39 protein-coding genes and 3 pseudogenes (2 of these 42 only partly in view) are annotated in these 57671 nt (G+C 38.3%); 11 read left to right on the forward strand and 31 right to left on the reverse strand.

Translation table 11 applies throughout. The annotated features are described in order from the left end of the window. The 9 genes from galU to E2R53_RS16115 form a co-directional block, all read right to left on the reverse strand. Positions 1 to 239, reverse strand: partial view of a UTP--glucose-1-phosphate uridylyltransferase GalU gene (galU, locus tag E2R53_RS16075; RefSeq protein WP_133312740.1) — the 5' end (the start) only. Its footprint begins 640 nt before the window's first position; 239 of the gene's 879 nt are visible here — the first part of the coding sequence; it begins with the start codon at positions 237 to 239; its stop codon lies off the left edge, out of view. Between the two features lie 441 nt (positions 240 to 680). Next, positions 681 to 2915 carry a SpoIID/LytB domain-containing protein gene (locus tag E2R53_RS16080; protein WP_133312741.1) on the reverse strand — a complete coding sequence of 745 codons (2235 nt, stop codon included), beginning with the start codon at positions 2913 to 2915 and terminating at the stop codon, positions 681 to 683. 48 nt (positions 2916 to 2963) lie between these two features. Further along, positions 2964 to 3764 carry a hypothetical protein gene (locus tag E2R53_RS16085; protein WP_133312742.1) on the reverse strand — a complete coding sequence of 267 codons (801 nt, stop codon included), beginning with the start codon at positions 3762 to 3764 and terminating at the stop codon, positions 2964 to 2966. A gap of 59 nt (positions 3765 to 3823) precedes the next feature. After that, the gene (locus E2R53_RS16090; protein ID WP_133312743.1) at positions 3824 to 5935 is read right to left on the reverse strand and encodes a cell wall-binding repeat-containing protein; all 2112 of its coding nucleotides are present in this window, start codon (positions 5933 to 5935) and stop codon (positions 3824 to 3826) included. Between the two features lie 195 nt (positions 5936 to 6130). After that, the gene (locus E2R53_RS16095; RefSeq protein ID WP_286166240.1) at positions 6131 to 10762 is read right to left on the reverse strand and encodes a cell wall-binding repeat-containing protein; all 4632 of its coding nucleotides are present in this window, start codon (positions 10760 to 10762) and stop codon (positions 6131 to 6133) included. Between the two features lie 680 nt (positions 10763 to 11442). Further along, a complete protein-coding gene (locus E2R53_RS16100; protein WP_133312744.1) occupies positions 11443 to 13344 on the reverse strand; it encodes a cell wall-binding repeat-containing protein in 1902 nt (633 codons plus the stop codon). Between the two features lie 108 nt (positions 13345 to 13452). Then, on the reverse strand, positions 13453 to 14235 hold the full coding sequence (locus E2R53_RS16105; RefSeq protein ID WP_133312745.1) for an SGNH/GDSL hydrolase family protein: 783 nt from the start codon (positions 14233 to 14235) through the stop codon (positions 13453 to 13455). A gap of 145 nt (positions 14236 to 14380) precedes the next feature. Further along, a complete protein-coding gene (locus tag E2R53_RS16110; RefSeq protein ID WP_133312746.1) occupies positions 14381 to 15706 on the reverse strand; it encodes a cell wall-binding repeat-containing protein in 1326 nt (441 codons plus the stop codon). A 142-nt stretch (positions 15707 to 15848) separates the two neighbouring features. After that, on the reverse strand, positions 15849 to 20201 hold the full coding sequence (locus E2R53_RS16115; RefSeq protein ID WP_133312747.1) for a fibronectin type III domain-containing protein: 4353 nt from the start codon (positions 20199 to 20201) through the stop codon (positions 15849 to 15851). Positions 20202 to 20435: 234 nt separating this feature from the next. Between E2R53_RS16115 and tagU the strand changes: the two genes are divergently transcribed. Both tagU and E2R53_RS16125 read left to right on the forward strand, forming a co-directional pair. Continuing rightward, a complete protein-coding gene (gene tagU, locus E2R53_RS16120; RefSeq protein ID WP_133312748.1) occupies positions 20436 to 21374 on the forward strand; it encodes a polyisoprenyl-teichoic acid--peptidoglycan teichoic acid transferase TagU in 939 nt (312 codons plus the stop codon). Positions 21375 to 21494: 120 nt separating this feature from the next. After that, on the forward strand, positions 21495 to 22118 hold the full coding sequence (locus tag E2R53_RS16125) for an acyltransferase (protein ID WP_165971013.1): 624 nt from the start codon (positions 21495 to 21497) through the stop codon (positions 22116 to 22118). 59 nt (positions 22119 to 22177) lie between these two features. Here the strand turns inward: E2R53_RS16125 and E2R53_RS16130 are convergent, their stop codons facing one another. The 8 genes from E2R53_RS16130 to E2R53_RS16165 form a co-directional block, all read right to left on the reverse strand. Next, entirely contained in the window at positions 22178 to 23272 is a 1095-nt protein-coding gene (locus E2R53_RS16130; protein WP_133312750.1) for a capsular polysaccharide export protein, LipB/KpsS family, read from the reverse strand. A gap of 22 nt (positions 23273 to 23294) precedes the next feature. Next, entirely contained in the window at positions 23295 to 25613 is a 2319-nt protein-coding gene (locus E2R53_RS16135; RefSeq protein WP_133312751.1) for a capsular polysaccharide export protein, LipB/KpsS family, read from the reverse strand. A gap of 95 nt (positions 25614 to 25708) precedes the next feature. After that, on the reverse strand, positions 25709 to 26131 hold the full coding sequence (locus E2R53_RS16140) for an HIT family protein (RefSeq protein WP_133312752.1): 423 nt from the start codon (positions 26129 to 26131) through the stop codon (positions 25709 to 25711). Between the two features lie 13 nt (positions 26132 to 26144). Continuing rightward, complete coding sequence (locus E2R53_RS16145) at positions 26145 to 26666, reverse strand: KdsC family phosphatase (protein WP_133312753.1); 522 nt, start codon at positions 26664 to 26666, stop codon at positions 26145 to 26147. Positions 26667 to 26676: 10 nt separating this feature from the next. Continuing rightward, positions 26677 to 27660: a KpsF/GutQ family sugar-phosphate isomerase gene (locus E2R53_RS16150; RefSeq protein WP_133312754.1), complete on the reverse strand. Its 984-nt coding sequence runs from the start codon at positions 27658 to 27660 to the stop codon at positions 26677 to 26679. Between the two features lie 24 nt (positions 27661 to 27684). Continuing rightward, entirely contained in the window at positions 27685 to 28509 is an 825-nt protein-coding gene (gene kdsA, locus E2R53_RS16155) for a 3-deoxy-8-phosphooctulonate synthase (RefSeq protein WP_133312755.1), read from the reverse strand. Position 28510: 1 nt separating this feature from the next. Further along, entirely contained in the window at positions 28511 to 29233 is a 723-nt protein-coding gene (gene kdsB / locus E2R53_RS16160) for a 3-deoxy-manno-octulosonate cytidylyltransferase (protein WP_133312756.1), read from the reverse strand. A 4-nt stretch (positions 29234 to 29237) separates the two neighbouring features. Then, positions 29238 to 30578, reverse strand: a complete 1341-nt coding sequence (locus E2R53_RS16165; RefSeq protein WP_133312757.1) for a capsular polysaccharide export protein, LipB/KpsS family — start codon at positions 30576 to 30578, stop codon at positions 29238 to 29240. 447 nt (positions 30579 to 31025) lie between these two features. On the opposite strand from E2R53_RS16165, the gene E2R53_RS16170 reads away from it, so the two are divergent. Beyond that, positions 31026 to 31829: an ABC transporter permease gene (locus tag E2R53_RS16170; protein WP_133312758.1), complete on the forward strand. Its 804-nt coding sequence runs from the start codon at positions 31026 to 31028 to the stop codon at positions 31827 to 31829. An 18-nt stretch (positions 31830 to 31847) separates the two neighbouring features. Continuing rightward, complete coding sequence (gene tagH / locus E2R53_RS16175; RefSeq protein ID WP_165971014.1) at positions 31848 to 33446, forward strand: teichoic acids export ABC transporter ATP-binding subunit TagH; 1599 nt, start codon at positions 31848 to 31850, stop codon at positions 33444 to 33446. Between the two features lie 37 nt (positions 33447 to 33483). On the opposite strand, the gene E2R53_RS16180 is transcribed toward tagH, so the two are convergent. From E2R53_RS16180 to E2R53_RS16200, 5 genes are all read right to left on the reverse strand, one after another. Next, positions 33484 to 35277 (reverse strand): SEC-C metal-binding domain-containing protein, encoded by a 1794-nt coding sequence (locus E2R53_RS16180; RefSeq protein WP_133312760.1) that lies wholly within the window; start codon positions 35275 to 35277, stop codon positions 33484 to 33486. Positions 35278 to 35674: 397 nt separating this feature from the next. Next, entirely contained in the window at positions 35675 to 36463 is a 789-nt protein-coding gene (locus E2R53_RS16185; protein ID WP_133312761.1) for a metallophosphoesterase, read from the reverse strand. 99 nt (positions 36464 to 36562) lie between these two features. After that, complete coding sequence (locus E2R53_RS16190; RefSeq protein WP_133312762.1) at positions 36563 to 37084, reverse strand: competence protein ComK; 522 nt, start codon at positions 37082 to 37084, stop codon at positions 36563 to 36565. 163 nt (positions 37085 to 37247) lie between these two features. Next, positions 37248 to 37700: a hypothetical protein gene (locus E2R53_RS16195; protein WP_133312763.1), complete on the reverse strand. Its 453-nt coding sequence runs from the start codon at positions 37698 to 37700 to the stop codon at positions 37248 to 37250. A gap of 137 nt (positions 37701 to 37837) precedes the next feature. Beyond that, positions 37838 to 39994, reverse strand: coding sequence for a S8 family serine peptidase (locus tag E2R53_RS16200; protein WP_133312764.1), 2157 nt, complete (start codon positions 39992 to 39994; stop codon positions 37838 to 37840). A 595-nt stretch (positions 39995 to 40589) separates the two neighbouring features. On the opposite strand from E2R53_RS16200, the pseudogene E2R53_RS23850 reads away from it, so the two are divergent. From E2R53_RS23850 to E2R53_RS16210, 3 genes and pseudogenes are all read left to right on the forward strand, one after another. Continuing rightward, positions 40590 to 41486, forward strand: a pseudogene (locus E2R53_RS23850) (ribonuclease YeeF family protein); the annotation flags it as partial. A 570-nt stretch (positions 41487 to 42056) separates the two neighbouring features. Beyond that, positions 42057 to 42491: pseudogene (locus tag E2R53_RS23855) on the forward strand (LXG family T7SS effector ribonuclease toxin YxiD); the annotation flags it as partial. After that, the gene (locus E2R53_RS16210) at positions 42491 to 42931 is read left to right on the forward strand and encodes an SMI1/KNR4 family protein (RefSeq protein WP_133312765.1); all 441 of its coding nucleotides are present in this window, start codon (positions 42491 to 42493) and stop codon (positions 42929 to 42931) included. The pseudogene E2R53_RS23855 and the gene E2R53_RS16210, both read left to right, overlap by 1 nt. 386 nt (positions 42932 to 43317) lie before the next feature. Here E2R53_RS16210 and E2R53_RS23620 read toward each other — a convergent pair whose 3' ends face one another. Further along, positions 43318 to 43449, reverse strand: coding sequence for a hypothetical protein (locus E2R53_RS23620; protein WP_286166241.1), 132 nt, complete (start codon positions 43447 to 43449; stop codon positions 43318 to 43320). A gap of 472 nt (positions 43450 to 43921) precedes the next feature. Here E2R53_RS23620 and E2R53_RS16215 point away from each other — a divergent pair, with 472 nt between their 5' ends. Both E2R53_RS16215 and E2R53_RS16220 read left to right on the forward strand, forming a co-directional pair. Then, a complete protein-coding gene (locus E2R53_RS16215) occupies positions 43922 to 45742 on the forward strand; it encodes a cell wall-binding repeat-containing protein (protein ID WP_133312766.1) in 1821 nt (606 codons plus the stop codon). Positions 45743 to 46173: 431 nt separating this feature from the next. Beyond that, positions 46174 to 47253, forward strand: a complete 1080-nt coding sequence (locus E2R53_RS16220) for a hypothetical protein (protein ID WP_133312767.1) — start codon at positions 46174 to 46176, stop codon at positions 47251 to 47253. A 180-nt stretch (positions 47254 to 47433) separates the two neighbouring features. Here E2R53_RS16220 and galE (E2R53_RS16225) read toward each other — a convergent pair whose 3' ends face one another. After that, positions 47434 to 48414, reverse strand: coding sequence for a UDP-glucose 4-epimerase GalE (gene galE / locus E2R53_RS16225; RefSeq protein WP_133312768.1), 981 nt, complete (start codon positions 48412 to 48414; stop codon positions 47434 to 47436). Between the two features lie 140 nt (positions 48415 to 48554). Here galE (E2R53_RS16225) and E2R53_RS16230 point away from each other — a divergent pair, with 140 nt between their 5' ends. Next, entirely contained in the window at positions 48555 to 48809 is a 255-nt protein-coding gene (locus E2R53_RS16230; protein WP_133312769.1) for a hypothetical protein, read from the forward strand. A gap of 301 nt (positions 48810 to 49110) precedes the next feature. Further along, positions 49111 to 49321 (forward strand): annotated as a pseudogene (locus tag E2R53_RS16235) (IS4 family transposase); the annotation flags it as partial. A gap of 275 nt (positions 49322 to 49596) precedes the next feature. Here the strand turns inward: E2R53_RS16235 and galE (E2R53_RS16240) are convergent. From galE (E2R53_RS16240) to E2R53_RS16270, 7 genes are all read right to left on the reverse strand, one after another. Then, positions 49597 to 50592: a UDP-glucose 4-epimerase GalE gene (gene galE / locus E2R53_RS16240; RefSeq protein ID WP_133312770.1), complete on the reverse strand. Its 996-nt coding sequence runs from the start codon at positions 50590 to 50592 to the stop codon at positions 49597 to 49599. Positions 50593 to 50810: 218 nt separating this feature from the next. Next, positions 50811 to 52241, reverse strand: a complete 1431-nt coding sequence (locus E2R53_RS16245) for a flippase (RefSeq protein ID WP_133312771.1) — start codon at positions 52239 to 52241, stop codon at positions 50811 to 50813. A 135-nt stretch (positions 52242 to 52376) separates the two neighbouring features. Next, the gene (locus E2R53_RS16250) at positions 52377 to 53390 is read right to left on the reverse strand and encodes a glycosyltransferase family 2 protein (protein ID WP_133312772.1); all 1014 of its coding nucleotides are present in this window, start codon (positions 53388 to 53390) and stop codon (positions 52377 to 52379) included. A 167-nt stretch (positions 53391 to 53557) separates the two neighbouring features. Beyond that, a complete protein-coding gene (locus tag E2R53_RS16255) occupies positions 53558 to 54661 on the reverse strand; it encodes an EpsG family protein (protein WP_165971015.1) in 1104 nt (367 codons plus the stop codon). 164 nt (positions 54662 to 54825) lie between these two features. Further along, positions 54826 to 55926 carry a glycosyltransferase gene (locus E2R53_RS16260; RefSeq protein WP_133312774.1) on the reverse strand — a complete coding sequence of 367 codons (1101 nt, stop codon included), beginning with the start codon at positions 55924 to 55926 and terminating at the stop codon, positions 54826 to 54828. Next, complete coding sequence (locus E2R53_RS16265) at positions 55919 to 57079, reverse strand: glycosyltransferase family 4 protein (protein ID WP_133312775.1); 1161 nt, start codon at positions 57077 to 57079, stop codon at positions 55919 to 55921. The genes E2R53_RS16260 and E2R53_RS16265 overlap by 8 nt, the downstream gene beginning before the upstream one ends. Continuing rightward, positions 57076 to 57671, reverse strand: partial view of a polysaccharide pyruvyl transferase family protein gene (locus E2R53_RS16270; protein ID WP_133312776.1) — the 3' portion only. It continues 706 nt past the right edge of the window; 596 of the gene's 1302 nt are visible here — the last part of the coding sequence; the start codon falls outside the window, past its right edge — the gene reads right to left on this strand; it ends in the stop codon at positions 57076 to 57078. The genes E2R53_RS16265 and E2R53_RS16270 overlap by 4 nt, the downstream gene beginning before the upstream one ends.

The raw sequence follows: 57671 nt of genomic DNA on the forward strand, positions 1-57671 counted from the left end.
TTTTTAATCAGCGTTTCTTCAAGCTCATAGGATTTATCAAAATGATCCTCAATCGCACGTTTCCCTCGTCCGGACACGATTAAGATGTCCTCAATTCCGGAAGCAACGGCTTCTTCGATTATATATTGAATCGTGGGTTTATCAACAATCGGCAGCATTTCTTTAGGCTGGGCCTTCGTAGCCGGCAAAAACCTTGTCCCCAAACCCGCAGCCGGTATAATCGCTTTTTTCACATGCATGTGTCTACCCCCTGGTTATGTCAAAAGTCTCTCTCTTTATATTACAACATCAATAGAGTCTATTCCTTTAAGGTTTTATAAATGTTTGGTTAAGACGAAAAGCGGAGCCGACTGGTCAGACCCGACAGACAGATAAGGGTCCGACAGAAAAGGCGCTTTTTGCCTTTACTGGCGGAGCAGTTCTGGCCGAGGGGCTAGGAGGCGGAGCTGGACAATGACGAAAAGCGGAATCGCCTGTTTAGCTCCGACAGGCAGATAAGGATCCGGCAGAAAGGGCGCTTTTTGCCTTTACTGCCGGATCCGTTCTGACCGAGGAGTTAGGCGATGGAGCTAGACAAGACGAAAAGCGGAGCCGACTGGTCAGACCCCACAGACGGACAGAAAACAAAAAAACTGACTCCAAAATCGTCTTCCAACGTTTTCAGAGTCAGTTTCTCTTAATTACTGAAGAAACCAGTTTTGCAGACTGCTGCGGGTTTGCTCAGAGATGGCTCCTTTTCCGCCCAGGTAGTGAATGTGCGGAATGAATGTCATGTGATCATAGATGTAGCTTGAGACATGCAGCGGAACGGCATCTTTTTCTACTAGAATGATAGGTGCGCGGTCGTTTGCCGCCAGCACTGAACCAGGCAGAGCATCAATAAACTCTGTCCCTCTTGCAAAGAAGACTTTGCGATTGTCCAGGTTGTATTTTTTCACGATATTTACGCTGGTTTCATAGCGGTCTATTCCGTACACGCGATCAACATGGCCAGCACCTACTAAAGCTTCAAGCTGAGATTGAACCTTAGCTGATACAGCTGTCTCTCCTCCGACAATCGTTACTTTGCGTACACCGCTGCCGCTGATGTAATCTGCAACTGCTTTTGGAACAGTGCCAGCTTTTGTATAAAGGATCGGCATCTGCTCAGCTGCTGCATAGGAAGCAATGGACAAAGCATCCGGCGAGTCACTGCTGTCAGAAGTAATAAAGATTGAGCCGGAATGGCCTACTTGTTTAGCGACTGCTGCTGCCGTATCATATCGCTCTGAACCGCTGATGCGGTGTACATTTGCTGCGATACCCTTAAGCTCTGCTTCCACTGAATCAGAAATGGCTGATTTTCCGCCAAGAATATAGATATTTGCAGGATCCAGATTCGCTAACGTTCGTTTAACGGAATCAGATAATTGATTAGGATTGGATAATAGCAATGGTGCATTGTATTTTTTGGCAAGTACGCTTCCAGTTAAAGCATCAACAGGATTGTCTCCCCGGCCGATAAAGACCGTGTTTGCGGATGCCCATCCGAACTCGGCAATGGCTGCACTTGTTTCATAGCGGTCTGCGCCTTCAATTTCTTCGACGGCTTGACCAATATAGTTATCATAGTTTGTGCCAGGGTAATAGAAATTAGTAATTTCCATATAATTTTGCTTTTGATCGGACATGGCTTTAGCGCCGTACTGGCTCATTCCGACGCCATGGCCAAAGCCGCGGCCGTTAAAAGTGTAGACGCCATTTTCAAATGTCAGGGAATCAATTAAATGACTTTTGAATTCCACCGTGCCAAACATAGAACGAAGCGCAGTGATGTTGACGTTTGTGCCCTCTTTTACTACGGTTTCAATCTCGCCGTCTTTCATCTGATAGGTGCCATTTGCATTTTTAACATAAAATTCAATGCGGTAGCTTCCTGTTTTTCGTCGATCTCCGCTTGTTTTTTCATTCGAAACAGCAAGCTTCGACACTTTGACAATTTTGAGGTCTTTGCCCGTGAAGTTTTTGTCTGTTTTAAGCCATGTCTTGATATTGTTTGAATACTTCTCGTCTTTTTCCTTAATAGTACTCCACCAATCTGCCGGCTTCGTTAAATCAAGAAGAGCCGGGTTCAGCTGATTTTCACTCACGCTGATTTTCCATGGTGTTCTAGGATCATAAGGATCTGTTTTTGCAGGGAAATAAGACAGCGGTGTTCCGCTCGTCCATACATTTGCATTATTTTCTGTTTTGCCGCCGTTGCTTGAGCTGTATAAAGCCTCAATCAGATTACCATTCATCTTCAGAACTTGGCCTTTTGTCCGGTTAACTGCTTCATTTGTGTTGTTATATGAGGATTTATTCCAAATATATCCCTCATATTTTTGAAAACTCACTGTATCATCAATTGTTTGATTTATTCTTTTTAATGCATACGTTCTCGCTGAAACGGATTGAGCTTTAAGAGCCTCAACAGGCCAGCTTGGATACATTTCTCCAGGTACAACGCCTTTTAAATAATCTTCAAGAGGAAGTTCATTTTCCGGACGGACGTACTGGCTGTTTTCAACCTTGAATTTCATCGTGCCTAAATAAGAACGGCCATTAATCTTCATATAATTCTCTGTGCCGTATTTTACAGGCAAAAACACGGCAGAACTGTTCAGCGTCTTGTTCTTGACGCTGCCATTATACAAAACCAATCTGCCGCTTTCATTTTTCACTTTATAGGTATATCCATCTTTTAATTTGAAATCATTTTCTCCGGCCAAATAGTATTCGCCTTCAACTTGAACCGTTACATCTTTGGCATTGCCGACATAGTGTTTGAGATTAACAGACACTTCTGAAGGATTACTATTAGCAGCAAACGCATTTTCTTCCGCAAACAAAAAGAATAGTGTTAATGCAACAATTGACATAAAAGCCTTATTCAAAAGTAGTTCCTCCGCTATGATAGATTGAGAGCTTCTAGCATTAGCAGTTTATTCCACAGAAGACAAACTTGACTCACCCTTGTACCCATTTTCGCCGGTAAGTTCAAAATCTTCTTTTATGAGTCCGAGTTTAGGAGCGTAATATCTTGTAAAAATAGTTTCCTCGCCTACTACTTCATTTGATATTTTCTGAATGACGAATACATTTTTCTGTTTTCCGTAAGGCGTTTCGACAGATGCTGATTTTTCCAGCACTTTCCAATCAGCTCCGCTGCCGAGCAGCTTTTCATTCATATTCGGCTCAAATGAGTCCAGTATATTGGCACTATGGTCCTGCAGCTCACGATCCTCATACACTAAAGTAATCTCAGAATCTGTCCATTTAAAGATCTGAGTGGTCGTTGAATCGCCCAATGTCAGAGCTATTTGGACATATTCTTTATTAGCTGCCGTCACATTTTCTGTGAGTAAAACGACTCCGCCTTCTTTAAATTGTTTTTTTGCTCCTGTCTCAGGACGATATTCCAAATATGGACCTGCGGTACTTTGTTCACTCTCCATTTTTTTATCGGTATTTTCTGGAGATTCTTTAGGCTTTTCCATATTTTCTTCTGAACTTGCTTCCGGTTCACTTTCTTCATTCTGAACCTTTTCTTGCTCTTGATCTTTAGCCGGATCTTCTTTAGCAGGAGGCTCTGTTTGAACAGTTTCTTCTTTCACCGGTTCCTCTTTTTCAACAGGCTCTGTCACAGAAGGATTTTCTTCTTGTTTGCCTGCCTCTTCATCACTTGCTGCACATCCTGATAATAATAAAAGAATCAGAGAGAAAATAGTCAGCATTTTTTTCATTATAATCATCCTTAACTTAAGAAAGATTCGGGCTAGTGATGCGCCCGAATCCATCTGAATTATCTTACTCTGTTAAAAATCTCGCCGGTTATCGCATCAGGAACAGCTCCGCCGATCAGCGTCACTTCTTTCATATGATGCTTGCCTCCATACTCCATGATGTAGGTTTCAAGAGATTTATTAAACGTTGAACCTGTCAGGATCAGCGGTGCCTTTGTCACTAGAGATAATGGCGCTGCCGCTAATGCATCCGGGAAATTGGCTCCCGTTGATACTAGAATAGAATCTGAGTTTAGATATGGATCAAAACGCCAAAGTACTTTTGCAAGAGTCTCGTAGCGGTCTTTACCAGCTAAGCGTGCATAGCTTGATGGAGCTGCGTTTTTCACCTGTGTATCAATATTCGATGTAAGAACGCCATTTCCTCCAAGAATCAAAGCCTGCTTGCCTTTAAGCTTCAGTCTTGCTTCACTTGAAAGGCTGTTTGTATCAGACAGCATAATCGCCCAGTTTTTCTGAGCAGCTATAGGCGCTGCACCAAGAGCATCCGGATAATTGCGTCCTGATGTGACAAAGTAGCCATCGACGTTTCCGATCTGATTTAGAATAAGCTGATTTGTCTCGAAACGATTCGCTCCGCTGATTCTTTCAACCGTCAGTTTCATTGATTGAAGCTGTGTGGCAATCCCTTTAGAAACGGCACCTTCACCGCCAATGATGATCGCTTTTTTTGCTTTTAGACGGGTGATTTCATTTGTTATGTAAGAATCCATTCCAGTTCCCTTAACTAAAAGGATTGGCGCTGCCCCGTGCTTTCTTGATAATGGACCAGCTGAAAGTGCATCAGCATATCCTGTGCCTGTTGCGATAATAACGGTTTTATCCGGTTTGCTGTCTGCAAAGCCTGCAGGATACATTTTCTTTGAAACATGAATCGCTGTTTGATAACGATCTGCACCTATTAATTTCGTTAAAGGGAGCTTTCTCGTTACTTTATCGTTTGCGATAGTTGTAAATACCACTTCACCAGAAACCTTATTAATTACTCTGGCATTAGGTGAAGACTTTTCTGCAATGTAACGGGCGTGTTCAAAATCAACGTAGCTTGCTTTCTTCGCACCATTTACATAGAGATCATATTTTTTAGGCAGGAAGTTTGACCAAAGGGTAAAGCCATTGCTTTTATAGACAAGTCTCGTATTTCTGTACTTTTGTGCAAAAGCCATCGCTTCGCTTGAAGTGAAGAACTCTCCTAATTTCCCATTCGTTCTGTGGTGCACTTCATATAGAGTGCTTGTTTTATAGATATCTTTTTGAGCATTCTTGTCGAACACTCTGACTGGATTTGTCTGTTTTTTTGCAAATTGCAAAGCCTGATCCTTCGATTTCGTCGTTAATAATTTATGATTGCTGGAATCGTATACTTCATAGACTTTAAAGTAATTTACGACGGATGAGGCAATAGCCTGTGCTGCTTTATTTTGAAAATCCGATGTTTTAATGCGTGCTTCTTCTTCACGATTTGTCATGAAGCCCATTTCAACAAGGACCGCAGGCATTTTTGCATTGCGGATGACATAGAAGCTTTGATCATCGGCAATCCCTCTGTCAATTGACCCTAATTTAGCTAAAACAGTCGGATGAATTTCACCCGCCAAGCGCTGATTATCTGCTAAGTATTTGATTTGCAGGGGATCATGCGGATATTCTTCTTTTGCGTGGTCAACACCATTATAGTAGTAGGTTTCGTATCCTTTTACGTAGGGGTTGCTTGGATGGGCATTATGGTGAATAGAAACAAATACGCTGTTGTCGTTATTTCCTTTTGCAAACTGGTTGGCTTTCTGCATTCTGAGATCAAAGTCACCGCCATCTGTACTTCCGTCCGCTTTCTTCAAATAAGGGGCAAACTCCATGTCGGTTTCTCTTGTTAAATAAACGGTAATGCCGCTTGTTTTAAGATAATCTCTTACCTTTTTAGATACAATCAAATTAGCCGTTTCTTCGCAAAAACCAGTAGAATTCCCGGTTAATCCGCACGTGCCGCTGAATTTCCCTCCATGGCCTGGATCTATCACAAGGACTTTTTCCGCAAAACTTGTATTCGGGGCGAGTAAGAGCAATAAAAATAGAAAGATGCCCAGTGCCCATGACTTGCTGCTTTTCATCATTCACTCTCCTTTTTTCTGCATTGTTCGCTATTACTCTCCTATTATAGCACCCGTAATCTATCATTCTTATATGATTATGGCAATTAAGGATAATTAGGGATTTAGGCATTAGAGGACATAGCCCTTTTGTCAGATAAGCAAAAAGAAGCTGCCGGGCCAATTAGCCCAGCAGCTTCAAGTTTGTTGAATCATCTTTTATTCTATCAATTTATGAATCTCAGAAAGGACCTCATCAGATACGGCACCCTTTCCTCCAAATACTTTCACTTGTCCAATTTCATTGCTTCCGAAGAAGTTTTTCACTTCCGCAGATAATGTTTTGCCGACAAGGATGACTCCGCTATCATGCTTAGCGGCTAAAGCTGCGCCAGCTAATGCATCTGCAAAGTTTTGTCCAGTTGCAGCATAAACCACATCCAGTGAAGGCTCGAAGAAGTCTGCAAGGGCTACACTTGTTGCATAGCGATCTTTACCATAGACTCTTTCGGCTCCAGGTAGTTTCTTAAACACATTGTCAGAAAGGGCACCTTGACCGCCGACTACCAATGTATTTTCAACACCAAGATCTTTAAGAACCTGACTTGATGCTGCTGGAAGCTTATCTTTTTCAGACAATACGATCGGCATGCCGTACTGACCTGCATATGAAGCAACAGCTAAAGCATCTGCAAAGCTTGTTCCATTAACAACAACGGCATCTTCTGAACCATCCGGAGCTACTTCTTCAGCAATAGCTGCTGCAGTTGCCCAGCGGTCTTTACCGAAGATACGGTCTGTTTCAAGACCCATATCATTTAATTGTTTTTCAACATTTGCAGAAACGGCGCCAGTTCCGCCAAGGATGACAACTGTTTCTGCTCCCAATCTTTCAAGCTCAGCTTTTGTAGCTGCTGATAACCCTTTTGAATCTGTTAATAAAACTGGAGCATCATATTGCGCTGCAAGCGGAACACCTGCTAATGCATCCGCAAACTCGTGCCCTTTTGCAAGGAAGACAATCTCAGATTTTTCCCAGCCTTCAGAGCTGATGGCTGCTGCGGTAGCATAGCGGTCTTTTCCGCTGATGCGGCTCACTTTATCATCTCCGCGGTATACTTTTACTTCTTTAACCGTTTTGTGTCCTGCCAAGTCAACAGCTTCTACCGTGAACGTATTTTCACCTGGCTGAAGCGCAACTTCTGTTTTGATTTCTTTCTTAATGCCTCTCATGGAATACGGCTCCCTCAGCATGTTGTAGAAGACTTCGTCTCCATCAACCACAACTCGAAGCTCATCAAAATTATCAGAAACATTTGTTGTTAAGGTCGCTTTTTCTGTTGCAGCACTTACGCTTGCAGGTGCTTTTACAGAAAGCTCAGGTGCAGTTGTGTCAACGAAGAATTGCTTTAAGAAAGAAATTTCGTTGCCTGCTTCATCTGTACCTGCGATACGGATTTTGTGGAATCCATCTTCTAATGTAAGAGTTGTTTCAAACTCATAGCGTTTTAATTCAGCATTCCATTTTAATTCAACTGATTTGCCGTCTACAGTGAAGTTTGTCACTTTAGACTCATCTGTTACATAGCCTTTTACAGGAACTTCATTTGTATCATATGTTCCAAGGGCTTCAGGAAGCTCAGCAATGATTGATGGAATTGTATCATCATTGACACCTTTGAATTCTTTTGCAGAAGTGTTGCCTGCATTGTCAGCTGTAAGAACCGTTACAGTTGAACCTGTCGCAAGATTCTCAAGCTTGTATTCTTTTGTTGTTGGAGCAAGTGTTATTGGATTTCCATCTTTATCTTTTCCAAGAACAGATTGACCGTTAACAAGGACATCGAAGTATGCAACGCCTGAACGCTCATCGGCTGCACTGAATGTTACCTTGTTATCTTTAAATGCCGCATTTAAAGTTGGCTGAACAGTATCAACAATAACAGGAACGTGAACCTTTTGAGGAGCTTTTCCTGCATAGTCTACCGTTGCTGCAATCTCAAAGTAATACTGACCGTCTTTTACAAGAGCATTTTTCACTTTTCCATCCCATTGGTTTGCAGGATTTAAAGTGTAAGGCGTGTATGTTCCGTCGTAGTAATGCTTGCGCACTTCTACTTCTGAACGGATGGTACGCAATTGGTTTTTGTTCTCATCGAGCACATTGTATTTCACTTCTTTAGCGTTGCGCAGGAATGAAAGAACAGGAATTAACTGGTCTTTGCTGCCATCGCCATTTGGTGAAATCGCAACTTTACGTGCATCGAATGGAACTTTTTCATTAAATGAATCAGATCCAAGGTAGTCATAGTCTTCACCGGCGCGAGAAACTACTCCAGAATAGCCATAAAATGTTTCGTTTTCTAAATCGAAGTTCATAGCGTCAAGAATTGGAGCCTTACCCCAGTCTCCATTGAAACCTACATAAGGTACTGTAAGCTGTGATAACCCTTCAGCAGAGAATGTTACGAAACCTTCTACAAAGTATCCGTTTTTGAAGACATCCTTCACTGGTACAGGAGTTTCAAAATCATCGCCTAAAACTTTTGCATCTGTTGTATCAAGCGTAATCTTAACTGTTTTTGTTGCACCGGCAGCAACCTCTACTTTAGCAGTGTCTTTACCGTCAACTTTAAGAACAGCATCCATCAATTGCTGTGCTTCAAGCTCATCATAGTTAAGTCCAAGAGATCCGCCGTTAGCGAAATCCGTTTGAACATTTGCTTTTACATCGTAAGAAACAGCTTTATCGCTGAAGTTTTTAAGATCAAGTGAAAACTCCACTTTATCGCCGACTTCTTTTAGAGCTACTTTTCCTTCACCTGTTTTTGATTCAGTTACTACTGCAGGTGTATTAAGTGCAGAATACAGCTTCATCAATCCAGCACCTTGGCGGCGCGGGGAATAAGGGTTTTCCCAGCCAAATGCGTTATTCACCAATCCCTTGTCAATAACAGGCTGAGACGTATTCATTAAGATGTTTTTCGCCATAAGGACGCGATCTGCACCTTCTAAATTGAACAACTCGTCTACGCGCTCAAGAACAATCGCAGATCCGCCGGCTACGTGAGGTGCAGCCATTGAAGTTCCGCTCATAATTCCGTATTGATTATCATTGAATGTAGATAAGATTTTTCCGCCTGGAGCTGTAATTTCAGGTTTGAAATCAAGGTTCGGTGTCACGCCCCATGAAGTAAAGGCAGACATTTTCCCTCTTTCAGCGTTTGGAGCAGCTACTTTGTCATCTCCAAATGTTACATCCAGTTTCTTTCCTTCCTTTGCTTGTGCTTCAAGAGCATTACCATCTGCAATGCTTAATGAAACTAAAGGAATCTGCGGCTTATCAAGCGCCATGCTCACATAATCGCCATGCGCAGGCAATCCGCGGATGATCACACCTGCAGCGCCTTGTGCCTCAGCCGTTTTTTGGATATTTGCATAGAAGTATCCGCCAGTACGAACGGCAAATACAACTTTACCTTTCACATCTTTCCCTTCATATCCTGCCGGCTGTCCATCTCCGACATAGACAATATCAAGCTTTTGACCTTTAAACTTATCAAGGAATTTCGGTCCGTCCTGCTTTTGGTAACCAATTTCCCCAAAATCAGCGCCGTCTACTTGAACTTGCATCGCGTCAAGATCAATTGTTGAGTTTTCAAGAGAAGCAACCTGCAGGGAATCATAAGAAAGACCTGGAGATCCCACTACTCCCACATCAGGATTGCTTGCATAAGGATTTGCCCATCCATTTCCTAAATGAGCTGAGTTACCAGCAGAAACAGACATGACTACTCCGTTTTCCACTGCTCTTTCGATTGCCTTCTGTTCAGGATCTTCCGGCAGCACGAATGAGGCTGTTGAGCCTAAGCTCATATTCAGTACATCAGCACCTAATTGAATGGAATCATCAATGGCTTTTACATAGATATCACTCCATGTAGAAGGCATTTCAGGATCATTTCCGAAAACTTTCAGAGCTAAAAGCTGCGTCTCAGGAGCCACGCCTTTTAAGCCTCCGTTGTCTTCATCTCCATTTGCACCAACTGTTCCGCCAACGTGCATTCCGTGCATCGATGCGCCCGGTCCCAAATCAAGAATTTCTTCATTCTCGTCCATATAGTTATATCCGTAAGGCACTTTTTCTGTGTAATACTTTCCTGGCAGGTTAAAGTCAGAAACAGCATCACCTACAGAACCTTCTGTTAAAGCAGGCACTGTATCTTCACTTAAAATCATATCTCTGTGACTTGGATCGATTCCTGTATCAATGATACCAACAATCATTCCTTCGCCGTCATAGCCTAAATCCCAAGACTCGCGTGCTTCTACCAAGTCTTTGCTGTATTTCATTTCCGGCTCTGCAGCAGGACGCTCGTATTCATGAGCGATCGTTACTTTATTAACGCCAGTTAATTTTTCAAGCAAAGCGATTTTTCCGTATGCAACTTCTCCAGAGAAGCCGTTGACTACAGTTGTAAACTCCTGCTCGAATTTCATTCCAAGGTTCTTTGAAGCGATTTGGTTTTTAACCGCTTTTTGCTCTTTCAAAGCGTTCGCTTTCAGCTCTTCCTGCTTTGATTTTGCAAGAGCATCAAATTTCTTTCCTTGCTTTGTTGCATATGTAATTGCGGGCTCGCCCTCGACTTCGACAATTACACGAACTTTGTCAGTACTCTTATATTGTTTATCAGCGTCTGATTTTTTAATAGATTGCTTGCCGGCATTTTTCTTAACTTCAGTATTAGCATTGCCCTTTTGCGGTGTCGGAACCGCTGCTAATGCTGCATTAGAGAAAACTAACAAGAAAGCGAACATTAAAAATAACGATCTTTTCAGTTTTACTTTCAACTACTTGACCCCCCTAGTAATTTAGCAGTGATTTTCACTAAAAAATACTAATTTATCCCTCCTTTAACATATATAGAGATTATTTACTCTTTTATTCTATTTGCAAAATATTGAATAGTCAAACATTTATAAAAACTTTTATTCGTTAGTATGCTAAAGACAAATTCCGACAAAAACCAGGACCTTAAGATGCTTGTTACACATTGATGCATCAATGTTTTAAAGCAGAAAACAGATTTGAAAGCCGGAAACGATGCATCTAAACAGAAATTATAAATATCCATTTATTTGTATATCGGAATAGAAATTGGGTGGAGAGGCAAAAGTCCTGCTGCCGTTCGACTTTTCTAAGTCATTTTTCAACACTTTTCCCGGGGAATTATTTTTGTTTGACGAAATTCCTTAGAAGAATTAGGCTGCTTTCGCATAGATTTTTGTTTTACATTCCATATGTTGTCCGTTCCTTTCCGCTCCAGGAACTTGCTTTCCGCGGTCCGCCTGGGAGCCTCCTCGGCGTTGCCTGTGGGGTCTCCCAATTTGCTCTATTTCCCGCAGGAGTCAAGTTTATCCGCTGCTATCCACTAATGGTTTAAAATATCTGGTTTAATAGCAGCAAAGTTTATGAAAAGAGCCAAATAAAAAGACTGTCAGATTTCGATCTGACAGTCTGATGGATAGATTTAGTTTTTTAATAGATTGATGATGCTGGTTTCGAGTGAAGATCGAATTGCACCTTCCCCACCTAAAATCGTCACTGCTTGATATTGATCAATCAGTTTCATTGATGAAGTGTTTTTTGTTGGATTTTCGTTATTCAAAAGAAGAATGGAGGCATTGTTCTTCGCCGACAAAACGGCTCCTGAGAGAGCATCTGGAAAATTAGATCCTTTAGAAACATAGATTTCATTTTGTCCTAATCTCAGCTGCTCAGCAATGACTTTGCTTGTTTCATAGCGGTCGATTCCGCTGATTCTTTTAACATCCTTATCTTTGAGCTGATTGAATACTTTATCTGAAATGACACCTGTTCCGCCAATGACATATGTTTTACTGACATTGGCCAAGGAAGTTTTAATGACATCTGGAATAGAATCCTTTTGAGTAAGCAAGATCGGGTAACCCTTTTTAGAAGCGTAAGCTGCCACTGACAGTGCATCAGGATAGTTTCCCCCAGTAGCTAAAATAGCGGTGTTCGACGAAAGATTTGCTGCTATTTTTGCTGAAGTTTCATAGCGATCTGAGCCTGAAATTCTTGTCACTGCTAAACCTAAATTTACAATTTCTTTTTCAAGCTGCTCAGAAACAGCATTCTTCCCTCCAAGAATAATCGCTTTTTTTGCCTTCAACCTTTTTATTTCATTCTTTGCAGGATTATTCCCAGCAGAGTTTGCACTTTTACTGCTGTTAACTAATAGCAGCGGTGCATTGTGTTTCGCAGCCAAGGGAGTTCCAGATAATGCATCCGGAAAAGACTCTCCTGTCGCTATTATAACTGTATCAGACTGCTTCCAGCCTTCTTTTGAGATTTCGGCTGCAGTGGCATACCTGTCAGGTCCAGATAATCGAGTTGTCACCCGTTTTAAATAGCTGGATGCCACATATCCTTTAGTTTGTGAATCCTTGATCTGTACTGGATACCAAACAAAAAGATTAGAAGAATCATAACCGCTATCATACGCAAATTCTCCTGTAGGCTTTACAACTATGCCTTTACCTGATTTTACTAATGGAGTCTTTTTATTTGTACCTTCTCGAATACTAGGAGTATCTTCATCATCATTAACCGTTATTAACGTATCGTTTTTATTGAAAAGATGCTTTGTCTCTGTCATTGGAGCATTTAGTTTGAAATCAGTTTTATTGAAAACAATATTCTCTTTGGAGTCACAAGTATATGTGAAGTCTTCAGGCTTCATATCGATAAGCGATATATGAGTAGTGATATCCTGAATGCCTCGACCTACTCCAATCTTGATGAGTTCATATAGCGCTTCTTGATATGCTCCTGTATTTCTCTCTCCATCGCCTTCGCATACTGCAAGGGGGCTGTTCTCAGGCTTAATTCCGTTGTATCGCAAAGCAGAAAAATACCATCTTTCCAGGTATGTACTTGGATCGTCTTTTTGTACGAGAGGTGCAGGCTTATTTGACCCTATAGGTACAGTCAGGTAGTCTTTTAATCTCTTAACCCCTGAGTAGATATTAAAAATCGCATTCTTTTTCAAATTTTCTTCATCTGCTGCTGGATATACCGTCATCTGCATGATGCCTATACCGCCATCACCAGATATAATAGGCACTCCATTTTCAAATTGCTGCCAGTCATTACTTTCTTTTGTCGCAACACCTTTAGCAATTTCAGCTGGCACCTCAAGCTCAATTGCAACATTAGTTAATAAACAATTAACGGTCTGATAAGGGATGGTTTTACCATATTGCTCTTTTGGAATATACTTACACTTTTGACTTGCCTTGTTCTCAACACTACTAAAATCCGGAGTTGCCGCATCTGACACTGCCGGCACCACAAAAACAAAAACTAACGACATAAACATAAAAAGGGTGATTTTTTTTAGATACACGTACCTTGCCTCCAAAGTTTAGATTCTAGTAAAATCTTAACACAGAATCAGACAGGTTTTGTATGAGTTTCCAAAATAAGATAAAAAATAGATCCCTTTTAATAGGATCTATTCCGCGGTTTTCACAAAGTATTTTGTTAAATAGTCTGCCCAGATCTTGTTTCCCTCAGCATTCGGGGCTGCTTGATTTTCCGTGAGCAGATTTTTGATTTTTTCATCCTTCTGATCAGGCCAGTTTGCCCAGTGATCGAGATAGGTCAGCTTGTTTTCTTTCGCAAAAGCTTTTAATGCTTCAACGTCTTTTGGATAATGGGTGGCGTTGAAGATTGGGTGAGGAGGCTGAAGATAGATGACCGCACTTGGATTCTCTTTTTTAAAGCTTCCGATAATTTGTTTCATGTTTTTTAACGAATTCGGCAATCCAACTTTTCCATTATCATTTAGGGTAAACGGTTCAAAGATGATGATGTCCGGCTTAAATTTGCTGACTTGTTCCACATAATTTTTACTGATAAATGTAATGGTAGTGCCTTCTCTGTAAGACAAAACGTTCAGGGAAAACATATCCTGTCCGTAAGCTTTGTTTAAGTTATTTTCTACTAGTTGAGGCCAGCCTGCAGGGTCAGTTGGCGTGCTTTCTGATCCGACAGCGACAATTTGCACAGGCTTTTTTGTCTCTTTGAAAAGGTTCATCTTCTCTATTATTGGTTTTGGAAAAGCAGCAGCTTGTGCCATCCATTCGGGTTCCTCTTTGGCTGCAGCAGGTGCTTCCGTTTTCTTCTCCAAAGCTTGTACTTGAGCCGAACTGATTTTCTGTTTCCAGTGGATATTGCCTAATACAATCACGCAAATGCATATAACGATTACGCACAATGTAATAATTTTATTCATTTTTACTTTCCTCCAGCATCTGCAGTATTCTACATTCTATCATAGGGATGATAGACTCTCCCTGCAAGCAAGGATAAGGAATTTTTTGAGCAATAATCAAATTTTTACCTTTTTAATAGAAAAAGCAGTGAGACTTTCTCACCGCTTAGTTAATAAAACTTTTCACACCTAGATAACGAGGTTCAAAGTATACGTTATCCATTGAGGAAATCGTTACGCCTTTTGAAGAACTGGCATGGATAAACTCATTGTTGCCGATGAAAATTCCTACATGAGATGGGCCTGCTTTGTATGTTTCAAAGAATACAAGGTCTCCCTTTTGCGGAACGGCCACAACTGTTGCATCGTTCCATTGGTCAACCGTTGTTCTTGGCAAATCTACCCCATGCTTGTCGAATACAAATTGCGTATATCCGCTGCAGTCAAATCCTGATGTTGTTGTGCCGCCGTATAGATAAGGCACGCCTTGCAGGGATTTTGCTGTTTCAATAAGCTTGTCTACTGGAAAATAAATCGAGGTAAGCACACTGTTGCTGATTGCACTTGTTCCGCCGATTAAAGTGACGGTTTGTACATTTTTCGCATCGATTAATTTTCCAATTTCAGCTGGAAGAGTGGATGAATTTGTAAGCAGCATCGGGATGTTTTGTTTTGCTGCATAGATCGATCCAGTTAAAGCATCAGCATATGTAATACCAGATACAAGTAAGGCACGCGACGCAGAGAAGCTTGCAAACTTAGTAGCTACCTTTGCTGATGTGTCATAGCGGTTCGCTCCTGCAATTCGTTCTGCATACGGAAGCAGTGACGCTGTTTCATTTGAAATAACACCTGTACCGCCAATCACATATGATTTCGTAAAACCGTTTACATAGTTTTTCACTGACGCTGGAACGCCTGTCTTCTTAACCAGCAGGATGGGTGAGCCCTGCCTCGCAGCAACCGCAGATGCTGAAAGACTGTCCGGGAAATTGCTGCCGTTTGTAATAAATGCTTTTGTAGATGCAGATCCCAATGATTTTAATTTCTTTGCAATGGCAACCGATGTTTCGTAGCGATCGGGGCCTGATATACGGGTTACAATAAGGCCCATATTTTTCAGTTTGCCGGCTACTGCTGCAGAGACTGCACTTTCGCCGCCGAGTATGTATGCATTTTTAGCATTTAATCTTGTAATTTCACTAGTAATTGCTGCAGGTATTGCGTCTTTTCCCGTCAGAAGGATCGGCGCATTCAGCTTGTAAGCAAGCGGTCCTCCTGCTAAAGCATCAGGGAAGTTGTTTCCGACTGCAATGACAACATTGGATGTTCCATTCGGGAACGTCTTCTTTGAAACTTCTACTGACGTTTTATAACGATCCTGACCATAGATTCTGCTTGTAGTCCCTGCTTCTGCCTCTTTAGGCTGGGAGATCAAAAGAATCATCAAAAGACTGAGACAGCTCAACATTGTAATAGTTATTCGCTTCATACCATTCTCCTATGATGTTTTTACCCTTTCATATTATATAACAGTTTAATAGTCTGACAGTTTACAAATATGTTACAAATTGCTGCTTCATTCGATGATAGACAACAAAAAGACAGCGTTTCCGCTGTCTTTTGCTGTTGCTTTATGCCTTTTTTCGACGCGCTGCATATAAAGCAGCACCCGCCATCATGAGAATAGCTCCAAAAAAGACGGACTGATACATGACAGTTGCTGTTTTTGGAAGTTCATTCTCTCTAATGCCAGAAGCAGGTTTTGCTTTCTCTGGCAGAATTGGCTCATTCGTAATTTCTTTTTCCGGCTGCTCTTCTTTAACCGGAGTTTCTTTACCTGGATCCGGTGTTTCTCCTGTCTCAGGCTTTTCAGACCCTAAAACAAACACCAGCGGATTTTTCAAATAGTCCTGCTCTTCTTCAATTGTAAATTCATATTCATACTCAATGCCTTCATTGTAAACGAAGAGGCTGTAGGCACCGACTTTCAGGCTGAATTTCCCTTCATCTGCCTGAAGGTCATCAATCAGCTGGCCAAGTTCATTAGAATAGCCTTCAAATAAGATGTCTTCATTGTTTTTATCCAGACCCTCTATCAAAAACTCCGCTTCACTGATTGGCTGTTCATCCTCATTGATCAAATAAAACTCAGCCTGCTTCATGCCTTCTTCATCCTCAGGCAAAGTGGTTACTTCGATTGACGCAGCGTTTCCAAACTCATCGCTTTCCCCATAAACTTCAATGAGATAGGTTGTATCAGGCTCTAAATCCGTTAACTCGTATGATGTTTGAGATGCAGGCAGAGGCTCTTCCTCTCCTGTAAATTCTCCATCAACGATGACAAAATAAGAACCTTCTGTTCCTTCAAACATTTTATCCCATGAGAATGAAATGGAATGCTGAGTCACATCCTCAATATGGATTTCAGGATAGTGCGTGATGTCGATCTGAACGGTAACGCCTCTATCTCTCAGCTCCTGTACAACGAGATCAGCGTCTGAACCGGATGACAGATCGAGTGTGCTTATTCCATACAATGAGACCAGGCTCAAGTCTTCAAGATTCAACAGTTCATCAATGGCTGTTAATTCTGTTCTTTCCAATGTGAGGACTTCCAATGAATGAAATTGATCTAATCCAGATAAATCTTTCAGCGGATTACGGGATATCTCAAGGGACATAAGGTCTTCTAAACCTTCATCTCCTAAATGTTCAATCTGATTATCAAACAATACTAATACTTCTAACTCATCCAGATTAGAAAGCACGGCAATGTCACGGATCTCATTTTGAGAAAGATCAAGATAATCAAGCTGTTCCATTTCCTTTATAAACGAAATATCTTTGAGCTGATTATTTCTGATCGAAAGGGAAACAAGGCTTTCCATTTCTGCAATCTTTTCATAGCCTTTCAGCTTCGTGTTTTCGATTGTTAAATCGAAGATTGGCAGCCCGCGGAGCGGAGACAAATCGAGTTCAGACTCATTGTTTAAAAGATATACATACATTAAGTTTGTCGCATATTCCAAGCCTGACAAATCTTTAATATCCATATCTGCAAGGAATAAATCCTCAAGACGCTCCATATCGCTCGCGCGGACATCACGGTTTAGTCCAAGCTGTTCTTTGATGATCTCTCTTAATGTACTGTCTTTGAATTTCACAACAGGACCTGTAGGAGCAGCAGCTGTTGTTTCAGTTGTTTCGGCGCTTGCAATCAGTTCACCGTCTGAATTATAAGCCTGCACCTCAATGTCATAAGAAGTTTCAGGCGCAAGACCTCTGACCCAGTAGCCGTACTCATAGCCATCGATTTTATCTGCGGCCGTTTTCCCGTCAACTGCTACTTTGTAATGATCAATCTCTTCTTCACCAAAGTAGTCCCAAGAGATTTCAATCGAATCTTCCGTTGCTCTTGTTGAATAAACATGAAAGGCTTCCCCGTCTCCATATTCGTACTCAACATAAACACCCTTATCTCTAAGCTGTGTGATGACATCAAAAGCTGCAGATCCATCAGATAGGTCTAGCGTGTCTATATCAAATAAGAGAACATATTCCAAAGAATCAAGCGCAAGCAATGGGTCTATGCTTTCGATTGAAGTCGTGGACAAATCCAGGAAATACAGGTTTTTTAATCCTGTAAGTTCCTCTATCCCCTTAAGTGATAAATTCTCGCTCACGCTGAGTTCTGTTAATCCTGTTAATCTTTCAATCCCTTTAAGGGAAGAAAGTTCATTTCCTCCTAAATAAAGAGACGCTAATTGCTCAAGCGCAGGCATTCCTGATAGGTCTTCTAAACTATTATAAGCAAGACCCAGTGCACCTAACTCTTTCAGAGGAGAAAGAACAGATAAATCTTTTATGCCTGTATCAGAAAGGTCCAAATACTGCAGGTTCGGCCATTTTTTTAAGGATGAGAAATCCTGCAGAGGGTTTCCGTCCAAAAGCAGTCCCGTTAGGCCAGTCAGATTTTCGATCGGTTTTAAATCTTTAATATTATTCATGGATAAACCGAGAAATTTCAGGTTCTTGGCTGTTTCCAAGCCGGATAATTCCCGAATCCCGGCACCCGTCAGGTCAAGCTCTGTCAGATGCTCCATATCGCTCTCTACGATATCCCGTTTAAAGCCGAAGTATTCTTTCATTGCTTTTTTAAGATTAGCATCCGCAAAAATCACTTTTTCCCCAGACGGCGTTTTTAAAGTAGAGAACAGGCCGTCGGTAAAACCGAGCAGTTTCCCTTCCTTACTGAAAGCCTTCACGGAAAAAGAATACTGAGTATCCGGTTTCAAATCGGATGCTTCATAACGGAAGGAATTCTTGCTTGTTTCTATTTTTTCTTTTTTTCCACCGATTGTCACTTCATAATAGGCAAGGCGCCCCTCGCCTTCATAATCCCATTCAAGAACTGCGTTTGTATCTCCGGGCTTAACTTGGTTCATATACATATTCAAGCTGTCATCATAGACAAATTCCACCGATTCTTTAAAGAGGCCGGTCTCATCAAGAATATCGATATAGGCAGATCCATAAATAATGACCTTTTGAAGAGACGGAAGGTCAGCCAGTACTTTAATACTTTTAACCTCTGTATAAGAAAGGTTGATTTCCTCCAGCTGTTTAAAGGATGCTAAAACAGACAAATCTTTAACGCTTGTCCAGCTTATATCCAAAAGCTTTAAACCCGTAAGGTTCCCAATGTGCTTAAGATCCTTGAAGCTTGTGTCTCCAAGCAGCAGACTGTGGAGGTTCGTTAACGAATTAAGAGGAGAAAAATCTGTTGCACCAGACATCGTTAAATCTAAGTACTCGAGTTTCTCAAATGCTTTTAACGCCTCTAAATTTTTCAACCGGTTTCCTGCTAGTTCCAAATGCTGCAAATTCACTGCATATTCAAGGCCGGATAAATCCTTAATAACGTACGCAGAAGCATTTAAATAAGTCAGTTTCTCTAAGTCACTTTCCGTAATATCTCGTTGAATACGAAGCTGCTCCTGTACCGCAAACTTCAGGTTTTTATCTTTAAACTCTATCGTTTTCCCTTTAGCCGCTTCCTTCGTTTTTCCTTTAACGGCTGCTTCGCTGATCATCTTGCCATCTTTATCGAATGCCGCAGCTTTCACTTCATATTCAGTGGCCGGATTCAAATCAGTAAAGATATTCTCTGTTTCTGCTGTTTTCTCCAGCATTAATTTCCCATCGAGGTACACATCATAAGAAACAGCGCCATCTAAAAACCAGCTTGCTTCAAATGATGAATCATTTACTTGGTAAAAGAACACCGTGTAGTTTGGTTTCTGTGCTTCTTCTGTTTTAGCGCTTGTTTCTTTCGTATCAAGCAGCTTGTCCCCCGCTATCACTTTCATGGTAAAAGCGTAGGTTGTGCCAGGCGTTAAATCCTTAGAGGCGTATTCGCCTTCCTCACTGAAGCTTTGAACAAACTTGCCATCCTGAAACAACTGATATTCCACTGCTTCAGTGACATTGTATTTTGGCCAGGACACAATAATAGATGTGCCTTCCACTCTTGCATTTAATTTGAATTTATCATCAATCACAACAGGTTCACCAGGATCAACAGGAGTCCCGCTGTCATCGTTCCCTTTTTTATACACAACAGTAATAGCATCTGTCTGAACGGTGTCGTTCCCCGCAAGCTTTACAAGATATGTATACGTTTCTTTTTCTTTCACGTCTTCATCAATAAATTCGTATGTTCTCGCAGTTGAACCATCTCTATTTTTAAGTTCATCTACAAGTTTGGCTTCAATCGCATGGTCCTGTTCATTTTTCTTCAGGACAAATGTTTCAGGTTCTTCGGACATCGATGTGGTTGTCCACAATAACTGAATCCCTTTCCCTGTGTTTTTAAACGAATGAAACCCAATAAGTGTCGTCCCTGCTTCAGCTGCCGCCGTATAAGGCAATGCCATGGTAACAAGCAAAGAGAAAATCATGAAGATCGACAGCATTCTTTTCATAGTAAATTCGTAATCCCCCTAGTTTCTTATAAACATCTAAATCTATTATAGTTATGTAAAATTCGGTTGTATATTTGTATTTATAGACAAAATTCTACAAACTCATGAAACTTTTTGCTCATGAACTACGTCTCATAGGTTGTTATCACTAATTTTTACAAAAAAAGTATTGTTTAGATGTTCTTGTAAAAATATAATGTGTATAGGCAATTAAATCTATTAAAGGATGGTAATATGAGAGAGAAAAAACACAAAAAGCGCAAATGGCTTTGGATCGTGCTCAGCATCATCGGATTACTCGTGCTCAGCACAGGAGGCTATGCTCTTTATTTGTATAATACAGCAACAAAAACAGTCGCAAATATACAGGAAAACATCGGCAGAGAACACTCTGAAAAACGTCCTCAGCCTGTAGCTTTTAAAGAGAAAGAACCAATCTCTGTTTTAATTCTTGGCGTTGATGAAAGAGAAGGAGACCGCGGCCGTTCAGACTCCCTCATCCTCTTAACAGTCAACCCTAATAAAAAATCAACGAACATGATCAGCATTCCGCGTGACACAAGAACCGAAATCGTCGGCAAAGGCAAAGAAGACAAAATTAACCATGCATATGCATTCGGCGGAACAGAAATGACCATCAATACGGTTGAGAACTTCCTTGACGTGCCGGTTGACTACTTCGTAAAAGTGAACATGGAAAGCTTCCAGGACGTTGTCAATGCAGTTGGCGGCATCGAGGTAAATAACCCGAAAGCCTTCAGCTACGGCGGCTACACATTTAACGAAGGCACCATTCAATTAGACGGAAAACAGGCTCTGGCCTACTCAAGAATGAGAAAACAGGACAGCGACTTCAAACGTCAGGAGCGCCAGCGTCAAGTCCTCCAAGCCGTTATCTCTAAAGGGGCTAACATCTCATCCATCACAAAGTTCGGCGAAATGTTCAAAGTGGTCGAAAACAACGTAAAAACAAACATGGACATGGACGAAATGTGGAACATCCAGGAGAACTACAAAGATGCCCGCAACTCCATGCAGCAATACCAGGTTAAAGGCAAAGGCGATATGATTGGCGGCATCTACTACTATATCGTCTCTGAAGAAGAAAGAACGGGCCTTTCCAATCAATTGAAAGAGCATTTGGAGCTTGAGCCTAGTACGGCTTCAAACTGAAAAACAGCTGATTCCAAGAGGAATCGGCTGTTTTTTCATTAAGCAACTTTAAATATAATTGCATTCTCTAGATAACAATAAAGTATGTTATATTATAGAAAAAACACTGCGAGGAATAATATGATACTTCAAGAGGAAATCAAAGGACTCACTACCAAGATACACGGTAAAAACAACAATTTAGATTTGGATGAATCAAATCCAACTTTTAGAAATACTGAACTAAAAATAACGGGATCAAATAATAAAATTATTATTGGCGATGGGGCTATCCTTCAAAATTTATTGATTCATATAAGAGGCTCTAACAATACGATTTACATAGGTAAAGAAACCCATATTATTGGCCATATCCTTCTTAAAGGCAAAAACCAAGAGATATCAATAGGAGATCGTACAACATTTAAAAATGTCTATTTGCTCTCTCAGGAAGGTAAAAATATCTCAATCGGTGAAGACTGCATGTTTTCTTATGATATTGCCATCCGAACAACCGATGCTCATTCCGTTATTGATTTAGAGACAAAGGAAAGAGTTAACCATGCAAACCATGTTTCCATCGGTAATCACGTTTGGATTGCAGCTAGCTGTTTAATATCTAAAGGAGTAACAATAGCAGATGATTGCATTGTTGGGGCTAGATCAGTCGTCACTAAGTCTGTTACAGAATCTCATTGTGCTGTTGCAGGTGCGCCAGCAAAGGTAGTGAAATCGAACGTTACATGGGATAGAGACCGAATTTAATAGGATAAAAAAAGAAGGGCTGCTTTAACCTAAGCAGTCCTTCTTCTATATTGCTAACCTTATTTATTCAAATCCTGAAACAGTCGCTCCAACGTCTCTTCCATCGTTAATATTTCACCTGTGTTAGGGTCAGCATATCTCGGATAAAGAATATACGCCGCTGCAAAAAGCTCTTCTAACGATAGCTTTCTTAATCTGCGAGGCACTTTCTGCCGATCATCTGTTAGCCCCCAATTCGAGTAAAAAGGAGCACCAGCTGTTGTAACAGGTATTCCTCGAAGCAGCGCTTCAAATCCGGCCAAAGATGTAATGGTATAAACATGGTCAATGGTTTTAAAGGAATCAATCAGACTGAGAGGCTGTTCAATTACATTAGCAATATGTTTGATTTCTGCAGGATCAGATTGCATGGGTCTTCTTCCTGTTAGGACATCCGGATGCGGTTTATAGATAATGTCAGCATCCGGATTTTCATTTTTAGCAAGATGGACAAGCTGGTTGTTTGTCCATCTGATATTACTTCCTTTTAAAATAGAAGCATCATCTTCAACCTGACCAATGACTAAAACTCTTCGCTTTGTTTTTTTGCCATAGATCGACTCAGCATCTTTATGTTCGACATGATTATATTTACTAATTCCAAGATTCTTTACCGTTTCAATACCTTTTTTAGCCTGTTTCAGCAATTCTTGATTCTGGCTAAAATCATAATGATTTAATAAGTCCTCTAAATCACTTTCTGCAGTAGAATCAAAATACATCCCTTTTTTATCTATGCAAAGAGAATATGGGGGGGTGTGCATAGAGCCTAATCCAATCGAACGAATAAAGCCGTCCTCCATGCGATAGACCGGAATTTGATTCTTCTCTGCATAAAGAAGAATGTCTTTTTCCTCACTATAGCCCCATATAATAAAAACCTTATCTCTGTACTTATTCAATTCCCATTTTAAGATGTTAATCTTTTTACCGTATGGGACAAACCGCACTTCATATTCATCTAAAAAATTCGGGACGTATGGATGTTTCCACTTGGAAACCTTGAATACAAAGGCCACTGGTTTACTTGATTGCTTAAGCGGCTGAGGAAGCCACCAGAGAATGGTCAAAAAAGATAATACACTTTTAATGGCATGTTTTATTAATTTCTTCATGGTCTCTTTCTTTGGCCTGTTCCTAAAGAACTCTTGAAGGAACAGCGCTATCTGTTAATAAAGTTTGATATAAATTCTTTTCAGCCTCTTCAAAAGAGAACCCAATCACTGACTCTTTAGTAATAGGACCTTTAATTTTATACAGCCAATAGACAGCCATTATTTCCTCACTTGGGTTATGGCCAAGCAAGTTGATCAGTTCTCTAAAATAGATGCTTGGATAAACTTCAACACGTTTATTTCTTTCGAGATAATGCGCGAAAAGAGAAGCACCATTTTTCTTGCGATATATTGGATTGTTTTCATTAATGATAATTAAGTCAAGATCATTTGTTTTTGTTTGAAGATCATGTGAAGCATTCTGTTTTTTCGCCTTGAACCAAATATTCGTTTTCGATCCTGCCGCTCTATTGTTTGGATAATCTGCAGAGTATTCACCCACACGGATAACGAGATCATGTTTGTCAATCGCCTCGCCATATTGACCGTTAACAAGCGGGCCCACAAGGCATATATTCAGCGTCTCATTTTTTACTAGATCTTTAAAAGATCCTTCATTCAATATTAGCTGTTGATAATAACTGGAATGATTATTCAGATATAAACTGTTAGTTGAATTTGAAGAATTCAATACCGAAAGACCTAAATAAGATAGGGCGCTATCCGTAAATGGAATGTTATTCTTCTTTAATAAATCATATGCTGCAGTTCTCTGACCAGCCTCGCAGTATATAGAAGCATATTTTTTAATAAAGGATTGAGAAATGTCCTTTGAAGAAGAGAGTGCCTCATTAACAGAATCAAGTAATTCTGAAGAAATCCCTTCTAACTCCCATTTTAGCTCTATAAATAAGTTGAGGATATTTAAATTTTTATTGTATGACACAGCATTTTGGATATCCTCATATGCATGTTTGTAATCTCCAAGAAGTCTATAAATAGAAGCACTGTGATAATAAAGCAAAGCTTTTTGCTGAGAATCTTCATTTTGATCAAATAGCTCTTTTATTAATAGGAAAGCATCATCAAACAGCATTTGTTCTTTTAGTACTTTTATAAGTTCAATCGTCCATTTAAACGTTAAATCCGGGTTGCTTGTTTGGGCAATAGCCTGACGGAAAAGTAATTCAGCAGCATCTAATTGTTTCTCATTGGCTTGTTCCATACCCTGCGCAAACGTATTTTTTACAATCATTTCTTTTAAGATAAGGATTGCTTCTTCTAAATCAATCAATTCGTCTGTATCCGGATTTAAATATTTTGGATACATCAAGTATGCAGCAGCAAATACTTCTGTAACAGTTCGTTTGCTTGTTCTTCTTTCGCAAGGCTGTCTGTCGTCCGTCAGCCCCCACCCAGAATAAAAAGGTGCGCCGAAACAAGTTACTTTCAGGCCTCTCATTAACGCTTCGAAACCTGCTAGTGAAGTGATTGTGTATACATGGTCAATGGTCTGGAATGAATCTACAAGACTTAAAGGTTCAACAACAACCTTTGCAATGTCTGCTACATCCATAGGGTTAGAGTATGCTTTTCTAAATCCGCCTAATACATCAGGATGAGGTTTATAGATAATTTCAGCATCCGGGTTTTCTTCAGCAGCAGCTCTAACTAAATCATTGTTTGTCATCTTTCTTGCACATCCATAACGAATAGATGCATCATCTTCCACTTGGCCAATAACAAGAATTCTCTTTTTTGTTTTCACTCCATAGATCGCTTCTACATCTGTACGAACGGTGTGATTGTACTTACTTACACCCATATTTATTAGCATATTCATGCATTTTTCAGCTTTCTCAAGCAAATCCTTCTTACTCGAAAAATCTGTTGTTTCTAAGATTACTTCCAGGTCAGATGCTTCCCTGGAATCAAAATAAAGTGTTTTTGAATCAGCAATGATTGAAAGCGGGTGAGTATGTGCAGCCCCTAGTCCTACCGATCTTACAAAGCCGTCTTCAACACGGTAGACAGTTGTATTGTTTTGTTTTGCATATTCCAGAAATTCCACAGGCTCTTTAAATCCCCAAATGATAAAAACAAAATCCTTATTTTCCTTAAAAATTTCAGAAAAACGATCCAGATTCGCACTTCCAAATACATATGCGGTCCTGTAATCATGGAAAAACTTGCTTGTGTGCTCACGTTTCCACGGGTTAAATCCGAACATAAATGCCAGTGGTTTCGTTGAATCAGACCATGCTTGTCCAACCATTTCATAAGGAAGCTTCTTTTCTTCTTTCTTACTTGCAGGGGGCTGTTTCTTACTTGCAACAGGCTGCATTTGATAACCAAATTTTTTCAACACTTTTTTTATTGTTTTTTTCAGCTTTTTTTTCATGTGAGACCTCTCTTTTAATTGAAAGTAGTAGGTTCAAAATAATCAAAACACTAGTCAGATGTTTATTCTTTACTAGTGTTTTATGTTTTTTATATTTAAATGTGTTTTTTTAGATTGTTTTTAAATTGATTCATTTCCTGCTCACTGATTAAAACATGATCTGATTTCTGCTGAGTTGCCTGCTGAATTAGCGGAAGGCCTTTCTCCTCTTGATCATGAAGCCTTGGAATTAGATGAAAGTGAATATGTCTCACAGCTTCACTGATTGTTACAACATACATACGATCAACAGGTAATTCCTTTTTAACAGCAGCCTCTAACTTCTTAATTAATGGACCTGCAGCAGTCAGCTCTTGATCAGTAAATTCTGACCAGTTTTCTACATGCCTCTTCGGTTCAATGTACAGGTATCCCAAAACTTGAGATCCAACTGGACCGTGTGTAACAATCCAATCTTGATCTTCATAAATAGATTCATTTAAATCTTGATGTTTTTGACAGATTGGACAAGAAGTCAAGACAGTCTCTCCTTTACTGTGTTACCTTTACTTTGCCATTTAAATAGTCTGTTAAAAGAGCACGATAATCATAGGTTTCATGAAGGATAGAATCAATAATTTCACGGACAGCTCCTTCTCCTCCATTTAACTTAGCTGTATATTGAACGTTTTCTTTGACTATCTTGACTGCATTATTTGGTGCAGCAGGGAAGCCAACGTTCTGCAGGATAGGAAGATCATTAATATCATCGCCTACGTAACACACTTCGCTAAGGTCAATGTTAAGTTCTTTCACGATTTCTTCAAGAACTTCCATTTTTTCGTGGATACCCTGATAAACATAGCTGATGCTCAGTTCTTTCGCGCGCTTTGTCACAGCTTCTGATTTTCTGCCTGTAATGATGGCTGTTTTAATTCCTGCATAATGGGCAAGGCTGATGCCCATGCCATCCTGTGTATGGAATGCTTTATACTCTTCACCATCAGAACCAATGAAAAGTCTGCCATCTGTTAAAACGCCATCTACATCTAAAACAATTAATTTAATCTTCATAACTTCCGCCTTAAAGCCCAAGGTTCATTAAATCCAGAATATGAATCATGCCGATTGGGCGATTATATGGATCTACAACCGGAAGAACATTTATTTTACAATCTTCCATTAACTCCAGTGCCTGAACCGCTAAAGCTCCTGATTCAATCGTAACAGGTGTTGTATTGCATAGTTCATTGACTTCACGATTTAAGAGGTCACTCGTTTGAGTAAACGCTCTTCGAATATCACCATCTGTAAGAATACCAATTAATCGATCTGTTTCATCCACAACACTAATCGCACCCAAGCCTTGTGCAGTCATTTGAAACAGTGATTCCTTAATAGTAGTATTTCCGTACGCCAGAGGATTTTTTTGAGTAGCAGCAACAACATTTTCAACTGTTAATAGCAGCTTTCTTCCAAGTGAACCGCTCGGATGGAACAAGGCAAAATCTTCAGGTTTGAAGTTTCTCGCTTTTAATAATGCAATGGCTAATGCGTCCCCTAAGGCAAGCGTCACTGTAGTGCTTGTCGTAGGCGCCAGGCCCAATGGGCATGCCTCAGGAGCATTGCCAATGCTTAACACAACGTCTGATTTCATTCCAAGTGTTGAGAGAGGATTCTTAACAATGGCGATCATTTTTGCACCGATTCTTTTAATAGAAGGAATCAGATTTAAAACCTCATCTGTTTCCCCGCTATTTGAAATCGCAATGACAATATCATCTTTTGTAACCATTCCAAGATCTCCGTGAAGACCCTCAGAAGGATGGAGGAAAAGTGAAGGTGTACCCGTACTTGCCATCGTCGCATTTATCTTGCGGCCAATGATTCCTGATTTACCCATTCCAGTAATGACAACTCTTCCCTTACACTCAAGAATCATGTTCAGGGCATCATTGATAGACTCATTCAATTCGTCCTTTAAAGCTAATATAGCATTAGCTTCCTTTTCCAAAACTTCAGTAACATCAGCAATAAAGTCGATAGCAGGTATTTTTACACTTAACATTTTCATCCTCCTGTAAAGTCAAAATTATAATTGTTTAATGAGTGAATCGATTTCTTTGATTGGTTTTAGTACTTCTTCAAGGTTTTCTAATTTAACCATGTTTGGTCCGTCTGATAGGGCATTGTCAGGATCAGGATGAACTTCCATGAAGATCGAGTCGATGCCGACTGAAGCAGCGGCTCTTGATAAATAAGGAACGAATTCGCGTTTACCGCCAGTAGTTGTTCCGTTTCCGCCTGGAATTTGAACACTGTGAGTAGCATCAAATACAACTGGCACTCCCATTTCACGCATTGTGATTAAAGAACGCATATCTACTACTAAGTTGTTATATCCGAAAGTTGTGCCGCGTTCTGTTAGTAGAATGTTTTCATTGCCAGTTTCGCGAAGCTTTGTTACGACGTTTTGCATATCCCAAGGAGCAAGGAATTGTCCTTTTTTCACGTTGATGATTTTCCCTGTGTTTCCAGCAGCCACTAACAGGTCTGTTTGACGGCATAAGAAAGCGGGAATCTGAATGATATCAAGGACTTCTGCAGCAATTTCTGCTTGGCCAGCTTCATGAATGTCTGATACAACCGGTACATCAAAGCGTTCTTTCACTTTAGCTAAGATTTCAAGGCCTTTTTCAATGCCAGGTCCGCGATCAGAGAAGATAGAAGATCGGTTTGCTTTATCAAATGAAGCTTTAAATACGAACGGGATATCAAGTTTTGTTGTAATTTCTTTGATTTTTTCAGCCGTTTCCATTACAAGTGCTTCGCTTTCGATCATGCAAGGACCAGCGATTAGTACGAAAGGATTGTTGCCGCCAAATTTTATGTCGTTTAGTTGAACGTGGTTAGTCATGTTAGTTTCCTCCAAGTATGTTTTCTACTTTTTCAATATCTTCAGGAGTATCTACTCCAACTGCATCATAGGCAGTTTCTACAACTTTAACTGTGTAGCCATTTTCCAATAAACGAAGCTGCTCAAGCATTTCTGCTGATTCCAGTGATGATTGAGGAAGCTTGACGAACTCATTTAGAATTTGCTTTGGATATCCGTAAATGCCCAGATGCTTGTAATAAGTAAAAGGCTGATTGGATCTGTTATAAGGAATAGGAGAACGTGAAAAGTACAATGCGCTCTTCGAATGATCTGTAATCACTTTAACGACATTAGGATTTTCAACATCTTCCATTGAATGAATCTTTGTTTTTGCTGTTACAACGGCATTTGGCGCTTCTTGTGCTTCAGAAATAAGAGCGTCAATAATTTCATGGTGAATTAATGGCTCATCGCCTTGAATGTTAACGAAAAAATCACCATCCACCTTCGATGCAACTTCAGCAATACGGTCAGAACCCGTTTCATGATCCTTACGTGTCATGACAACTTGTCCGCCGAAGCCTTCGACTACTTGCTTAATTTCTTCATGATCAGTCGCGACAATGACGCCATCGAGCTTTTCACTTTGACTGACTCGTTCATAGACGTGCTGAATCATTGGTTTGTTTAAGATCCTTGCTAACGGTTTACCAGGAAATCTGGTTGAGCCATATCTTGCAGGAATAACTCCAATCACTTTCATCCTATTAAAACTCCTTTACTAAACTAGTAGAATCAATCCGTGCTGCAACATTAGCTGAGGTTTGCTTATCAGTTCTGTTGATTGAACCCTCCAGCTGATAGTGGAACCTAATATAATAGATAAATTTATTTATTCTATTAATGTTTAAGGTTGTGTTGATCGCCTTCAAAATATAGTCATCTAATTGATTCGGCGTATCACAATGATGGACAACTCCATCTATATTATAAAAAGCATCTCCCAGTGTAATAACCGGTTTATGCTTTGCTATTGATTCAATCCCAACAGTAGAATTTATTGTAACTACCGCCAAAGAGTCCGTGATCAGTTTATTGATGTCATACTTCTTAACAAAAATGATTTCTTTCTTATCACGATACCTCTTCTTCAGGTCCTTATAATTGTTTCGGGATATATCCTCTGGATGCTCCTTCACAATGACTTGCAGATTCCTGCCGTTCTTCTGATTGAATGAACGAACGGCCTTGTATACATGATCCAATAGTTCTTCCATGTTTGAGATATTAGGAGAATTATAAAAGATCTGTGTATCGCGCGAGACCTGAAATGGGAGAAATATATATTCATCCGGAAGTGTTGTTTGATCCGGTTTTTTATATTGAAAGTATTTCTTGTAAATAAAATACTTCACAGCCTGCCAAAACGTTATATGCGCATAAAATTTCGGATGAATCCCCAGAAGACTTCCAAACATGCTGACTGCTTTCACTGCCGCTACTTTAACAAGATTTTCTTTTGCGCTTGCTTGTGCCGACAGAGTTTCAGGCTTATGCAAAAACTGCTGAAGCCTTGTGGAATCGACTTCTAACCCATCATAAAAGTCAGGATCTCTAGGCACAGATGCATCAGCATTTATTCCATTCGGATCACAAGTAATGGTAAAGGGCCTAAATAAGCCATCCTCAAAATAGTACGTGCGCAATCCTCTTTTGTTGGCTATTACTTTTGTAATTTGGTCTATCCAATGATATCCATTAAATAAACAGATGATATCGATTTGATGATCCGCAATGAATTGATCGATAAAATACATGTACCTTTTATATAACTGCAGTTCTTTAGTTGACGTTTTTTTCTTTAAAATTCTTTGTTTATAGGTAATATTATATATGGGCAGCTCTCGCAGCTCTTCATCAGTGATTGGGTATTTTTTACTAGAAATTTTAGAAGGAGCGAATATGGAGGTTATCGGACTTTTAAATAAAAGCTCGCCTAATTCAAATTTCAGCTGAAAACTTTTATGTCCTTTAAAACTTAGTTCTTTTGCGACATCCAGAAAAAATTTTTTGTTTCTATTACCCCTTAGGAATAAATAGTTTGCCATATCGTCCTCCAGGAAACGTACAAAGCTGCATTCATTGATGATAGAGAGCCTGTCGAATCTTTAGTACAAAGTACCCTTATTATTTTTGTAGAAATTTGTAACTTTTAAAAATCCAAGGTTAATAATACCTGATATTAGGTTATCTGTAAACAGAATTACAGAAGATGCCAAAATTAATATATAATTTACAATAAATTTAAGCGTGATTAAACTTTACCAATATTGGTCTGAAACTTCATTTGTTTTGTCAGATTTTATAACAACTCCGCCATTTTTCTATTTTTCATTCATGTAAAGTTGCGCAAATTTATATGAATGCATGAAACGAATATGCTAAAATACAGATTGTCTTCTGTAAAAATATGTTTGATAGACATTTCGTAAGAGGATATAATACTTTTTTAAGCTTGCACAAAAAATTACACAGCATTGAAAGAGGAATTGAAAATGAAGTTCGCAATGCAAATCATCAAAGAACAGATTGTAAATATACATTTGATTTTCAGACTCGCTATATATGAAGTGAAAAGTAAATATTTCATGCATTATCTCGGTGTATTTTGGGAGTTTCTCAATCCTGCTATTCAATTATTTGTTTACTGGTTTGTTATTGGACTAGGAATCAGGGGCGGCGGAGATATCAACGGTTTCCCTTATTTTATCTGGCTTCTTACTGGAATTATTCCCTGGTTTTTTCTATCCCGTTCTGTCAGTCATGGATCAAGCAGTGTATTTCGCAAAGTCAGTTTAGTATCAAAGATGAAATTCCCTGTAAGTGTCCTCCCTACGACTTCCATCATCAGCAGCAGTTTTATTTTTCTAATCATGCTGATCATTCTGTTTATCATTCTTGCTATCTATGGAATTGGGATACATTTAACGCTTATCCAGATTCCTTATTATCTCATTAGCATGTTTGTTTTTTTATTTGCTATCACCTTATTATTTTCGACAATTTCAGTCGTTGTGAGGGATTTCCAATCATTACTTCAGCAAGGGATGAGAGTGCTTTTTTATTTAACGCCAATTCTTTGGGATCCAAGCCTATTCTCTCCCCTTATTCAAAATATCTTAAGACTGAATCCATTTTTCTACTTAGTGAACGGTTTTCGTGATTCTCTGTTAGGCACCGGCTGGTTTTATCAGGATCTTACGTATACCTTATACTTCTGGTCCCTTACGCTGCTAATCTTATTCATTGGCGCAACCGTTCATATCAAACTCAGAAATCGATTCGTCGATTACATCTAAATGGAGGCTCATCATACAATGAAGCCAAAAGTGAAATTTAATGACGTTTCCAAAACGTATAAATTATATAAGAAGAATTCTGATAAGCTGCTGGATCTGTTTTCAATCTCTAAAAAAAGAACGAAAACCTTCTATGCGCTCCAGGATATTTCGTTTGAGGTGTACGAAGGAGAAACAATTGGAGTAGTCGGAACAAACGGATCCGGAAAATCCACTCTTTCAAATCTGCTTTCGGAATCGGTTCCACACTCATCAGGATCTATTAAGATTAACGGAGAGCCATCTCTTATCGCCATTTCTGCCGGTTTGGATAAAAACCTGTCTGGAATGGACAATATTCAGCAAAAATGTCTTATGCATGGATTGACCATGAAAGAAATAAAGGATCTTAAGGATGAGATTATCGAGTTTGCAGACCTTGGCGACTTCATTTATCAGCCTGTAAAAAACTACTCAAGCGGGATGAAATCGAGACTGGGATTTGCCATATCCGTACACACAAATCCTGATCTTCTTATTATTGATGAAGCATTATCTGTTGGGGATCAGACGTTTTATCAAAAATGCATCGATAAAATCAATGAATTTAAAAAAGAAGGCAAAACGATTTTCTTTGTCAGCCATTCGATTTCCCAAATTAAAACGATTTCTGACCGAGTAATGTGGATTCATTTCGGCACCATTAAAGAATTCGGCGAAGCTAAAACCGTTTTGCGGAACTACAATACCTTTATTAAATGGTTTAACACACTCACTGACTCAGAAAAAAAAGATTATAAAGCGGACATGCTCCAAAAACAAACGGATCAGCTTTCAAGGGAAACTAGTCCTATTTCAAGGACCAGCCGTATAGTAAAACCAAAGAAGAAGCGCCATTTTGCACTGCCAATACAGATTTTCTTTTTATCATTTGTGCTTTTGGTGAGCGGTGCTGCCATGTTTTCAAGCAATCCCTTATCAGCGGTCAACCATTTTTTAGAAAAACAAGGATTGCCAAATGAGATTGCGGAAGAAGAGCCCACCGGAATTCCCGCAAGCGTCAATCAGGACGGCATGATTATCGGCGAAAAAACAGCAGCTTTCACAGATCCTGATAAAGAAAAATCATTATCCCTTCCTTTTGCAGCAGCAGTATTTGTTGAGGAAGAAATCAATGACATGTACAAAATCACATACATGGATCAAACACTATATGCAGATAAAAACGAAGTAAAACTCACTGCGAAAAGCTCACTTACACAGAGCCGCAGTTCTATTGAGCAGTTCGCCCCCTTGTTCCCTAATACGTTTTTTGATTCCTATGAATACTTTTTAGCTCAATTAGGTTCAAATTATGATGCTGTATCAACAAAACTTAAAGGGTATTCAGAATCTGCTGATGAACAAGGTATGAAAATGATCAGCCTAAGTAATTATGCCGTAGCTTTCAGATTCAATCAGGAAGAAATAGCAGATGAAATCATCATAAGCAACATTGAAAGTGATCAAGTTGAAGAATTCATCAGCCAGGCACAGGTTTCTTCTGTTAACAAACAACAGTATTTATTACTGACAGAAAGCTATGAGTATGTTCTTGATACAACTGCAAATACTGTCACAATGAAGAAAATGAAATAAACAAAAGGCAAAGATCTTGGGATCTTTGCCTTTCTGTTTATTTTCCAGCCTCCATCACCCATTGAAACAGCTCTGGATGCTTCGCCCATACATAATAATGCTCCTGCACATACTGAGCAGCTTCCTGCTGGTCAATTGATTTTGCAGCCTGCAGTTTTTGCTTCCCTGTGAGGTAATCGAAGACATATGGATTTATATTTTTTGCGTTTTTCACAAGCTTTTTAAAGGTTTCCGTCATCCCATTCAAAGCATATTCGATTAATGCTTGATTGTAAGCTCCTTCAACTGAATGACGTTCATCATATTCATCCAGCAGCTTTTTCGCCTCGTTGTATTTGCCTAAATCCATGTACATGACGAAAAGGGTATAACGGACTCCCTGGTTATCATTTTGATTCAGCTCAAGTAATTCCGCACACTGTTCAGCCGCCTTTTCCAGGCTTCCCACCGCAGCTTCAAGCATTGCGTAATTAAATTTCGCCCTCATATAAGGTCTTGTTTCACTTAGGCCCCAGAAACTCCCTTTGTTTTCTTTGAAATAAGTCTCACCGAGATCCGTCTCGCCGACTTCCATTCCTTTTTTGAACAATTGAAGCTGCTTTTCCGGATCGCGCTCTGCTTCTCCAAGCATATTGTAAGCATCAGGGTGGTAAGGGTATACTTCCAGCGCTTCCTCAGCAAGCTTTACTCTTTCTATAGGAGCACTTTCCATCGCCTTAAAAATAAGTTCCTGAGCATACTCTTTATCTGATGAGGCAGGCCTCTCTGCATAAAACTTCTGTGTAACTGGTGCTGAAACAGTTTGCAGATCTGCTTCTAACCCATCTTTCATTTCTCTGTAAGCTTTGGACAATGAGCTTACGCTTACTTCATACATTTCAGCCAGCTTCTTTTGGGTTAAGCCTTGCTTGTGCATATGTTTTTCAATAAAGTAATGCATCGCAGCAGCGAAGATTTCTTGTTTTTTCACAACAGGTTTCACTCGATGGAGATACTTATGCAAAACGAGAATACTTTGCTCCCTTGTTTGCTCCTCTAGTTCGGCCTTCACCAGATTAATTTCTAATTTCAGTGCGGTATTATGGTAATTCAGATCCTCCCATTCCAGCTCTTCCGATGTCTCTTCTTTTGACTCCTCTTTTGGCGCCTCTTCTTCAGATTCGCCAAGAAGCTGAAGAATCATCTCAGGAAAATGATCAATCATAAATTGCTCTGGATGATTAAATTTGCTTTCTTCAAACAGCTGCTTTGTCAGTCCTGAATTCTGTGCAGTTTCTTGCTTTTCAAAACCAAGCCCCATCAAGTAGTACATATAGTAATCGCCATAAGGCAGCAGATATCCGAGAAGCATGCCGCCTTCTTCGAATGATAATGCCTCCACTTTGACTTTCTTGATATCTTCAGAGAAGATATCCTTTACGTTAATCCATTCATCATTAATGACGGATTCGATAATAGAAAACGTCGGAACGGTCTCTTTCCACTTCTCAAGCTGAGATATAGTGGAAGGGCGAATCGTTTCACTGCGCTTCTTCTCTACGAATGCATCAATAATCTTTCCATTTGCAAATGTTACAGAAAAGACAGCCCAAATTAATAGAGCACCATACACATTTTTAAACTCTTCGCGGTCAAGGTTACCCATTTTTTCTTTTATGACGACATCGATTTGTCTGCCGAAATGGACTGAAGCAAACTCCATCAGTTCACCTTGGATTTTATCTAGTTCCTCGTGCCGAATCGCTTCAATCGAGGTTTCTTTCTTCATACAGCATTTTTTATATTTTTTCCCGCTGCCGCAGTGGCATGGGTCGTTGCGTCCAATATCCATGTATAAACTCCTTTTATTGCTTTATCCTCTCTATTGTACAGGAATGAACGACTATTTCAATGCGGCGGAAGATTGCGAAAACTATGAATGGCTATATTAAGGTTAAAAGACAAAAAAGCAGAGGTTTTCTAACCTCTACCTGCTATTTCGTCAAAATACGACAATAGTCGCATTTAATGCATGTCCATTTATCCGATACAATGAGTATAAAGTGATCTCGTGAGGTGTGTCATGAAAAGAGAAAATTCATTTGCTAAAGGCTGTTTGTGGGGAATGGCACTATCGATTCCGATTTGGTTCGTTGTTATCTATATGATCAGAAAGACACTTTAACAGCAAATATCCAACATCTAAAGACGTAAATGGAAAACGCACATTCCTTCACGTCTTTACTTCCTCATCTCCCTTTTTCCCCGCCATTCAATGAAAGGACTGTGACTTCACTCCTCACCCCAAACCGCAGATTCCAATGAGCCTGCCCCATCCCTTTCGAAATGTATAAATAGCTCCCATCCATCTGATGAAGTCCTTTGTAAATCCCTTTCCGAGCCAGCTTTCCTTTTGAAATAAACTTAAAGAAAAACGGAACATTAAACTGTTTGCCGTGCAAATGGCCGGAAAGCATCAAATCAAAAGGTTTCTCAACTCTCAGAAAATCATTTGGATCATGGCTGAGAACCACTTTGAGTTTCTGGTTTTTTACTCCCTTGAATGCTTTTTCAACATCACCATCTTCTTCTTTGTAGAAATCAAGTCCGATAAGAGTAAAATCATCAAACTCGATAGATTCATTGATTAATACCTTAACTCCGTTCTCACCAAGCCATGACCTCAGCTGATGAGGCAATGCTTCCGTCCGATAATCATGATTTCCGAACACTGCGTAAACAACCTTGCCATACTCCTGAAAAAGAGACAGGTAAGGCTTCATTCGAGGTATGTACTTCTCTCTAGCTGTAAAATCACCCGTAATAAAGATGTAATCCGGTTTTTCACGGACCAGCAGCTCCCTGATCTGCTCCAGCCGAATCCGGTTCCTTTCCACGTGAAGATCAGAAAGCTGCAAGATTTTTTTGCTGATGCCAAGCGGAACTTCAACCCGCTCTACTTTTAACCATTTCGTAGGAATCACAAAGAAACTATAAAACAGCCCAGCCCCAAGGAACACTATAATTAGTTCAACCATGACAGACCCCTTCTTTCTATTGTTCCATTTTACTAAAGAAGCCTGAGATTTAGTATTAAAAACAGCCAAATTCCATAATGGAACTTGGCTGCGTTCTATTCAATAAACGTCATAGCCCTCATAAGACTCAGCTACGTGAGAAGATAGATCCCACATCTCCTCTTGACGGTCTAAATAAGTCAGAACGAGCTGCTGGGCATGTCCGGTTTTGGTTAAAAAGCTTTCTACACTCCCTTGAATCTCAATCTCCTCTTTGTTTCTGCATTCAATAATAGTCCTGTTTTTTTTCTCAAAAACTCTCTTCACATGATGATAGGAGACCCACATACACTCTTCACTGTCTGGAGATAATGTTGGCACCATACAGATCCTATAGCCCGGCGACAAGCAAACCGGCAGCATCTTTTTACCCGGCAAAATAAGCTTTGCTGCATCAATCATTCCCTGATACGATGCTCCGGCATGGATACAGCTGCGATTCATAATTTCTCTTGGAGACATTTTCACAATCAGCTTTTTGTACAGCTCATGAACAACAGACCACAACTCTCCATTTTCTGTATACATCGGTTTCACAACCATCGTCTCTCTCCAAACTGCATAGCTTTCTTTCATCAGCATTCACTCCACCTCAATCTTCTGTATTTTTTATGAAAAATTTACCACATTATTATTTTACAAAAAAATTCAGTAAAGGAAATAAGAACTGGGTAAAATTAACTATAAATAAACATTACATTTACACTAAATTAAAATAGACAAAGAGACCTCTCCTCTCGAGGCCTCACTCATATTCCCATACAATCTTCCAATCTCCCTTTTCTTTTACAACATATACATCCTGCAGCACATCGAATGTCCCGAACTTGCTTTTAAATGTCTGTCTTACCTTGATGAGACGCGCCTCATTAAAGACCGGCGCCCCTTTTGCCATCCTCCACCTTCGAACCTTCTTCTGCTTTAAAACTTCAAAAGAAAACGTGGTAACCCCGTAATGACTCATATAGATATGAGACCGCTCTGTCACATAAGCATTTTTTGTAAAACGGTCCTGCATCAATGGGTGAAAAAGATCCCAGGCACCGCCGAAGTTTCCAGTCTGTTCAGCTGTATAAAAGAGCTCGACAGCCTTTTTCGGCGAGGATGGAGTGAATAGATGAAACAGTCCGATGAGCAGGAGAATGGCAGCTGCGATCATGGCTATCGGAATAAGAGGGGAAGGTTTCCGTCTTCGCATGATTATCACCCTTTTAAGCATGTCTAAGACAGTGTATGAGGGAGGAATAAAAGATAATACAAAAAGGTTAATGAAGCAAAATAGAAAAGAGATGAAGTCAATTTGCTGTCTTCATCTCTTTTTATTTTACAAACCTATTAATTTAACACTTTAAGATAATCTAAGTTTATACTGGTTGACGTCTTTTTAGCTGACTTTGAGGCTTTTCCCGTCCATTCAATTCTCAATTGATGGGAACCGTTCGTTAACCCCGTTTTAGAAAATAACTTTTGTCTATAAGCTAGAGAAGATGAGTATAAATCTACATAGAAAACTTCACCATCTAGAGTAACTTTGGCCATTCCTTGAGAACTGTCTTTTCTTCCATAATACTCAATACCAGTTCCTTCGAATCTAAATTCAACTCCTGAAGAGGATGAATTCGCAGATTTAAAAGTTGTTCCTGAAGCCAAGCTTGAACTATAGGACTTCCATGAGCCATCATAAAGCAGCATAGCATTGTTATCCTGGTAATTACCTGGTGCAGCTCCGCTCGCTGATATTTCAAGCTTATAGCTGCCTGCCCCTTTATAAGCATAAGTATTTACATAGTATGTGCCTGTATATGGTACTACATAAGAGAATGAATCAACTGTAGTGCCGGTTTTTTCTGAATAAGCAACAATGTTTTCGCTGGTATTTACAGTTTGAGTATTTGGATCAAATAAATATAAGTCAAAGTCTCTATTAGTTCCACCCGTCAATTTAGCCGTGATTCTTTGACCTTTTACCAGGTCTATTCTGTAAACATCATTCAAATCTTTTTCTGAATCCAATGATTGAGAAATGGATGAGCCTTCCCAAGGAACTCCTGGGAGATCATCATCAGGAATAACACCTAAAGTTTTACCAGCATCCACGATACCGCCTGTACTCACTAAAGATTGCAGGGAATAAAGAGGTTCTGTATTATTCATAATTTTATTTTTTAAATCGTAGGGTGTATATGATCTGATTTTACTGTAAAGAAGGGCCGCTGTTCCCGTTACATGAGGCGCTGCCATAGAAGTACCATTATAAAACGCATAACCTCCTTCTGGGATGGTGCTTAAGATATCCTCACCTGGAGCAGCTACATCAACTGAATAGGATCCGTAGTTAGAAAAATAGGCACGATTTCCCCAGCTATCAATGGCTGCCACAGATAAAATATTATCTAAACCATAACTGGACGGATAGTGTGAATAATAGTCATTATTGAGACCATCATTACCTGCTGCCGCTACAAAAAGGCTTCCCGAATCTCTAATAGCTTCATAGAGTGCTGTACTGTAGTTTCCTCCGCCCCAGGAATTATTTGAGATCTTAACTCCCATAGAAGCAGCATAATAAATGGCTTCCACAGCATCTGAAACAGAGCCGTTTCCTTCAGGCGTCCCTAAAAATTTCAGGGGAAGAATCTTAACTAAAGGTGCTACACCCACTACCCCAATTCCGTTATCACCTTGAGCAGCGATTGTACCTGCGACATGTGTTCCGTGGTCATCAACGTCTGGACTGTCATAAACCGTATTATCGTTGTTATAGAAGTCCCAGCCATTCACATCATCTATGTATCCATTGCCGTCATCGTCTATTCCATTTCTAGGCACTTCATTTGGATTAACAAATATTCTTGATTTCAAATCCGGATGAGTAATATCAATTCCAGTATCAATTACAGCAACAACAACTTTTGTGCTTCCTTTTGTAACGGTCCACGCAGGTACAGCATTAACATCTATACCAGAAATACCATATGAACCACCAACGTATTGTCCTTTATTTTCAATACCCCATAAATAATCATAATAAGGATCTACATCACTTGCAGATACCAAATAGTTAGGCTCTGCATAAGCAACATCAGAAGATTTCTTTAATTCCTTAATAACTTGGTCTACCGTTTTCCCTGCAGGAATTTTGAAGAGTTGTGCGCCTTTCTTGCCGACATTTTCCTTTTTGCTTAATTTCATGCCTGCAACTTTTACTTCCATCGTGTTCACTTTATTACTTTTGAACTTAACAATTACTTCATCTTTTTTATATTTTACTTTTGTTTTAGATTGATTGGCTTTTACTTGTTTGAAATCAGTCTTTCTAACAATCTTCTTGCCAGACTTACTGCTCACTTCACCATTTTCTTCAATGAATTCTTCTGACATTTTTTTGTGGTTTTCAATCTCTTTTGTACTTGCTTGTGCAGGAGCTGCTAACCCTGATAGCATTAGGATTGACAGTGTACTTGCCAACCATTTTCTATTCTTTTTCTTCAATTTGATCTCTCCCTAATAGTATATGTAACTACATACGTATAGTTATTTATTCATAGTATAATATAACTATTAGTTAATTGGAATATTTTTATAATAAATTCCATATAAAGTTATTTCATATGGAATTGAGAAAAGTATTTCTTACACAACTTTATGAAAAATTCCCCAACTATTGATAAGAAATTTGGAGAGAAAAAATAAAAAACCCCTCCAAAGGAAGGGGCCTCAATCATATTCACGAACAGTCGCTTTAATCGCCTTCACTGTCTTTTCATTAGTCTTTCTTCGCTGGAAAACCGGAAGTACTTGAAGTCTGAAAATGCCAAAACCCTTGGAACCCTGTGTGCAAAACAATGCTGACAGATTATCCTTCAGCAGAGTGTCTAATTAGAGATAACGGGGAATTAACGCCGATTGTCCTATTCATCCACCCGACTATCTGCCTTATACTATAAAATATGGAAATTTATTCACTTGACCAATCTTTGATTTTGATCAAATGAGAACTCCCAGACCTAACATATGAGATACTCGCGTACATGCGAATGAAATAAAAACGGACGAAGCCATTGTCCGCAAAAGGGAGGCGGCAGTCATTAAGGTTTACGAAGCCAAAACTCTTGTGTCTGCAATGGAAAAGCGGGCCAGGCAATACGAAGATCTGAAAGAACAAATCAATCACCTCAAAAAACAATTTTTAGACATTGCAAACTCCGGTGATGAATTTCAGGGAAAAGGAGCAGAAGCGATCAAAGGCTTTTACTCCGCCCAAGCAGACGTTGCAGAAGCATGGATCAGACTGATTGATAAGAACATTGCCTTTTTCAAAGGGGTTGAGGGCGACACGGAAGATGCCAAGCTGACTGGCAGTACGTTCGTCCAGCTGCCTTTTCTTGAAGAAAACATTCCAAGAGAGCAGGACCGGGCAAGGGAAATGGTGGAAGACCAGCAAAGCTCCCTCGGGTCCATCCTGCACAGCATTGATGACTTGGTCTCCCTGCCTGTTTTTTCAACAGAAACATTTAACGACTATATGGACAAAGCGGATAAAAAGCGGACAGAGACGATTAACGCCGTCAATCAGCTCGATCAGACTCTTACTGAAGAGTACGCTATTTCCGAATATGACCAGCAGTATCTCGCCGGCCTTTTCGGCCAGCTGCTCGAATCCTCGCGTCAGGGAAGCAGCATCACACCGGTTCACTTTGATGCAAATGCCTATAAAAACAGCGACATCTATAAGATGAAATCAGAAATCGAAAACAGCTCCAAAGAATACCTCGCCTTCAAAGCGGAACAGGCAGAGGCACGAAGACAAATGAAAATCGCCCAGGACCTCGAAGCCCGCCCATGGTACGAAAAAGCCTGGGACACAACCAAAACCTTTACCGGCGAAGTATCCGGCTACTATGACTTTAAGCGTGCCACAGAAGGCGTCGACCCCGTCACCGGTGAAAAACTCACAGAAGCTCAGCGCATAACCGCCGGAGCCATGGCAACCGCCGGCTTAGTCCCCGTCGTAGGCTGGGCAGGTCGAGCTTTCAAAGGCGGCACCGCCATCTACAAAAGCGTTAAGGCCTACAACGCCGCCGACCATGCCCTTGATGCATACAAAACATCCAAATCCTTCAGCACGCTGCAGAAAACCGAAATGGGCATATACGGACTCGTTTCCGCAAATGGACTAGGTGAGGCTGTACTTGGCAAAGACATGTTCGGGAACCAGCTCACAGACCAGCAAAGACAGCAGAGCCTCATGCAGGCTCTCGGAATTCTCGGAGTCGGCGGAGCAGCCTACGGATGGGACAAACTTGCTGCTAAAAACGGGTATATGCTGCCGGTCAGCAATCAGTATGTGAATCAGAAGATTGAGAATGCGCATGCGATTTTGAAAGATATTAGGAAAAAAGTTGGGAGTGTCCCGGTTCCAATTCCGGTTCCAGTAAGACAGGCAACAGGTTTGGGGATGAATATGCTGCCTGGTTTGGAGTATAGGTCTTTAAGTGAGATTGTTGTTTGGGCGAAGAGTAGTTTGGCTGTTAAGGGTTTAGGTAAAGATGTTAAGATTGATTTTGATTTAATAAAGAAATATATAAGAGACGTTGAATCAAGAACAGGAAGAGAATTGCCTAAGAATCAGATTGAAAAATTGAAGGAAGCGCTAAGAAATAAAGATTATAAAAAAATGACACCTATAGAAACAGCTAAACACCGAGCAAAATTTGATAAAATGAAAAATAAAGTAATTAAAGAATGGGAAGAAAATACAGGTCAAAAGTGGCCAGTTTATAGTGAAAATGTAATTTCAGAGAAAACCGGTAAAATAATCAGGAAACAAGGAGATATGTATGATGCTCATCATGTAATTGAAAATACTTTTGGAGGAGAACATGACTGGTGGAATATTCATCCTGCAAAATTTCCAAATGAGCATCAAGCTGGTATTCATGGAGCAGGTTCACCAGCAAATACACTTTTTAAAGGAGGTAAACAGTAATGGACTATAAATTTATTGAGACAAATCATGAAAACACTTTTTATCCAGTAACTGAAAACGAAATAGAAGCGGCTGAGAAGGAACTCAATTTAAAGTTTCCTGAGGAGTTAATTAATTTCTACGTAAAGGTTGGCTACGGATTTATTAAAGGTTCAGAGTTTAATATTAATCGTCTAATGGATCCTTCTTCAGTTAGGGATTTCAGGTTAAGAGTTAATGATTTTGAGTATTATCCCGACATTGAAATCTATGAAGAATTTGAAAGTGATAAATTAATATTTTTTGAAGGCAGTGAATCAGCTTTAATGTCAATAGAATTAAATAAAAAGAATAGAAGTCCAGTTTACTATTACGATATTCAAATTGCGTCTTCTCTTGAAGAATTTTTAAGAAAAATAGTAGAAAATGATAAATATTATTTGGAATTACTACCTAATTAAGATCGATCATATTTGTAGACGTCCTAAGATAAGAGTTGAAAGAAAAGGGTAAAATTATGAATATCGTACAGGTAGCTAACTATTTTATATAATGTAGCCGATTCACTAATCGCTACTACTGTCTTCACGGTTCGGGACTTCAACTCTATAGAATGTGTGCATGCCTGGCACGCCAAAAAGCCAAAGGACACTTCCTGAACGTGTTCTTTGGCTTTTTATCTAATATCTTAGTTTCTTGCATATCTATATGTTTAATATATAACCAGGTTAGCTGCCAAGACCCTTTTTGAGTGTTAAGTGTCTTCCAATTGCAAAATGCAGCTGATGATCGCTCAATGAAACAGCGGGACGGTTCTCATGCTTCCTTCCATCTCAAGCCTTTAAGATCAGATGAGATATCCCCAATATCCTTCCTGCCTAAGCGCAATTACTGGACATGCATTATCGCCAACTTTCGGTGATTCTAAGGTGTTTTCATAACCAGTAATATTTTCCCTTTCAATATTTTCAACTAACATGGAATTCCTCTGTTTCATTATGGCAGCGTGTCTGTTCGGACAGGTTTTTCCCGGCACTGGATGCTTTTATTACGTTCTCGTATGAAACTCTTTTTCCTTGGAAGCGCTAGAACCGTCCCCGCTCTTCCAAAAAGAAGCACGAGAACCGTCCCGGTGCTTCTTTGTCTCAGGACTGAAACACCTGGAAGGAAGCGCAACGGTTCTCACGCTCCTTCCCCTCTTCTTTACCTTCCGCCACAAACGTTGCTTCCCCATTAAACTTTCTTGTCAGCTTTACATTGAGCTCCTCCTAGTTATAGCGACCTCTACACTCGGTCAGGTTTTATCACGGTTAACATTTTCTGAAACAACCTCGTCCTAGGAAGCACGAGAACAACCCCCATCATTCCCCCTAATGCAATTCTATTTTCCTAGTAAAATACAACCATCTTTCTGATATAATGGTAGGGTATTCCATTTTAGGAGGAAATTCATGAATCTTTTAAAAGCTGCATCTTGTTCGGTTGTTTTAGGTTTATCACTGTCTATGTTCACCCACTCAACGGAAGCTGCAAGCAGTTACGCATGTTCTGTTGATCACACAAAAAAACTGGAAGTAAATGAGTTACTAACGGAAAAGGCGAAGGAATATCACATTCCCCCTGAAGTTGTGAAAGCTCTTGTATTACAGGAGAATGACACATGGGATCAGAAGAGAACCAGTGATGATGACGGGGACGGAAAGCCAGATGGCTTAGGGCTTATGCAGATAACTGATACCAGTATAAATGGGAAGACGCTGGATCGAAATCTTCTTCAAAATAATGTTTGTTATAACGTCGATGCAGGTCTGCAAATTCTGGAGAGCAAATGGAAGCAAAGAAATTTGCCTCAGATTAACACGATGGACAGAGATATTATTGAAAATTGGTATTTTGCTATTTTAGCGTACAACGGAATGGTTTCCCAAAATAGTCCTGTCTATAAGAATAGCGGCGCTATCAACAAAGAAGCGTATCAATATAAAGTGTTTGATCACATAAACAAATACAGTTTCAACAGCGAAAAATCACTCAGCCAGCTTTCATTCAAACCGGAGTACTTTGATTACGGGACTCATACGAATGAAATTATTAAGTTTAAGAAGCTTCAATATACGGACTACAGCAAACCTTTCACTCATTCCGGCTTAAATATGACTCAGGACTCTCTTGCAGTTCTTTCAAAAGAAGCAAAATTCTATGCAGGACCTACAGGAGGATCGTACAGTTGGATTGCGGCTAATACGCTTGTAGATATCGAAGATGGAACACATCACGTAGATGGGAAAGACTTCAAGCCTACAAGACACTGGGTACGTTTCAAAGCGGAAGTCCTTGAGGGTCCGTTAAAAGGGAAAGTCGGCTACATCGGTTCTCCTTATCTTGAGCCCGTTACGGATAAACTGGCTGGAAAAAGCCGCTATTCTACTGCTGTTGCCATCTCTAAGGACGGATGGCGGGAAGGTGCGGACACAATTATTTTGGCTCGAAGCGACGATTTTCCAGATGCTTTAGCAGGTGCACCTTTATCCAGGAAGTATGATGCTCCCATTTTATTGACAAATGCTATAAAAGGAGAGCTAAATTCAGATATGAAAGCGGAAATTAAAAGATTAGGTGCGAAAAATGTAATCATTCTGGGAAGTATAAAGGCTGTTCCAGCTCAAGCGGAGAAAGAATTGAAAGATCTTGGTCTAAAAATAACAAGAATAGAAGGAAGCAATCGATACGAAACAGCAGCAAACATAGCTAAACATTTAGCACCTGAAAAGAAAAAAGCCATTCTTGCAACAGGGAAGACCTACCCTGATGCATTAGCTGCAGCTCCTTATGCAGCTCAGCAAGGAATTCCAATTTATCTTACAACACACGAAGAAATCCCTGCATCAACATTAAGTGAATTAAATAGAATGGATGAGGTCATTATACTAGGAAGTGATGGAGTTATTTCTAAAAAAGCTGAGAGCTCCATTAAAACAAAAACCATTCGTATTGGAGGGAAGGATCGTTATCACACAGCAGAACAGTTTATTATGACGTTCAACCTAGGCCATCACGACGTATTTGTCGCGACAGGAGAAAACTTCCCTGATGCATTAGCAGGAGCAGCACTTGCAGGAAAGCGAGACAGTGTGATTCTGTTTACAAAAAGAGATACTATTCCTAGTGCAACAGAAAGAATTATAAAAAACAAAGATCTCTCGTACTTTACATTTCTAGGGGATGAAAAAGTATTGGATACAGCAAAAGAAGTTGCAGAGATTGCTAATTAAAGAGGAGAGACTGGGATAAAACCGGGCCTCTGATCTAAAAAAGCCGGTGACATTTTACAATGATGTGTAAAATGTCACCGGTAAATAAATTTGTATGTTCATTAAAGAAATCTAGGGAATCAAAAACTACTCACTTTATTATTAAATTTAGATTCGGACAGTAAATAATCTGTTAATTCATCAACTGATCGATTGATACGATGGAATTTAATAAAGAAGCAGTAGAGGAACAATTCTAATGGATGTGTTTTTAATAGCTTTAATTCTCATTCTCCCAACTATCAAAAATATCAAAAACGCAAAAATTTAGATATAAGTATTCAGTAGATACTGACTGTGTAGAGGGAAAGTAGCTCTTTTTGAAAAAGAAATTTTAAAGCTTATAAATGCAAATCCTTAAAACAGTATAAAATTGATAAGGTGGTTAGCCAATGAATTTAATCAATTATTATTCTAGTAATGATAAATCTCAGATCCTTAATAGTGGGACACCCCAGTTTAAAAATACTGCATTTTATTCACTAAAAATAGCTCTTAAATCATATTTCAGCACTTATTATACCATGGTAAGTAAATTAAATTTTCACACTGATAAAGTTGAGAAAATATCTTTATCTGATTCTTATTATGAGTCTTATATCGAAACTATAGTACATTTCCAGCACTTTTTCGAACTAATTATCAAGGATTTACTGGAAAAGGAAAATCCATTATTGGCTGTTAAGACGATTGATAAGCCAGTATTATTACATCGTTTATTATTAAAAGAAGATATTACTGACGAGGAGTACAATTCTTTAAACTCTTTAGAGTTTAGTGGTGCATTAAAAACGGTATGTGAGTTACAAAGGGCAGGTCGAATAACAAACCCTGCTTTTGAAATTTTCAACCGCAATAAAGGAGTATTGGATACGTTAAACAACTTTAGGAATAGAATATGGCACCGGGGTCGCTTTATCCTAAAATATCATGCTCTAGATGAGTTTATTTGTAAATATGTATTACCTGTAGCATTGGAAGTTGTGGAATTAAACGAATATACACACTATAAAACAGACTGGTCTCCTAAAAGAAGTAAAAATATTATGAAGATAGATGTACTTTTGGAACTAAAGAATGAATACAAGAAAGCAGTTCCTGACCACAGCAAAATAGCATTTTTAAAAGAAGTTGGAAGAACAGAGTATAACCAAGAACTTATTTTCCTATTTCGCAATGAAGAAAAGGCTAAAGTATACAAAAAGTTGGAGGATGAAAACAAATTTATATCTGAAGTATTAGAATGTCCAGTTTGTGGAAATTTATCTTTACTTAATTATCATGATTATGATGTGTCATTTGAAGAACTTGGAGATGAGATTGGTGAAAACTACCAAGTAATCACAGTACCTCTAATAGTTGAAAGTCACGTAGGTTGTATAATATGTAAATTTGAAGTAAATAAATTTGTTAAAAACCCAAGTGATTACGGTTACGGCGATTTAAGATTTTGGAATGTAGATAAAAGTTAAATTAAAGACCAAATTGGCTAAAAAAGTTTACAGAAAAAAGAGTTTGTCAGTATGTGGTTGTTCTTATCGTGTTGGGGGTCAGGCCCCCATATTCTAGAAGTTACAAGCCGCTAAAGAAGCACGAGAACCGTCCCGATGCTTCTGAAACAAGGCCGCATCTGTTAGATGCAGCCTTGAGGCTTATTGCTCAATCTTCAATCTAGTTTGGTGCCATTTCCAAGCTGTAGAAATAATCTTCTCAAGAGAATATTCGGTTTTCCAGCCCAGTTCTCTGTGAATTTTATCAGATGATGCAACCAGCCTTGCAGGATCGCCCGCTCTTCGTTCACTCATCACGACATTTGCTTTTTTACCAGCAACTTTTTCACACATCTCCACAACCTCTTTAACAGAATAACCAAGGCCATTGCAGAGATTGTAAGTTGCAGTATCTTTTGTGCCGGCTAGCAATGCTTCCAAAGCAAGGATATGAGCATTCGCAAGGTCTGTTACATGAATGTAATCCCTGATGCATGTCCCATCTTCTGTATCATAATCGGAACCAAAAATTGAGATCTGCTTCCGCTTACCTAGAAGGTGCTGAAGAATGATCGGGATAAGATGTGTTTCAGGATCATGCTCCTCACCAATTTCTCCTGACTCAATCGCACCAGCAGCATTAAAGTAACGCAGAACAACATATTTTAAGTCTGTAGCATTCCCCAGGTCTGACAAAATATGTTCTACCATCAGTTTAGACTGGCCATATGGGTTAATAGGGTTCGTCACAGTTTCTTCTGTGATGATATCAACATCCGGAATTCCATATGTAGCAGCCGTTGAAGAAAAAATGAATTTATTAATGTTAAACGCCAGCATTGTATTTAGCAAAGTAAGCGTTGAAGATACATTATTCATATAATACTTCATTGGATTTGTTACGGATTCCCCTACTAAACTGCTAGCAGCAAAATGCATTACTGCATCAATAGAATACTCCGAGAAAATTGATTTCAAAACTTCCGGGCTCCCTAAGTCCCCTTCAACAAAAACGGCTCTTTCATCAATCGCCCAGCGATGACCAGTTGATAGGTTATCTAAAATGACAACTTCCTTTGATTTAATTAATTCTTTTACCATATGGCTGCCAATATAACCGGCTCCGCCGATGACTAAAATCAAATTATCTCACCTCCTAATTATAATTCATTCGATAATTCCTCTAAATTAGTACTTTATTGCGATGGTGTTCACCCGCTAATCACACTATAAAGTATTATATCTATGGGAGTCAGGCCCTTTAATAACATGGAGGGTATTAGATGAACTGGAGAGATGATTACAAGAACAAAAACTACCGTTCAAGAAGAGTCTTACAAATAGTGAATGAACATGGCGATGAAATGGAAATAGAAACAATTTCACTAAAAAATCACTGGCATGTCATTATTACCATTTGCCAAGAAAAACCTCCTTTTAGAGAATATCTGGCAGAAGGAATCGATCATAAAAGCGAAAAGGCGGCAGCCAGAAAAGCACTAAAAAAACTTTATCAAAAAGCATATCCTAACCAATAATTCAGATGTGAAAAATCTCACATCATATTAAGCATCCAATTTGATACGAAAGGCTTGGCTCCCAAACTTATAAGTGTATATCGAACATCTTCACTGCTGAATTGTTCAAAAAGAAGCAAAATCTTATACCAAATCCACTCTTTATCACATTAAAACTTAGCCGATTGGGGGTCAGGCCCCCCATTGTGGTTTGGCTGTTTGGCGAATATAATTAAAAAATGAAAGCTTAGTTTAAAAAGAGAGTTTGCAAGTCTATGCATATTTCGCTGCAACTCTCTGTATTTTCTGCTTGCAAAAAACATATAAAGCGATTTATATCATCAAGGAATACTTTCCTCTTCTATTTAGTTCTATACAAAACAGCACCCAAGAGCTATCAAAGATTCTGCTTAAGCCTGTTCAACCTCCTACAGAAAAACGGACGAAAATCTCATCAGTATGAGAAGAAAACGGTCTTTGATATATTGGGTGTTGTATATCAGTATAACATGTGCCAAAAGAAAGCAGCATAGCGTTAAAAAAATGATCTGTTACAGGTATATTTGTCATGCCGTTATTTAATACCGTATACCATTGTCTTGTAGAAGTGCTCTACTCTAACCACTCATCAGTGTTAGCTTGATGGGCATGGGGTCAAGCCTCCATATTGCAAAAACAAACCTCCTACACCCAACCCTTTAACACACTAACGCTGTGCACTTTAGTTGGGTGGGGGCCTGATCCTAAAAACCCCTATACTTATTGCAAAAAGAAGCGGGAGATACGTACCCGCGTTTACATTTCCTACTTATTCTTTATAATTCTCCTCAAATCTCCAGGCATCTCTACACATTGCTATAATGTCACGTTTAGCTGTCCAGCCAAGTTCTCTCTTAACCTTTGAAGCGTCAGCATAACATGAAGCAATATCACCAGGTCTCCGCTCTACTATTTCATAAGGCACTTCAATATCATTAGCTTCTTCAAAAGCTTTCACTAATTCAAGTACACTAGTACCTTTTCCGGTTCCCAAGTTATAAGCATAAACACCTTCAGTTAGGTTTTCTAATGCAGCAACATGGCCCTCAGCAAGATCTACTACATGAATATAATCTCGAACCCCCGTGCCATCCACCGTTGGATAGTCATTTCCAAAAACACGTAATTTCTCAAGTTTACCTTTTGCTACTTGCGTGACATATGGCATTAGATTATTAGGAATTCCATTAGGGGCTTCACCAATTAATCCACTCTCGTGAGCTCCTACCGGATTGAAATATCGGAGAATTGATACCGAAAAAGCTGGATTTGCATTTGCTATATCGATTAAAATTCGCTCACTCATGGCTTTTGTTTCACCGTATGGATTAGTGGTTGGTAGGAGATCCATTGTCTCTACAAATGGCACTTTATTGTCTCCGTACACGGTTGCTGATGAACTAAATACAAACCGATTCACACCGTATTTCTGACAAGCTTTTGCCAAGACAAGTGTACTAATAATATTGTTATAATAATATTCTGAGGGCTTTTCTACCGATTCACCAACCGCTTTAAGACCTGCAAAATGAATCACACCATCAATCTTGTAATTTCTAAAAATAAGATCAACAGCTTCTGCATCCGTTACATCAATCTCGAAAAAAGTAACTTCTTTATCAACTATATCCATGATTTTCATTACAGTCTCACTCTTACTGTTACAAAGATTATCAGCAATAATGACAGAATGCCCGGCTTCTAGTAATGCAACGCAAGTATGTGAACCTATATATCCGGCACCACCAGTTACTAGTATGTTCATAATCTGTTTTCCTCCTTTTATATAAATTTAATTCAAAAACTATTTATCTATATAATTACCAAAAGTTTCATTCCATTTTGCTTGTTACTAATCTAGTAAATCTAGTCACTACTAGATTTACATCATCTAATTTTCAACAACAGTATTTCAAATTTATTTCAAACACTTTCTTATATTAAAATAAGGAATTACTGAGTTTTAGCACTCTTTAAATGGTTTTACTTCCCCATCTTCCTAAAAGCATTTAATATTAATCCATCTTTATAAAATAATTCGAATAAAATTACAATTCCAAAGTAAATAATAATGCCAACTAATACTTGCACAAAGGTAGTAATAATTGTGGAGCCAAGTAATCCTCCAATAAATCTTACTACACCAAACATTAATCCCCCAGAAATAAGGTAAATTATTAACTTTGGTGTCACTCTTCTTATGTCTATATCCTTTCTCACAAAAAGAATTTGTACTACGATAACAGTAATTTCAGCACAAAGAGTCCCTATAGCCGCTCCTACTGCTCCATATTCTCTTATTAAAATAAAATTTATAATTAAGTTTATAATAGCCCCTATATACAATGAAGTAGTATACTCTCGCATTTTTCCTAATGGTACAAGATATTGCGTTCCAAAAACACCACTCCAAGCCATCAGGAATATAGTGGGACTAAGAATTTCTAAGACTACAGCACTTCCACTAAACTCTTTTCCCATATACCAAGGAATAAACTCTTTTGCGATGCCTGCTAAACCAAACATAATAGGAATGGCTATTAATGTTGAGAAATCTAGTGACTTTGAAAGATAGTCCCTTGCTTTTACCAAATCTCCCTTTACAAAAGTATTTGCCATACGTGGTAACATGACCATACCCAATGATGTTACAACTGCCAAAGCCATTTTGAGTATTTTATCAGCGTAATCATATATTCCTACTTCAATATTGCTGGAGAAAATCCCTAGCATAGTCTTGTTTAAGACAAAATATATCTGCATTGCAACTTGGGGTAAAAAGTATACAATTGTTGGCTTTATATGTTTAAAAACTGAACTGGCATTTATTGGAACTCGTTTAATATGCTCACTTACATATAACCACATTATCAACTGCCCCAAAAAACTAGATAGGCCCATAATAATTGTATAAGTCGCTAAATCCTCTTGACTTTTCACAAACATGAAAATAGCAAGCAAGCTTAGTAGTTTAACTACAATGTTTCTTGTAACAATTTTTTTAAATTGTTCTAATCCATTAAAAAGCCAAGAACAATCAATTACAGCAGCAATTAATGCAACAGCTTGTAGTAATGCAATTATTTTATATTCATGAAAGATAAATAATATAAAAATAACATATCCAATTACAGAGGTAATAGTAAGTAATAATTGCAATAGATAAATTTGAAAAAAGGTTTTACTCATCTCTTCCTTATTATCTCTTGTCATTGCTATCATCTTATTACCATAAGTTCCGATTCCTAGCATACCAAAAATAATAAAATACTGAACTATAGAGCTTGTATAAGCAAACGTTCCAACCCCCTCGGGCTTAAGTACCCTGGAAACATATGGAACTGTTATTAAAGGCAGGATCATTATTAATACCTGGTAAGTCAGATTATATAAATAATTTTTTTTTATACTCAAATATTATCACCTTAAGACGGATTTTCTAACCATATTGGTATTTACTCTATTTCGTATTTTAAATCACTTTGATAAATAAAACCTTAATATGAGATAATCACCTAAAAAGTATTCTCTGATTTCTAAAACTCAAAATCAATGAAAGTATCTTTTGATAACAAATTTCATTTTTTCCTTAAGTGTAAATTTAAATATACTTTCAAAATACTCTTTATAAATGTCATTTGTTTCAGAATAATTTAACCCTCTTTTTATACTATTCAGTCTATAAAACCTGCATATATTGGCATTAAATGTATCTAAATCAAAAGCCTGATTTTCTATTGACTTTTTTAATGACTTAATAAACCCTGAGATTGCTAGGATACTATTGGAATCTGCAAATGCTCTTCCCGTTAGAAAAAGTCGATATTGCATTAAATCATCTTCTGATAACTTCATTCCTAACGAATTAAAAGTCTGTTTATATACCTCTATATGCATTAAATCTTGTTTATCTATATCCTTTTTAGCTAATTGTGTAATTCCTGATTCATTAATCCTATATTTCAAGAGTATCTCTGGAATATTACTTAACTTATAGTTAACCGACATCTTTTGCCACAAACCAAAATCTTCTACAGATTTATGCGCTTCATCGTATTCAAAATTTCCCTGTTCAATTATCTTTTTTCGAATTAATACAGTGGGATGCATTAATGCAGGATAGAATAGTAACTGTGTTCTAATTTTTATTGGCTCCTTACTAACAATTTCCTTCCGCACTTTTCCTTTATTATTAAATACTAAAATTGACGTTCCAGAGACCGCAATATCTTTATTCTGATCCATGAATTTAATTTGCTTTTCTAACCTAGTCGGTAAGCTAATATCATCAGCATCCATTCTAGCAATATACTCACTATTAATTAATCCTAGTCCTTTATTCAAAGTTTTTATTAATCCGATATTATAATCATTAACTACGTATCTTATTCTACTATCTTTAAATTTCTTAATGATATCTTCGCTCTTATCAGTTGATCCATCGTTAATTATTAATAATTCAAACTCCTTATATGTCTGATTTAGTATACTTTCTATGGCTTCAAATAAATGCTTTTCTCCATTATATACTGGCATTAACACTGTAACTCTTGTGGTATTCATTATCTATTCCTGCACTTTCTAGTGTAATTTTATTCATTGTACTTATTTATGGATAACAATACACATGTAAGCCTAGATCTAATAGAATTTAAAATACGCCTTTTACAGAAAATAGAAATTTCAAAATACTGTTATAGGTCTGGTAAAGGTGGAAAGTAATTGCTCTATTATTTTGTTATATACGGTATTGTTTCTCCATAATTCCCCATTAATATAAAATAAGTAAAGTAGATAAAATAATATAAAATAATGAGTAAGTAGTATAGATATTTTCTAGATAAATCATTTTGACTTCTGATTATGGATGATAATATAAATATTTGCATCATTTCGAAAGTGACTGCAATTCTTGCTAAGTAGTCGGCTTTATATCCTAAAAAGTAAAGTATAAGTGAAATAAAATACAATACTGTTACCCCACCCATAAAAGGATCCTTTTTTCGTAATTCTTTTAAATTTAATAAAATAATTAGTATTACAGGGAGTCTAACAATAATATTTCCGATACCAATACTCCCATTACTGTTTATTTCATAAATATTATATTTAGAGAATACTCCCACATTAATTAACGAATTAAACAAAGGCTCAAATTGAACAACTATTAAAATAAAAAGTAAATAAAATACAAATATTTTAAATTTGCTCCAAAAATTATAATAATTATTATTTAAAACCCAATAAACTGGTACGAAAATAAAGGCAGAGTAATGAAAGCTTCCAGCAAGTACTACCAATAATATAAACTTAAGTACCTTCTTTTCATCAATATATTTTAATGAGAAGAGTAATATAGCCATTGCTAAAGATTGCCGTATTATATTAAAACTAGGATTGTACAGAGTGCACATCAATATAAAAATGGCGATACTCATGTTAATTCTTTTCCTATAAGTATAAATAGCAGAAAAATTAAAGAATAGTATCAATAAAGATGAAATAACGAATATATACTTAACTTCATTATTAAATATATATTTAACTACATAATTTAAAATAATCCACCCTGGTTCATAGCTACTATTAATAATTGATTCCAATATACTACCAAAATTAGTTATATTATAATACATTTTTTCATAGTTATAATAATCAGTACCTATACCATATCTATTAGAAGCTATTATCCAAGGTATTAAAATTGCTAAATAAAAAATGATTTTACCCAACTTTGTATAATTAGTTCTACTAACTCTTGCAGAAATATTTACAATAATATATGTTGAAATTACTATAAAATAATATAATAAATATGAATGTCCAACTGTCACAATAATCTCCTTTTCTTACTAAACAATATGTTATTAAATATGTCTTTAATTGTCCCCACTGGGCTATGTTAAGTAGTAAAGTAAAGGGAAGGTTAAATATTAAAAAAGTATCCAATAGATATAGTACTATCATTTAATTTTCGAATTAAGTAAAGTCTCATATTCTACTCCTGAAACAATATATCCAGCCATTTTTGATATTGCTGTGCCTGAACTTCTATTGAATATCCTCCTTTTTCTACGTCGGTTCTTCTTGAATTACGCATCTCAATTTTACTCTTCACTATTTCCTCTACCCAAGGATCTTCTTTTTCAATCGGTAAGTAATTAATTAAATCGGTAATTGCAGTTTCTTTTGTTATTTTATTTGAAGCAAAAACAATCATCCCAGTAGACTGAGCTTCAACCAAAGTTACTGGAAAACCTTCATGTTTGGAGGGCAATAAGAAAATATCGGCTGCATTCATAAGCTCAGAAATATCATTTCTTACTCCTAAGAATATGACTTTATTAGTTAAACCCTTATCTTTCACACACTTCTTAATAATACCTTCCAATGGACCATTACCTGCAAGTAGCAAAATATAATTATCACTCCTTTTAGATAATTGCTCAATAATATTAATCATAAATAAATGATTTTTTTCATCTGAAAAACGCCCGACATGTAATAAGACTTTTTCATCTCCAAACTTATATTTTTCCCGATAATATTGGCGTATCTCAAAATTATATGAAAATTTATCTACATCGATAGCGTTGTTCATAAGTATATTCTTTTTACTTATTGACCATTTTTCCCCATGCAACCATTTACCTGCTTTAATCCCACAGGAAAAAAAGTAATTGGTACAAAAACTATTTATAAAGCGAAGAGTTTGATTTTTTACTTTTTCCTTAATAGTGTTTACTTCTTTACTACCATGTGCATGAGAAATTCGTATTGGTACATGATTCATCTTTGCTAGAACCAAAGTGGAAGCATTAGAAAAATTCTGATGGCAATGAACTACATCATATTTACCCTCTTTAATAATTTTGTTTATTTCCAGTATATTCTTCCAAAGAGAAACCTTTTTAGGTGTGACGTGAAAAATTTTTGAATCATACAAATGAAATTTTTCTTCTAACATTCCAATATTATCACCATGTACAATAAAATCGAATTGTACCTCGCTTCTATCTAAATGTGAATAGTAATTAAATAACATACTTTCCACACCCCCACCACCAAGTGATGAAATAACGTGTAGAACTCTAATCATTACTTACCCTAGCTCCCTCAGCAAATATTTTATAAAAATGGTTTCTTTTTTGACCTAGCAATTGACTATCAAATTCTTTTGCTTTTTCGAAACTACGCTTAGCCTCTGCTAAGATCATTTTCTTATCCATATTTCCCAGCAAATCACATATCTCATCGACTGAACCATTATTAAATATAAGTTCTTTATTTAATAACTCAGGAATTCCTCCTGTTTTTGATCCTAAAGAAGGACACCCTCTACTCATCGCCTCAACCAAAGCCCTTGGCAATCCTTCTTGCTTACTTGGCTGAATATAAATATCTATATTATCGAGGTACTCAAAAACTTTATCATGAGGTAAGGCTCCTAAAAAGACAACTTTATCTTCTACACCATATTCTTTTGCAACAGACTTTAAATATTGGTTGTCACCACCTCCAGCGAGGTGATATTCAAAATTATGACCTTCTTTATTTAATTTTGATACAGCTTTGATTACATATTCTTGACCCTTATATCGCACATTCACTGCTGCGGTTGTACCAATAATAATTGGCTTGCCTTTTTCCAGAAGATTAATTTTTTCGATTCTCTTCTCTAAAGTACCTTTTTCTAGTCTAGGTAGTACCACATCTGAGCAACCAATTGATTTTCCTTTAGTTGGATATCTGCTTTGTAAAAACTCATTCGTAACATATACGGCATATGGGGCATCTTTTAATGTTTTTCTTGTGAAAAGCCACATAAATGGAGCAATTATTTTACCTTTTAAGCTATGATTCCAGAATGCATCCCAAGGGCACCCAACTACTTCAATCAAATATTTTCTATTCATTTTTTTTGCATATCTTACAGCCACTATTCCATAAAAACTTGGCATCCTTACCACAATATAATCATGATTATTTACTGCTTTTTTTACTTTTCTAATTACAGTTATAAAGTTCCGAAGATTAACTTTTGTATTAATCAGATCTAAATTCACATTAGTAACTTCGTTATTATCGTTAATTAATTTGGCATGTTCTTTCGTAGCATAACGTTCATTTGCAAATACAGTTACTTCACCAAACCAATTTAGATATCTTTGAAACACCCCATTATTTAATGAACCACTTGTATAATATTTACCATTTTTATTTATAAATTTATGGCCATGAAAAAAGATCATAATTGCTTCTCCTTTAACCTCTCAGATAACTCATGGTGTTTTTGCTCAATAATTTGTCTTAGATTTTGAAGTTTTAGACGAATAGTTTCTTGATTCTTACTTAATTTAATAAAACTTTGAATTGCTTTCTCAGCATCGAACTCACTCATTGAAATTGCATAATCTGCAAGGCCTAAATCTTTCATAATGCCTTGCCCCTTATTTCCCCCATAAGTTATAGCGATTGAAGGTACACTTTCAGATAAAGCAAATATTACTGAATGAAACCTAGTTCCTACTACATAATTAAATCCACTATAAATAGCTTTTAGATCCCTGCTAGTGTAATCTTTGTTCTCGATTAAAGAATACTCTTCGTTTTTTAACTTTGAAGTAATCTCTAATATACAACTCTTATCACTTTCGTGAGTTGTCTCAGACAATGTGTGATCGATAAAAACGGGGAGGTAATCATTTTCAAAAAGCCATTTTGAGAATAAGACCATATTATTGATATAGTTTTCGTATTTTGTTTTAGGATCACTACTCCCTGGAAATCTATATGGTCGAGCTGTTATAGCAACTAACTCTCTATTTGGATAAAGTTTTCGTA

The sequence above is a fragment of the Peribacillus frigoritolerans genome (assembly GCF_004358755.1).
GTDB lineage: Bacteria > Bacillota > Bacilli > Bacillales > Bacillaceae > Bacillus_P.

What these genes read in the sequence shown, in the direction of transcription:
- E2R53_RS16085 (WP_133312742.1), bottom strand. Translation starts at nt 3,764, where the DNA reads ATGAAAAAAATGCTGACTATTTTCTCTCTGATTCTTTTATTATTATCA.
- E2R53_RS16090 (WP_133312743.1), bottom strand. Translation starts at nt 5,935, where the DNA reads ATGATGAAAAGCAGCAAGTCATGGGCACTGGGCATCTTTCTATTTTTA.
- E2R53_RS16105 (WP_133312745.1), bottom strand. Translation starts at nt 14,235, where the DNA reads ATGAATAAAATTATTACATTGTGCGTAATCGTTATATGCATTTGCGTG.
- E2R53_RS16110 (WP_133312746.1), bottom strand. Translation starts at nt 15,706, where the DNA reads ATGAAGCGAATAACTATTACAATGTTGAGCTGTCTCAGTCTTTTGATG.
- E2R53_RS16115 (WP_133312747.1), bottom strand. Translation starts at nt 20,201, where the DNA reads ATGAAAAGAATGCTGTCGATCTTCATGATTTTCTCTTTGCTTGTTACC.
- tagU (WP_133312748.1), top strand. Translation starts at nt 20,436, where the DNA reads ATGAGAGAGAAAAAACACAAAAAGCGCAAATGGCTTTGGATCGTGCTC.
- E2R53_RS16125 (WP_165971013.1), top strand. Translation starts at nt 21,495, where the DNA reads ATGATACTTCAAGAGGAAATCAAAGGACTCACTACCAAGATACACGGT.
- E2R53_RS16130 (WP_133312750.1), bottom strand. Translation starts at nt 23,272, where the DNA reads ATGAAGAAATTAATAAAACATGCCATTAAAAGTGTATTATCTTTTTTG.
- E2R53_RS16135 (WP_133312751.1), bottom strand. Translation starts at nt 25,613, where the DNA reads ATGAAAAAAAAGCTGAAAAAAACAATAAAAAAAGTGTTGAAAAAATTT.
- E2R53_RS16145 (WP_133312753.1), bottom strand. Translation starts at nt 26,666, where the DNA reads ATGAAGATTAAATTAATTGTTTTAGATGTAGATGGCGTTTTAACAGAT.
- E2R53_RS16150 (WP_133312754.1), bottom strand. Translation starts at nt 27,660, where the DNA reads ATGTTAAGTGTAAAAATACCTGCTATCGACTTTATTGCTGATGTTACT.
- kdsA (WP_133312755.1), bottom strand. Translation starts at nt 28,509, where the DNA reads ATGACTAACCACGTTCAACTAAACGACATAAAATTTGGCGGCAACAAT.
- kdsB (WP_133312756.1), bottom strand. Translation starts at nt 29,233, where the DNA reads ATGAAAGTGATTGGAGTTATTCCTGCAAGATATGGCTCAACCAGATTT.
- E2R53_RS16165 (WP_133312757.1), bottom strand. Translation starts at nt 30,578, where the DNA reads ATGGCAAACTATTTATTCCTAAGGGGTAATAGAAACAAAAAATTTTTT.
- E2R53_RS16170 (WP_133312758.1), top strand. Translation starts at nt 31,026, where the DNA reads ATGAAGTTCGCAATGCAAATCATCAAAGAACAGATTGTAAATATACAT.
- tagH (WP_165971014.1), top strand. Translation starts at nt 31,848, where the DNA reads ATGAAGCCAAAAGTGAAATTTAATGACGTTTCCAAAACGTATAAATTA.
- E2R53_RS16180 (WP_133312760.1), bottom strand. Translation starts at nt 35,277, where the DNA reads ATGGATATTGGACGCAACGACCCATGCCACTGCGGCAGCGGGAAAAAA.
- E2R53_RS16185 (WP_133312761.1), bottom strand. Translation starts at nt 36,463, where the DNA reads ATGGTTGAACTAATTATAGTGTTCCTTGGGGCTGGGCTGTTTTATAGT.
- E2R53_RS16190 (WP_133312762.1), bottom strand. Translation starts at nt 37,084, where the DNA reads ATGCTGATGAAAGAAAGCTATGCAGTTTGGAGAGAGACGATGGTTGTG.
- E2R53_RS16195 (WP_133312763.1), bottom strand. Translation starts at nt 37,700, where the DNA reads ATGCGAAGACGGAAACCTTCCCCTCTTATTCCGATAGCCATGATCGCA.
- E2R53_RS16210 (WP_133312765.1), top strand. Translation starts at nt 42,491, where the DNA reads ATGGACTATAAATTTATTGAGACAAATCATGAAAACACTTTTTATCCA.
- E2R53_RS23620 (WP_286166241.1), bottom strand. Translation starts at nt 43,449, where the DNA reads ATGTTAGTTGAAAATATTGAAAGGGAAAATATTACTGGTTATGAAAAC.
- E2R53_RS16215 (WP_133312766.1), top strand. Translation starts at nt 43,922, where the DNA reads ATGAATCTTTTAAAAGCTGCATCTTGTTCGGTTGTTTTAGGTTTATCA.
- E2R53_RS16220 (WP_133312767.1), top strand. Translation starts at nt 46,174, where the DNA reads ATGAATTTAATCAATTATTATTCTAGTAATGATAAATCTCAGATCCTT.
- E2R53_RS16230 (WP_133312769.1), top strand. Translation starts at nt 48,555, where the DNA reads ATGAACTGGAGAGATGATTACAAGAACAAAAACTACCGTTCAAGAAGA.
- galE (WP_133312770.1), bottom strand. Translation starts at nt 50,592, where the DNA reads ATGAACATACTAGTAACTGGTGGTGCCGGATATATAGGTTCACATACT.
- E2R53_RS16250 (WP_133312772.1), bottom strand. Translation starts at nt 53,390, where the DNA reads ATGAATACCACAAGAGTTACAGTGTTAATGCCAGTATATAATGGAGAA.
- E2R53_RS16260 (WP_133312774.1), bottom strand. Translation starts at nt 55,926, where the DNA reads ATGATTAGAGTTCTACACGTTATTTCATCACTTGGTGGTGGGGGTGTG.
- E2R53_RS16265 (WP_133312775.1), bottom strand. Translation starts at nt 57,079, where the DNA reads ATGATCTTTTTTCATGGCCATAAATTTATAAATAAAAATGGTAAATAT.